Annotated in this window: 52 protein-coding genes and 1 tRNA gene (1 of these 53 running past the window's edge); 30 read left to right on the plus strand and 23 right to left on the minus strand. The window is 56.5% G+C overall.

Annotation, left to right across the window (positions count from 1 at the left end; translation table 11 throughout):
- Positions 1–14: 14 nt before the first annotated feature.
- The 12 genes from ACWB12_RS02120 (at position 15) to ACWB12_RS02175 (ending at position 12498) form a co-directional block, all read left to right on the plus strand.
- A complete protein-coding gene (locus tag ACWB12_RS02120; RefSeq protein ID WP_479528408.1) occupies positions 15–1208 on the plus strand; it encodes a hypothetical protein in 1194 nt (397 codons plus the stop codon).
- 174 nt (positions 1209–1382) lie between these two features.
- Positions 1383–2576, plus strand: coding sequence for an ADP-forming succinate--CoA ligase subunit beta (gene sucC, locus ACWB12_RS02125; protein ID WP_479528409.1), 1194 nt, complete (start codon positions 1383–1385; stop codon positions 2574–2576).
- A gap of 77 nt (positions 2577–2653) precedes the next feature.
- Entirely contained in the window at positions 2654–3535 is an 882-nt protein-coding gene (gene sucD, locus ACWB12_RS02130; RefSeq protein WP_479528410.1) for a succinate--CoA ligase subunit alpha, read from the plus strand.
- Positions 3536–3556: 21 nt separating this feature from the next.
- Complete coding sequence (locus ACWB12_RS02135) at positions 3557–3901, plus strand: hypothetical protein (RefSeq protein ID WP_479528411.1); 345 nt, start codon at positions 3557–3559, stop codon at positions 3899–3901.
- A gap of 44 nt (positions 3902–3945) precedes the next feature.
- Positions 3946–4149: a DUF805 domain-containing protein gene (locus tag ACWB12_RS02140; protein ID WP_479528412.1), complete on the plus strand. Its 204-nt coding sequence runs from the start codon at positions 3946–3948 to the stop codon at positions 4147–4149.
- Positions 4146–7106: a 2-oxoglutarate dehydrogenase E1 component gene (locus tag ACWB12_RS02145; protein WP_479528413.1), complete on the plus strand. Its 2961-nt coding sequence runs from the start codon at positions 4146–4148 to the stop codon at positions 7104–7106. The genes ACWB12_RS02140 and ACWB12_RS02145 overlap by 4 nt, the downstream gene beginning before the upstream one ends.
- 4 nt (positions 7107–7110) lie before the next feature.
- Entirely contained in the window at positions 7111–8604 is a 1494-nt protein-coding gene (odhB, locus tag ACWB12_RS02150; RefSeq protein ID WP_479528414.1) for a 2-oxoglutarate dehydrogenase complex dihydrolipoyllysine-residue succinyltransferase, read from the plus strand.
- Between the two features lie 53 nt (positions 8605–8657).
- A complete protein-coding gene (locus ACWB12_RS02155; protein ID WP_479528415.1) occupies positions 8658–8936 on the plus strand; it encodes a nucleotidyltransferase family protein in 279 nt (92 codons plus the stop codon).
- On the plus strand, positions 8937–9326 hold the full coding sequence (locus tag ACWB12_RS02160) for an MAPEG family protein (protein ID WP_479528416.1): 390 nt from the start codon (positions 8937–8939) through the stop codon (positions 9324–9326).
- Between the two features lie 137 nt (positions 9327–9463).
- Positions 9464–10852 (plus strand): dihydrolipoyl dehydrogenase, encoded by a 1389-nt coding sequence (lpdA, locus tag ACWB12_RS02165; protein ID WP_479528417.1) that lies wholly within the window; start codon positions 9464–9466, stop codon positions 10850–10852.
- Positions 10852–11208, plus strand: a complete 357-nt coding sequence (locus ACWB12_RS02170; protein ID WP_479528418.1) for an SH3 domain-containing protein — start codon at positions 10852–10854, stop codon at positions 11206–11208. The genes lpdA and ACWB12_RS02170 overlap by 1 nt, the downstream gene beginning before the upstream one ends.
- A gap of 84 nt (positions 11209–11292) precedes the next feature.
- Positions 11293–12498: an NnrS family protein gene (locus ACWB12_RS02175; RefSeq protein ID WP_479528419.1), complete on the plus strand. Its 1206-nt coding sequence runs from the start codon at positions 11293–11295 to the stop codon at positions 12496–12498.
- Here the strand turns inward: ACWB12_RS02175 and ACWB12_RS02180 are convergent.
- Both ACWB12_RS02180 and ACWB12_RS02185 read right to left on the minus strand, forming a co-directional pair.
- On the minus strand, positions 12495–13145 hold the full coding sequence (locus tag ACWB12_RS02180; protein WP_479528420.1) for a GntR family transcriptional regulator: 651 nt from the start codon (positions 13143–13145) through the stop codon (positions 12495–12497). The genes ACWB12_RS02175 and ACWB12_RS02180 overlap by 4 nt on opposite strands.
- Positions 13146–13175: 30 nt before the next feature.
- Positions 13176–13868: a M48 family metallopeptidase gene (locus tag ACWB12_RS02185; RefSeq protein ID WP_479528421.1), complete on the minus strand. Its 693-nt coding sequence runs from the start codon at positions 13866–13868 to the stop codon at positions 13176–13178.
- 153 nt (positions 13869–14021) lie between these two features.
- Here ACWB12_RS02185 and ACWB12_RS02190 point away from each other — a divergent pair, with 153 nt between their 5' ends.
- The 3 genes from ACWB12_RS02190 to ACWB12_RS02200 all read left to right on the plus strand — a co-directional run bounded on the left by ACWB12_RS02190 (position 14022) and on the right by ACWB12_RS02200 (position 16152).
- A complete protein-coding gene (locus ACWB12_RS02190; protein WP_479528422.1) occupies positions 14022–14348 on the plus strand; it encodes a TIGR02300 family protein in 327 nt (108 codons plus the stop codon).
- An 89-nt stretch (positions 14349–14437) separates the two neighbouring features.
- Positions 14438–14513, plus strand: a tRNA-Ala gene (locus ACWB12_RS02195).
- Positions 14514–14610: 97 nt separating this feature from the next.
- Entirely contained in the window at positions 14611–16152 is a 1542-nt protein-coding gene (locus ACWB12_RS02200; RefSeq protein WP_479528423.1) for an alkaline phosphatase family protein, read from the plus strand.
- Between the two features lie 25 nt (positions 16153–16177).
- Here ACWB12_RS02200 and ACWB12_RS02205 read toward each other — a convergent pair whose 3' ends face one another.
- The 7 genes from ACWB12_RS02205 to ACWB12_RS02235 all read right to left on the minus strand — a co-directional run bounded on the left by ACWB12_RS02205 (position 16178) and on the right by ACWB12_RS02235 (position 24695).
- Positions 16178–17548, minus strand: coding sequence for an FAD-dependent oxidoreductase (locus tag ACWB12_RS02205; protein WP_479528424.1), 1371 nt, complete (start codon positions 17546–17548; stop codon positions 16178–16180).
- A gap of 33 nt (positions 17549–17581) precedes the next feature.
- Positions 17582–18580 carry an ABC transporter ATP-binding protein gene (locus ACWB12_RS02210; protein ID WP_479528425.1) on the minus strand — a complete coding sequence of 333 codons (999 nt, stop codon included), beginning with the start codon at positions 18578–18580 and terminating at the stop codon, positions 17582–17584.
- The gene (locus ACWB12_RS02215; RefSeq protein ID WP_479528426.1) at positions 18577–19575 is read right to left on the minus strand and encodes an ABC transporter ATP-binding protein; all 999 of its coding nucleotides are present in this window, start codon (positions 19573–19575) and stop codon (positions 18577–18579) included. Before ACWB12_RS02215 ends, ACWB12_RS02210 begins: the two co-directional genes overlap by 4 nt.
- Complete coding sequence (locus ACWB12_RS02220; RefSeq protein WP_479528427.1) at positions 19575–20720, minus strand: ABC transporter permease; 1146 nt, start codon at positions 20718–20720, stop codon at positions 19575–19577. Before ACWB12_RS02220 ends, ACWB12_RS02215 begins: the two co-directional genes overlap by 1 nt.
- Before the next feature lie 5 nt (positions 20721–20725).
- Positions 20726–21730, minus strand: a complete 1005-nt coding sequence (locus tag ACWB12_RS02225; protein WP_479528428.1) for an ABC transporter permease — start codon at positions 21728–21730, stop codon at positions 20726–20728.
- A 115-nt stretch (positions 21731–21845) separates the two neighbouring features.
- Positions 21846–23894, minus strand: a complete 2049-nt coding sequence (locus ACWB12_RS02230; protein WP_479528429.1) for an ABC transporter substrate-binding protein — start codon at positions 23892–23894, stop codon at positions 21846–21848.
- 342 nt (positions 23895–24236) lie between these two features.
- Positions 24237–24695 carry an Lrp/AsnC family transcriptional regulator gene (locus ACWB12_RS02235; RefSeq protein WP_479528430.1) on the minus strand — a complete coding sequence of 153 codons (459 nt, stop codon included), beginning with the start codon at positions 24693–24695 and terminating at the stop codon, positions 24237–24239.
- A 114-nt stretch (positions 24696–24809) separates the two neighbouring features.
- Between ACWB12_RS02235 and ACWB12_RS02240 the strand changes: the two genes are divergently transcribed.
- Positions 24810–25997, plus strand: a complete 1188-nt coding sequence (locus tag ACWB12_RS02240) for a methionine gamma-lyase (protein WP_479528431.1) — start codon at positions 24810–24812, stop codon at positions 25995–25997.
- 39 nt (positions 25998–26036) lie between these two features.
- Here the strand turns inward: ACWB12_RS02240 and ACWB12_RS02245 are convergent, their stop codons facing one another.
- Positions 26037–26507: an Lrp/AsnC family transcriptional regulator gene (locus ACWB12_RS02245; protein ID WP_479528432.1), complete on the minus strand. Its 471-nt coding sequence runs from the start codon at positions 26505–26507 to the stop codon at positions 26037–26039.
- A 134-nt stretch (positions 26508–26641) separates the two neighbouring features.
- On the opposite strand from ACWB12_RS02245, the gene ACWB12_RS02250 reads away from it, so the two are divergent.
- Positions 26642–29011: a transketolase gene (locus ACWB12_RS02250; protein ID WP_479528433.1), complete on the plus strand. Its 2370-nt coding sequence runs from the start codon at positions 26642–26644 to the stop codon at positions 29009–29011.
- Here the strand turns inward: ACWB12_RS02250 and bhcR are convergent, their stop codons facing one another.
- Entirely contained in the window at positions 29012–29842 is an 831-nt protein-coding gene (gene bhcR, locus ACWB12_RS02255) for an HTH-type transcriptional regulator BhcR (RefSeq protein WP_479528434.1), read from the minus strand.
- Positions 29843–30030: 188 nt separating this feature from the next.
- Here bhcR and bhcA point away from each other — a divergent pair, with 188 nt between their 5' ends.
- The 7 genes from bhcA (at position 30031) to ACWB12_RS02290 (ending at position 37782) form a co-directional block, all read left to right on the plus strand.
- Complete coding sequence (gene bhcA / locus ACWB12_RS02260; protein WP_479528435.1) at positions 30031–31209, plus strand: L-aspartate--glyoxylate aminotransferase BhcA; 1179 nt, start codon at positions 30031–30033, stop codon at positions 31207–31209.
- Positions 31210–31219: 10 nt separating this feature from the next.
- Positions 31220–32182: a beta-hydroxyaspartate dehydratase BhcB gene (bhcB, locus tag ACWB12_RS02265; protein WP_479528436.1), complete on the plus strand. Its 963-nt coding sequence runs from the start codon at positions 31220–31222 to the stop codon at positions 32180–32182.
- Positions 32179–33342, plus strand: coding sequence for a 3-hydroxy-D-aspartate aldolase BhcC (bhcC, locus tag ACWB12_RS02270; protein WP_479528437.1), 1164 nt, complete (start codon positions 32179–32181; stop codon positions 33340–33342). The genes bhcB and bhcC overlap by 4 nt, the downstream gene beginning before the upstream one ends.
- Positions 33342–34307, plus strand: a complete 966-nt coding sequence (gene bhcD, locus ACWB12_RS02275; protein ID WP_479528438.1) for an iminosuccinate reductase BhcD — start codon at positions 33342–33344, stop codon at positions 34305–34307. Before bhcC ends, bhcD begins: the two co-directional genes overlap by 1 nt.
- 98 nt (positions 34308–34405) lie before the next feature.
- The gene (locus tag ACWB12_RS02280; RefSeq protein WP_479528439.1) at positions 34406–35443 is read left to right on the plus strand and encodes a TRAP transporter substrate-binding protein; all 1038 of its coding nucleotides are present in this window, start codon (positions 34406–34408) and stop codon (positions 35441–35443) included.
- Between the two features lie 76 nt (positions 35444–35519).
- Positions 35520–36329 (plus strand): TRAP transporter small permease subunit, encoded by an 810-nt coding sequence (locus ACWB12_RS02285; RefSeq protein WP_479528440.1) that lies wholly within the window; start codon positions 35520–35522, stop codon positions 36327–36329.
- A gap of 4 nt (positions 36330–36333) precedes the next feature.
- A complete protein-coding gene (locus ACWB12_RS02290; RefSeq protein ID WP_479528441.1) occupies positions 36334–37782 on the plus strand; it encodes a TRAP transporter large permease in 1449 nt (482 codons plus the stop codon).
- Between the two features lie 6 nt (positions 37783–37788).
- On the opposite strand, the gene ACWB12_RS02295 is transcribed toward ACWB12_RS02290, so the two are convergent.
- On the minus strand, positions 37789–38709 hold the full coding sequence (locus ACWB12_RS02295; protein ID WP_479528442.1) for an aminotransferase class IV: 921 nt from the start codon (positions 38707–38709) through the stop codon (positions 37789–37791).
- A 17-nt stretch (positions 38710–38726) separates the two neighbouring features.
- A complete protein-coding gene (locus tag ACWB12_RS02300; protein WP_479528443.1) occupies positions 38727–40982 on the minus strand; it encodes an adenosylcobalamin-dependent ribonucleoside-diphosphate reductase in 2256 nt (751 codons plus the stop codon).
- 129 nt (positions 40983–41111) lie between these two features.
- Here ACWB12_RS02300 and ACWB12_RS02305 point away from each other — a divergent pair, with 129 nt between their 5' ends.
- Positions 41112–41543 carry a DUF1489 family protein gene (locus tag ACWB12_RS02305; RefSeq protein WP_479528444.1) on the plus strand — a complete coding sequence of 144 codons (432 nt, stop codon included), beginning with the start codon at positions 41112–41114 and terminating at the stop codon, positions 41541–41543.
- Between the two features lie 187 nt (positions 41544–41730).
- Here ACWB12_RS02305 and ACWB12_RS02310 read toward each other — a convergent pair whose 3' ends face one another.
- From ACWB12_RS02310 to ACWB12_RS02335, 6 genes are all read right to left on the minus strand, one after another.
- Complete coding sequence (locus tag ACWB12_RS02310; RefSeq protein WP_479528445.1) at positions 41731–42912, minus strand: MalY/PatB family protein; 1182 nt, start codon at positions 42910–42912, stop codon at positions 41731–41733.
- A 12-nt stretch (positions 42913–42924) separates the two neighbouring features.
- Positions 42925–43614 (minus strand): ATP phosphoribosyltransferase, encoded by a 690-nt coding sequence (hisG, locus tag ACWB12_RS02315; protein ID WP_479528446.1) that lies wholly within the window; start codon positions 43612–43614, stop codon positions 42925–42927.
- Positions 43611–44696, minus strand: coding sequence for an ATP phosphoribosyltransferase regulatory subunit (locus ACWB12_RS02320; RefSeq protein WP_479528447.1), 1086 nt, complete (start codon positions 44694–44696; stop codon positions 43611–43613). Before ACWB12_RS02320 ends, hisG begins: the two co-directional genes overlap by 4 nt.
- Entirely contained in the window at positions 44696–46195 is a 1500-nt protein-coding gene (hisS, locus tag ACWB12_RS02325) for a histidine--tRNA ligase (RefSeq protein ID WP_479528448.1), read from the minus strand. Before hisS ends, ACWB12_RS02320 begins: the two co-directional genes overlap by 1 nt.
- Before the next feature lie 85 nt (positions 46196–46280).
- The gene (locus ACWB12_RS02330; protein ID WP_479528449.1) at positions 46281–46568 is read right to left on the minus strand and encodes a hypothetical protein; all 288 of its coding nucleotides are present in this window, start codon (positions 46566–46568) and stop codon (positions 46281–46283) included.
- A gap of 16 nt (positions 46569–46584) precedes the next feature.
- Positions 46585–46914 (minus strand): hypothetical protein, encoded by a 330-nt coding sequence (locus ACWB12_RS02335; RefSeq protein ID WP_479528450.1) that lies wholly within the window; start codon positions 46912–46914, stop codon positions 46585–46587.
- A gap of 123 nt (positions 46915–47037) precedes the next feature.
- Between ACWB12_RS02335 and ACWB12_RS02340 the strand changes: the two genes are divergently transcribed.
- The gene (locus tag ACWB12_RS02340) at positions 47038–47247 is read left to right on the plus strand and encodes a SlyX family protein (protein WP_479528451.1); all 210 of its coding nucleotides are present in this window, start codon (positions 47038–47040) and stop codon (positions 47245–47247) included.
- A gap of 5 nt (positions 47248–47252) precedes the next feature.
- Here ACWB12_RS02340 and ACWB12_RS02345 read toward each other — a convergent pair whose 3' ends face one another.
- From ACWB12_RS02345 to ACWB12_RS02360, 4 genes are read right to left on the minus strand one after another with little or no spacing between them, the layout of a single operon-like run.
- Positions 47253–48239 (minus strand): hypothetical protein, encoded by a 987-nt coding sequence (locus ACWB12_RS02345; protein ID WP_479528452.1) that lies wholly within the window; start codon positions 48237–48239, stop codon positions 47253–47255.
- 3 nt (positions 48240–48242) lie between these two features.
- Positions 48243–49277: a helix-hairpin-helix domain-containing protein gene (locus ACWB12_RS02350; RefSeq protein ID WP_479528453.1), complete on the minus strand. Its 1035-nt coding sequence runs from the start codon at positions 49275–49277 to the stop codon at positions 48243–48245.
- A 3-nt stretch (positions 49278–49280) separates the two neighbouring features.
- Complete coding sequence (dnaE, locus tag ACWB12_RS02355) at positions 49281–51689, minus strand: DNA polymerase III subunit alpha (RefSeq protein WP_479528454.1); 2409 nt, start codon at positions 51687–51689, stop codon at positions 49281–49283.
- Between the two features lie 38 nt (positions 51690–51727).
- A complete protein-coding gene (locus ACWB12_RS02360; protein WP_479528455.1) occupies positions 51728–52111 on the minus strand; it encodes a VOC family protein in 384 nt (127 codons plus the stop codon).
- 193 nt (positions 52112–52304) lie between these two features.
- Between ACWB12_RS02360 and xdhA the strand changes: the two genes are divergently transcribed.
- The 4 genes in view from xdhA to ACWB12_RS02380 are tightly spaced (each overlapping or abutting the next) and all read left to right on the plus strand, a layout consistent with a single transcriptional unit that may run on beyond the window.
- Positions 52305–53681 (plus strand): xanthine dehydrogenase small subunit, encoded by a 1377-nt coding sequence (xdhA, locus tag ACWB12_RS02365; RefSeq protein WP_479528456.1) that lies wholly within the window; start codon positions 52305–52307, stop codon positions 53679–53681.
- Complete coding sequence (xdhB, locus tag ACWB12_RS02370) at positions 53678–55990, plus strand: xanthine dehydrogenase molybdopterin binding subunit (RefSeq protein ID WP_479528457.1); 2313 nt, start codon at positions 53678–53680, stop codon at positions 55988–55990. Before xdhA ends, xdhB begins: the two co-directional genes overlap by 4 nt.
- Positions 55987–56949 (plus strand): xanthine dehydrogenase accessory protein XdhC, encoded by a 963-nt coding sequence (xdhC, locus tag ACWB12_RS02375; RefSeq protein WP_479528458.1) that lies wholly within the window; start codon positions 55987–55989, stop codon positions 56947–56949. Before xdhB ends, xdhC begins: the two co-directional genes overlap by 4 nt.
- Positions 56946–57671 carry the 5' portion of an ABC transporter ATP-binding protein gene (locus ACWB12_RS02380; protein WP_479528459.1) on the plus strand. Its footprint extends 792 nt past the window's final position, so the window shows 726 of its 1518 coding nt (coding positions 1–726); it begins with the start codon at positions 56946–56948; its stop codon lies beyond the right edge, outside the window. The genes xdhC and ACWB12_RS02380 overlap by 4 nt, the downstream gene beginning before the upstream one ends.

The raw sequence follows: 57671 nt of genomic DNA on the forward strand, positions 1-57671 counted from the left end.
TCAGGAGTATTCCCATGCGGCTCGTTCTTCCCCTAACGCTCACCTTGCTGGCAACATCCGCGCTGGCGGACACAAACACCCTTGTGGCCGAAAACGGTCTGGAGGGGGCCGTCGCGCAACTGTCCGCCCAAGACGGTAAAACCCCGTCCGACCAATTCGCCCTTGGTGCGCTGCACTTCCTGCGCGGGATCGAGAAAACCCTGCAGGTCCGTTGGGAATACAACGCCACGATCGACGATCTGGACCTGCCCGTGCTACGCCTGCCGGTGCCGCCCAACCCCGACGCCAAACCGTTCCGCGCCGATCTGATCACCGGCTTGTTCACCGGACTTCTGACCGATATGGACGCCAGCCGTGCGGCTTTGGCCGAAATCCCTGACGGGGCCGATGTGGCGCTGGATCTGAACCTTGCCAACCTGTGGTTCGACATCAACATGAACGGCAAACGCGACCTTGGCGAAGGCGTGATCGAGGTTGGCGCAAACACATTGATGGGCGAAATCAACTTTGGCGACATGGACGGCATCCCGCCGATGGACGTGCGTTTTGACACCGCCGATGTGGCCTGGCTGACCGCCTATACCCACATGGTTTCGGCGGCTGGCGAAATGGTGGTGGCGTTTGATCCGACCGAAGCGATTGAAACCGTGATGAACGCCAATGCCAAAATGATCGAATTGCGCGGCGATGCCCCACAGGATTTCGGCTTTGACATGCAATTCGGTGGCTGGGTTGACCAATTCGCCATGGCCTACGGGGCATTGAACAAACAACCCGATGCCACCCACACCCGCGCCGCCTATGCCCACCTGCAAAACATGATTGCCCAGAACAAGACCTTCTGGGCCACCGTTGCAAAGGAAACAGACAACGAGCGCGAATGGATCCCCAACGACAACCAGACCGCCGCGCTAGGCTTTGAACTGGCAAAGGGCACAGGTGCTGCCTGGCAGGCCGTTCTGGCCGATGTCGAAGCCCTGCTGAATGGTGATCTGCTGATCGAATACTGGCGCATATCGCCAGCGGGCGGGGTGAATGTGAAAAAGCTGTTCATGGACCCGCCAGTTGTGGATATCGTCACCTGGGTGCAAGGCTCGGGCCTGTTGCCCTATCTGGAGCGCGGGCCGGTCATTTCCAGCAGAAATCTGGAAGAGTTCGATGAGCTGACAGGCGGCAACATCTTCCTGATGTCCTTTATGCTGAATTGATCGAACGGACAAGAAAACGAATCGAATAAGAATTTGTGATCACACTTTGGATGGGTGTGATCACAAACCGCAAAAATACCCCTCACTTTCCCGTTAAACCACGAAAAACCGTTTATTTACCTGACCCGTTCATGTTTACTGACAGGAAACCTCAGCCACAGATGGGACAGTCCAGTGAACATTCATGAATATCAGGCCAAAGAACTCCTGCGCTCCTATGGTGCCCCCGTTTCCGACGGCCGCCCCGTTTTGAAAGCAGAAGATGCCAAAACCGCTGCAGGCGAACTTGACGGCCCGCTGTGGGTGGTCAAGGCACAGATCCACGCCGGTGGCCGTGGCAAGGGCAAATTCAAGGAAGCCGACGCAGGCGATGCGGGCGGGGTTCGCCTGACCAAATCGGTGGGCGAAGCGGCTGACGAGGCCAAAAAAATGCTGGGCCGCACGCTGGTCACCCATCAGACCGGCCCCGCCGGCAAACAGGTCAACCGCATCTATATCGAAGATGGTGCCGGCATTGATCGCGAATTGTATCTGGCTCTGCTGGTCGATCGCCAGACCAGCCGCATTTCCTTTGTCTGCTCCACCGAAGGCGGCATGGACATTGAAGAAGTCGCCGCCGCGACCCCCGAAAAGATCCTGTCCTTTTCGGTTGACCCCGCCACCGGCTATCAGGGTTTCCACGGCCGCCGCATCGCCTTTTCGCTGGGGCTGGAAGGCGCGCAGGTCAAGCAATGCGTGGGGCTGATGGGCCAGCTTTACAAAGCCTTCATCGAAAAAGACATGGAGATGCTGGAAATCAACCCGCTGATCGTCACCGACAAGGGGGACCTGAAGGTGCTGGATGCCAAGGTCAGCTTTGATTCAAACGCGCTCTACCGCCACCCCGACATCGCCGCCCTGCGCGACGAAACCGAGGAAGACCCCAAAGAACTGGAAGCCAGCAAATACGACCTGAACTATATCGCGCTGGACGGCGAGATCGGCTGCATGGTGAACGGCGCCGGTCTGGCGATGGCGACAATGGACATCATCAAACTCTATGGCGCGGAACCGGCCAACTTTCTGGACGTTGGCGGCGGCGCGACCAAGGAAAAGGTCACCGAAGCCTTCAAGATCATCACCTCGGACCCGAACGTCAAAGGCATTCTGGTCAACATCTTCGGCGGCATCATGCGCTGTGACGTGATCGCCGAGGGCGTGGTTTCGGCGGTGAAAGAAGTCGGCCTGAAAGTGCCGCTGGTGGTGCGCCTTGAGGGCACCAAGGTGGAAGAAGGCAAAGCGATCATCAACAATTCGGACGTGGATGTGATTGCGGCGGACAACCTGTCAGACGCTGCCGAGAAGATTGTCAAAGCCGTCAAAGGCTAACCATAGGGCGGGGTTCGACCCCGCCTTTTCCAAGGAACATATGCGGGCATCCCCCCGCCCCACGAAGGACCAAGAACATGGCCATTCTCATCGACGAAAACACCAAGGTAATCTGTCAGGGCCTTACCGGCTCCCAAGGCACCTTTCACAGTGAACAAGCCATCGCGTATGGCACCAAAATGGTCGGTGGCGTGACCCCCGGCAAGGGCGGGCAAACCCACCTTGATCTGCCGGTGTTTAACTCGGTCCACGAGGCGATTGACGTCACCGGCGCCAACGCCTCGGTGATCTACGTGCCACCGCCCTTTGCCGCGGATTCAATCCTCGAGGCGATTGACGCTGAAATGGAGCTGATCGTCTGCATCACCGAAGGCATTCCGGTGCTGGACATGATGAAAGTTTACCGCGCGCTGGATGGCTCCAAATCCCGTCTGATCGGACCAAACTGCCCTGGCGTGATCACCCCTGATGCCTGCAAAATCGGCATCATGCCCGGCCACATCCACAAACGCGGCTCTTGCGGCGTGGTTTCACGGTCCGGCACCCTGACCTATGAGGCGGTCAAGCAAACCACCGACATGGGGCTGGGCCAATCCACCGCTGTCGGCATTGGCGGCGACCCGATCAAAGGCACCGAACATATCGACGTGCTGGAAATGTTCCTCGCCGATCCCGAGACCCAATCGATCATCATGATCGGCGAAATCGGTGGGTCCGCCGAAGAAGAAGCTGCACAGTTCTTGGCGGACGAGAAAAAGGCAGGCCGCTGGAAACCCACCGCCGGTTTCATCGCCGGTCGCACAGCCCCTCCGGGCCGTCGCATGGGCCACGCTGGCGCGATTGTTGCCGGTGGCAAGGGCGATGCCGAGAGCAAGATCGAAGCGATGCGTTCCGCCGGTATCATCGTCGCCGACAGCCCTGCGGGACTGGGCGAAGCGGTGCTGGAAGCAATTGGATAATTTTTCAACTGGAGATATATTATGACACATATTAAACTGATTAAACTGAGCATTATCGGTGCAGCCCTTGCCTTGGCAGGCTGCGTTGAAAACACCCCGACAGACACAGCTGCTGATCGCTTTGCAGGTACGGTTTATGGCGCGTCCGGTCTTGATGCGAATGCCTTTGTTGGCACCGCATCAAATGGTAACAAAACTGATGTGTTCTATGAGCCTAAACACACCACGCCTGCCAAAGTGGCGGCGGCTCCGGCTAAAATATGTGCCTATAGCAATCAAACCGTGGCCTCTTCTGAAAATAACCCGCACCTCACAACACAATATTATCCCACTGCCCGAGTACTAACGGTAGTGTGTAAAGGTTAAACAGCAAACAGCAGGGTAGGGCTCCCCTGCCCTGCAGGATCAACATGAACGTAACGACCGCCATAACAACCGGATTAAGAAAATCCTTCACCATCTCCGGGCGGGCTTCCCGCTCCGAGTTTTGGTGGTTTACTATATTTTCACCGCTTCTCTTTGTCCTTTCCAGTTTTTCCATCGCAATGACCGCAAACGCCTCTCAACCCGTCCCCAACAAATACGGCCCCAACCCAAGCGAGGTCCCATCATGACCGAACACCCCACCACCGACGAATTCCACAACTCCTCCTTCCTGCAAGGCCACAATGCTGAATATATCGAGCAACTTTACGCCCAATACGCAGGCGACCCGAACGCGGTCGATGAAGCGTGGCAAGCGTTCTTCAAAGAACTGGGCGAAGGCGATATCGAGGTCAAGGCCGCCGCCGCTGGCCCCTCTTGGGCACGCGCCGATTGGCCGCCTGTGCCGAACGACGAGTTGACCCATGCGCTGGACGGGCAATGGCCCAAGGACGAGGTGGAGCCTGCCAAGGCCGCCGAAAAAATCATCGCCAAGGCCGAGGATCAAGGCGTCGAAGTCTCGGAAGGGGCAATCAAACGCGCTGTGCTGGATTCCATCCGTGCCCTGATGATCATCCGTGCCTACCGCATCCGCGGCCATCTGGCCGCCGATCTGGATCCGCTGGGGCTGGCCGAACAAAAACCCCACCCCGAACTGGACCCTGCGTCTTACGGGTTTGCCGAATCCGACATGGACCGCCCGATTTTCATCGACAATGTGCTGGGCCTGCAAATCGCCTCGTTGCGCCAGATCATCGAGATCGTCAAACGCACCTATTGCGGCACCTTTGCGCTGCAATACATGCACATTTCCAACCCCGAACAGGCCGCATGGCTAAAAGAGCGGATCGAGGGATACGGCAAGGAAATCGCCTTCACCCGCGAGGGGCGCAAGGCGATCCTGAACAAGCTGGTCGAAGCCGAAGGGTTCGAGAAATTCCTGCATGTGAAATACATGGGTACCAAACGGTTCGGTCTGGATGGCGGTGAATCGCTGATCCCCGCGATGGAGCAGATCATCAAACGTGGTGGCGATCTGGGTGCCAAGGAAATCATCATCGGCATGCCGCACCGTGGCCGTCTATCGGTGTTGGTCAATGTGATGGCCAAACCGTATCGCGCCGTGTTCAATGAATTTCAGGGTGGCAGTTTCAAACCCGAAGATGTTGATGGATCGGGTGATGTGAAATACCACCTCGGCGCGTCCTCGGATCGTTCATTCGGCGGGGATTCCGTGCACCTGTCACTCACCGCCAACCCCAGCCACCTTGAGGCGGTGAACCCCGTCGTGCTGGGCAAATCGCGCGCCAAACAGGACCAAAAGTTTGACAAGGAACGCTCCTCGGTGATCCCTCTGTTGCTGCACGGTGATGCAGCCTTTGCCGGCCAAGGTGTGATCTCGGAATGTTTTGCCATGTCGGGCCTTGTCGGGCACCGCACCGGCGGCACCATCCATATCATTGTGAACAACCAGATCGGATTCACCGCCGCGCCGCATTTCAGCCGCTCGTCGCCTTACCCGACCGACATCGCGCTGATGGTCGAAGCGCCGATTTTCCACGTTAACGGCGATGATCCCGAGGCCGTGGTGCATGCCGCCAAAGTCGCCACCGAGTTCCGCCAGAAATTCCACAAAGACGTGGTGATCGACATTTTCTGCTACCGTCGTTTTGGCCATAACGAGGGAGATGAACCGATGTTCACCAATCCCCTGATGTACAAAAAGATCAAAACCCAGAAAACCACGTTGCAGCTGTATACAGACCGCCTGATCCGCGACGGGCTGATCCCCGAAGGCGAGATCGAGGAAATGAAAACCGCGTTTCAAGCCCACCTGAACGAGGAATTCGAGATCGGTAAAGACTATAAACCGAACAAGGCCGACTGGCTGGATGGCCGCTGGAAACACCTGTCCAAAAAAGACGAGGATTACCAGCGCGGCGAGACGGCTGTAGCCGAAGAAACCTACGCCCAAGTCGGCGCAGCCCTGTCACATGTCCCCGATGGCTATCCGGTGCATAAAACCGTCAACCGGATGCTGGCAACCAAGAAAACTATGATTGATGATGGCAAAGGCATCGACTGGGCAACCGGCGAAGCCTTGGCATTCGGATCGCTGCTGACCGAGGGGTTCCCCGTTCGGCTGGTGGGTCAGGATTCCACCCGCGGCACATTCTCTCACCGCCATTCGGCCGTGATCAATCAGGATACCGAAGAACGCTACTACCCCCTGAACAACATCCGCGAGGGGCAAGGCCAATACGAGGTGATCGACTCGCTGCTGTCCGAATATGCGGTGCTCGGGTTTGAATACGGCTATTCGCTAGCCGAACCAAACGCGCTGACCCTATGGGAGGCCCAGTTCGGCGATTTCGCCAACGGCGCGCAAATCATGTTTGATCAGTTCATCTCGTCTGGCGAACGTAAATGGCTGCGGATGTCCGGCCTTGTGGTGCTGCTGCCGCACGGGTTTGAAGGCCAAGGGCCAGAACACTCTTCGGCCCGTCTGGAACGCTTCTTGCAAATGTCTGCCGAGGACAACTGGATCGTCGCCAACTGCACCACGCCGGCCAACTATTTCCACCTGTTACGCCGCCAGATGCACCGCAGCTACCGCAAACCGCTGATCCTGATGACGCCTAAATCCCTGCTACGCCACAAAAAGGCCGTGTCGAACAAAGCCGAATTCACCACCGGATCATCCTTTCACCGCGTCCTCTGGGATGATGCGCAAAAAGGATCATCCGACACTAAACTGGCGACGGACGCCAAAATCAAACGCGTGGTGATGTGTTCAGGCAAGGTATACTACGACCTGCTCGAAGAACGCGATGCGCGCGGCCTCAAAGACGTCTACCTGATGCGAGTCGAACAGTTCTACCCCTTCCCCGCCATGTCGATGGTCAAGGAACTGGAACGCTTCAAAAACGCCGATGTAGTCTGGTGTCAGGAAGAACCCAAAAATCAGGGCGGCTGGACCTTTATGGAACCCAATATCGAATGGGTTCTGGGCCGCATTAAAACCAAATCCAAACGCCCCGCCTATGCAGGACGTGCCGCTTCGGCGTCCCCCGCCACAGGCCTTGGCAAAACCCACAAAGCACAACAAGCCGCGCTGATTGACGCCGCATTAACGATCAAAGGATAACCCCATGACCATCGAAATCCGCGTTCCGACCCTAGGCGAAAGCGTCACCGAAGCCACCGTCGCCACATGGTTCAAAAAACCTGGCGATGCCGTCGCCGTTGACGAAATGCTGTGCGAGCTGGAAACCGACAAAGTCACCGTCGAAGTCCCCTCGCCGTCCGCAGGTGTGATGGCCGAAATCGTCGCAACTGAGGGCGCAACAGTCGGCGTCGACGCCCTGCTCGCCACCCTGACCGAGGGCGAAAGCGCGGCCCCTGCCCCTGCCTCCAAACCCGCAGCCCCCACACCCGAAACCACTGCGACACCCGTCGACGTGATGGTCCCCACGCTTGGCGAATCTGTCACCGAAGCCACCGTGTCCACATGGTTCAAAGCTGTCGGCGATACCGTCGCCCAAGACGAAATGCTCTGCGAACTGGAAACCGACAAGGTCTCGGTCGAAGTCCCCGCGCCCGCCGCTGGCACGCTGACCGAAATCCTCGCCCCCGACGGCGCAACCGTCAATGCAGGCGGTAAACTCGCGGTAATCATGGGCGGTGCAACCGCATCAGCCACAACACCCGCAGCGGCCCCTGCTGCCGCACCCGCCACCACCGGCAAAGACATTGAAAACGCCCCCTCAGCCAACAAACTGATGGCCGAAAAGGGTCTGACCGCTGATCAAGTCACCGGCACAGGCCGTGACGGGCGCATTATGAAAGAAGACGTGCAAAACGCGGCAATCGCGGCGGCCCCGGTTTCAGCCCCTGTGGCCGCCCCCGCCGCAACCCCGCGCGCACCGACCTCGGCCGATGATGCATCCCGCGAGGAACGGGTGAAAATGACCCGCCTGCGCCAAACCATCGCGCGGCGTCTAAAAGAATCGCAAAACACTGCCGCCATGCTGACCACCTATAACGAGGTCGACATGGGCGCAGTGATGGACATCCGCAAGGAATACAAAGACCTGTTCCTGAAAAAACACGGCGTCAAACTCGGCTTCATGTCGTTCTTCACCAAGGCCTGCTGCCACGCGCTGAACGAAGTCCCAGACGTGAACGCCGAAATTGACGGCACCGAGGTGGTCTATAAAAACTACGTCCACATGGGCGTCGCGGTGGGCACCCCCTCCGGCCTTGTCGTGCCTGTGGTGCGCAACGCCCACGAGATGTCCTTTGCCGCGATTGAACAAAAAATCGCCGAACTGGGCCAAAAAGGCGTGGCTGGCAAACTGACCATGGCCGAAATGCAAGGCGGCAGCTTCACCATCTCCAACGGCGGCGTCTACGGATCACTAATGTCCTCGCCCATCCTGAACCCGCCACAATCGGGCATCTTGGGCATGCATAAAATTCAGGACCGCCCGATGGCGATTAACGGCGAAGTCGTGATCCGCCCGATGATGTATCTGGCCCTAAGCTATGACCACCGCGTGGTGGACGGCAAAGGGGCCGTGACCTTCTTGGTGCGGGTGAAAGAAGCGCTTGAGGATCCACGGCGTTTGTTGATGGATTTGTGAACGGCGCCATAGAGAAGACGTGGCTCGATGCTCTGTCAAGGTGGGCAGTAAGTGTGCCAAGCATAAATAAAGCATGGGTTTTTGGCTCTCGGGCCAAAGGTACTTTTAATAAGGAAAGCGATTTGGATATTGCGGTAGAGCTAAAACCTGATGATAGAGAGGTATTAGTTGATTGGATTTTTTCAGCAGAAAAATGGCGCTGTGAAGCCCAAGTAGCAGTGGGGGTATTCCCGAATGTTGATCTCCAACTAGCCGATGGAGAAAATGATGAAATTGTGCGGCCTGCCGTAGAGGATCATGGAATTCTTTTCTACGAGAAAGGCACACCTTAAATGACCCCAGAACTCACCATCCTCACCTACGCTGCCCTGCTGCAATTCGCGCAACTCGCCCTCGCCATCCTGTTTGGCGACGCCCAGACCGGCATCAAATATGGCGCTTCCGCCCGTGACACCCCAAAACCGCTGACGGGTCTGGCGGGCCGCGTTGATCGCGCGCTAGATAACCACTACGCGGCGCTGGCCCTGTTCACCATCGCCGTAATAGTCATCACTTTGGGCGACAAATCCACCCCGCTCACGGTAAACTGCGCATGGGCCTACCTGTTCGCCCGCATCGCATACGTGCCCGCCTACATCTCCGGCATCCCCTATCTGCGTTCAACCATCTGGACCATCGCCACGGCAGCCACCCTCACCATGCTCATCACAACGGTGATCTGACCCATGCATTTTCGTTCCTCAAATATCCGCGCCGCAGGCCTAAAACCTCTTATCCAACCCCGTCAAAAACTCATATGCGATTCATATGGAATTCATATGCAATTCATATCCCCGTTTTCCACCAAAGGAGTCCCCCCATGTCATCCTACGACGTAATCATCATCGGTGCCGGTCCCGGCGGCTATGTCTGCGCCATCCGCTGCGCCCAGCTGGGTCTGAAAACGGCAGTCGTTGAAGGCCGTGAAACCCTCGGCGGCACCTGCCTGAATGTCGGCTGTATCCCCTCCAAAGCCCTGCTGCACGCCAGCCATATGCTACACGAAGCCGAGCATAATTTTGTTAAGATGGGCCTGAAGGGTAAATCCCCCTCGGTCGACTGGAAACAGATGCTCACCTACAAGGATGATGTGATCGGCCAGAACACCAAAGGCATCGAATTTCTATTCAAAAAGAACAAGATAGACTGGATCAAAGGCTGGGCCACCATCCCCGCGGCGGGCAAAGTTCAGGTTGGTGACGAGGTGCATGACGCCAAGAATATCGTCATCGCCACAGGTTCCGAGGCCTCCTCCCTACCGGGTGTCGAGGTCGACGAGAAGATCGTCGTCACCTCCACCGGCGCATTGGAATTGGGCAAGGTGCCACGGAAATTGGTGGTGATTGGTGCCGGCGTTATCGGCCTTGAAATGGGCTCGGTTTATGCCCGTCTGGGCTCCGAAGTCACCGTGGTTGAATTCCTCGATCACATCACCCCCGGCATGGACTCCGAGGTCTCCAAGGTTTTCGCCAGAACCCTTAAAAAGCAAGGACTTAAGTTCATTCTGGGGGCGGCTGTTCAATCGGTTTCCACCACAAAAACCAAGGCCAAAGTCACCTATAAACTGCGCAAAAATGACACCGAAGCGGTGCTTGACGCCGACGTCGTTCTGCTCGCCACAGGCCGCAAACCCTTCACCGACGGGTTGGGTTTAGATGCGCTTGGCGTCGAAATGTCCCCACGTGGTCAAGCCCAGACCAATGCCCATTGGGCCACCAACATCAACGGTATATACGCCATCGGCGACGCCATCGACGGCCCGATGCTGGCCCACAAGGCCGAGGACGAAGGCATGGCCGTGGCCGAGGTGATGGCGGGTAAATCCGGCCATGTAAACTACGGCGTGATCCCCGGTGTGGTCTACACCAACCCCGAAGTCGCTAGCGTTGGCCAGACCGAAGAACAGCTAAAAGAGGCCGGTCACGCCTATAAGGTTGGCAAGTTCACCTTCATGGGTAACGCCCGCGCCAAGGCGATGTTTGCTGGCGAGGGATTTGTAAAAATCATTGCAGATCAAAAGACTGACCGCATTCTGGGCGCTCACATCATTGGCCCGAGCGCTGGTGAAATGATCCACGAAATCTGCGTGGCAATGGAGTTTGGCGCCTCGGCCCAAGACATCGCCTTGACCTGCCACGCGCACCCGACCTGCTCGGAAGCGGTGCGCGAAGCCGCACTTGCCTGTGGTGACGGCGCGATCCACGCCTGATGCGCGCCCGCGTTATCAAGGACTGGAGCCAAAGCTATGACCCCGCGCTGAAAGTGGCGCGCGGGGATCAGTTGCTTGCAATTAAAGAATCCGGTGCCACATGGATTGGCTGGGTCTGGAGCACAAACATAAGCGGGCTGTCCGGCTGGTTGCCTGTGCAGGTATTTGAAGCCCTCGAAATTGGCAAGATAAACACTGCGATAATGGATTTCGATACAATAGAGTTATCCGTCTCAACAGCTGAAATACTGTTTGTTTCCAATAGATTGAATAACTGGTCATGGTGCCGGAATGACAAAGGTCAGGAAGGCTGGGTTCCCGATGATTGCCTATCACCGCCAAATGATGCGGCGTGATACCGCAGCCGTTGCCATTGGCAATGCGCCCCGCAAAACATACCCTAGGGAAATAATCAGAAATACGCAGCGGCGAGACTCCAGATGAACCCACCCATTTTGAAAAACCACGGCTCTAAGCGTGAACGCAGTTGGCAGGGGCATGCCTTTTTCAGCGGCGGGTTTCGGCCATTTTTCCTGTTTGGCGCGCTGTTTGCCATCCTGTCCATCGCGCTGTGGCTGGCGGACCTTCTGGGTTACAATAGCCTGGACACCACCCTTGCACCCGTTGACTGGCACAAACACGAAATGCTGTTTGGCTACAGCTCGGCGGTGATTGCAGGGTTCCTGTTTACAGCGGTGCCAAACTGGACGGGCCGCTTTCCCGTGGTGGGCTGGCCGCTAATTGCTATCTTCGTTTTGTGGCTGGCCGGACGTGTTGCCATGCTGATGGGCGACGGAGTGCCCTACGGTATCGCCGCGACAATAGATGCCGCGTTTTTGCCGATCCTTGGCACGGCGATTGCCCGCGAAATCATCTCGGGCAAAAACTGGCGCAACCTGCGGGTGCTGGCCCCTGTTTTAATGCTGGGGGCCGCCAACATCTGGTTCCATATCGACATGGCGGGCGGCGGGTTGGGAACGGCCCCTGTACGGCTTGGATTTTCCTCGATCCTGGTGCTGCTGATGTTGATCGGCGGGCGGGTGATCCCCAGCTTTACCCGCAACTGGCTGGCGCGGCGCGAGCCAAGAAAATTGCCCAAACCCTTTGATCGCTACGACACCATCACCGTTGCGGCATCGGCTATCACGCTGGCCGTCTGGACTGCAATCGACACTGCCCCGATCCTCGGGGCCGCATTTGCCGTTCTTGGCGTCGCCCATATCATCCGCCTGTCGCGGTGGGCCGGATTGCGGACACTTTCCAATCCGCTGTTACTGGTGCTGCATATCTTTTACGCGTTTGTGCCAATCGGGTTTCTAACCCTCGCAACGGGGATGTTGATGCACAGCCCTGCCATAAACACCGGCGCGTTGCATGTGTTTGGCATTGGCGCGACTGGCGGCATGACCCTTGCTGTGATGATCCGTGCCAGTCTGGGCCACACGGGGCGGATGCTGACCAGTGACAGTTTGCTGAACGTCGTGATGGTCGCTGTGATCCTAAGTGTCGCCTTGCGGGTGATTGGCGCGATCTGGCCCGAATACGACTGGGCGATCACCGGTTCAGCGCTGGCGTGGATCATCGCGTTTGGGCTGTTCACATTCCGGGTTGGCCCGTGGCTGGTGAAACCCCGCGCGCCCCGTTAGCCAACCAACAGTTTCAGCCCCTGCGTCACGTCTGTGCGCATCGCCAGACGCAGGCTTGGCTCATCTCCGGCCCGAAGTGCGGCAATGATCAGGCGGTGGTTTTGCGGCGGCTCGGTCCGGTGCAAACGGCCATAGAGCGCGCACATGGTCGGCCCCAATTGCAGCCATACGGTTTCGGTCATTGCCAGCATCGCAGGTGCCTGTGCCCGCAGGTATAAGGTGCGGTGGAATTCCAGATTGGTACGGATATAGGCCACGGCATCCTGTTTTGCGATCGCCTCGGCGATGGTCTGGTTGATCGTTTGCAAACGGTCAATCAGCGCGATGTGGGCACGGGGCAAGGCGCGACTGGCCAGCTCCGGCTCCAACAGCCCACGTAATGCTGCCAACTCCTCAATCCGCTCGTTGCTCAGTTCTGGTGTGCTGACACGGCCCGAACTGGACAGCGTCAGCGCGCCTTCGGCTGCTAACCGGCGGATTGCCTCGCGGGCGGGCGTCATCGACACGCCAAATTCCTGCCCCAACCCGCGCAATGTTAGCGCTGTGCCAGGGGCAAGTTCACCGTGCATGATCCGTGTGCGCATCTGGCGATATAGCCGATCATGCGACGGGGCGGTTTTTTCTGGAGGGCGGTTCTGATCTATCATGCCTCATGTGATCACAAATGTGTGCGGCTATCAATCCTTGAACTGATAGCGATGCAGTTGCTGCCCGTTCTTGCGCAGCCACGCGCGCGGGGCTTTGTAATGCGGATAAATACCGGTCACCACGCGCCAGTAGTCTGGTGAATGGTTCATCTCTACCAGATGCGAGACCTCATGCGCTGCGACATAATCCAGCACTTCGGGCGGGGCCATGATCAGACGCCATGAATACATCAAATTGCCCTCGCTGGAACAGGATCCCCAGCGCGAACGGGTATCGCGCAACGACAAGCGCCCATAAGGCACGCCCAACGCCGCCGCATACCGGTCCGAGGCCTCTTGCAACCTGCCACGCGCCGCCAGTTTCAAAAATGCGGCAACACGCAAGGGCACGCGGGCAGGATTATCCGGCACAGTGATTTGCCCGTCGACATATCGCGCCACGCGGCCTGCGCCCGCAACCACATCCACCTCGCGCCCCTCGAACATAACTTGTCCACCGATCATCGGGCGGGCCACCTCGGGACGGGCCGCCAATGTGCGCCTGATCCAGCCTTCTTTTTCGGTAGCAAAAACGTGGGCCTCGCGCAGCGGGGTGCGCATGGGCAGGCTCATCGTGACACGGCCATCCAGCTGTGACACCCGCAATGATAATCGCTTCGCCCGCCGCGAGCGGCGCACAGTAATCCTGACCATCGGGGGGCCGGTTAGTTCGATCTGCTCCATGTGTTCATGCCCGCGGGAAACCTGTGCCCGCAACATACAGCGCCAGCGGACCGGATTCACCCCAAAAATTGCAAAAGCCTTTGACACCCCCGCCCCATTGTGTCAATTGGCCCAGAACTCATGACAACAGCGACAAGTGTGAAGGGAAATTACATGCCCAAAGAAGAATGGGGCGTTAAGCGCGTCTGCCCAGAAACCGGCAAACGGTTTTACGATCTGAACAAATCACCCGTGGTCAGCCCATACACCGGCGAGGTTGTCGAAATTGAGACCGGCAACAAGTCCCGCACCATGGTTGCCGACAAAGAAGATGCCAGCAACAAGCCCAAAGAAGAGGACAAAGTTGAAGGCGACGAGGTTCTGGATGATGATGACACATCCGATGTCGATCTGGGCGATGATGTCCTGGATGACGACGACGAGGACACAATCCCGTTGGAGGAAGTCGCAGATGTTGCGGTCAACGACGACGACAATTAATCAAGGTGTGGGGGTTTTTCGCTTGAACTGATCCCCGCGCTTGCCTAAATATCGTCTCACGACGACACACTACACGACAACCCAATGATGGGGCCTTAGCTCAGCTGGGAGAGCGCCTCGCTGGCAGCGAGGAGGTCAGGAGTTCGATCCTCCTAGGCTCCACCAATTTTCTTTTTGATACACCCACATGGTTTTAGGTTGACCGACCGCTGATATTGCATTTTTGTGCGAGAAGTTTGGCTGTTAAAAAAGGGTATTGCCAATGTCTCGTCAGCGAAAAATCCTGTTCATCATCATGGACCAGTTCCGCGCCGATTGCATCAATGGGGCATTGGCCGATTATGTCGATCTGCCTAATATCGATGCCTTCCGAAAAGAGGCCGTGACCTTTGCCAACCATTTCTCGGTGACCAACCCGTGCGGCCCATCAAGGGCCAGCATGTTCACGGGCCGCTATGCAATGAACCATCGTTCAATCCGCAATGGCACCCCGTTGTCTAACGAAATGACCAACATCGCGCGTGAGGCACGTAAATCCGGCTATGACCCGCTGCTGTTCGGCTATACCGATACCAGCATTGACCCACGCACCTGTGATGCCAATGATCCCGATCTGAAAACCGAAGAGCACGTTTTGCCAGGCTTCACCGAGGCGCTGGAGATGCGGTATCAGGAGAGTTACCCTTGGCGGGCCTATCTGAAATCCAAGGGCTATGACATTCCGGACTATAAGCAGTTCTACAATTCTGTCTCGCCTGATCCAAACCGCCCCGCACGCCCCGATGATCCGCCATTCTATCGGGCCGAGGATAGCGATACTGCCTTTTTGACCAATGCGGTGATCCACGATCTGACCGTGCGCACCGATCAAAACTGGTTTGCTCTGGTGACCTATCTGCGTCCGCACCCGCCGCTGGTAGCGCCGGCACCCTATAACACCATGTATAATCCGGCTGACCTGCCGTTGCCCACCCGCATGCAGACCCGCAGCCATGAAGGCGCGGTGCATCCCTTCATGACGGCTGCCCTGATCGCGCCACCGATCAACAGCGTTGTGCGCGGCTGTGACGGGCTGCTGGACCATGACAGTGATCAGGACGTGCAACTGTTGCGCGCGCTTTATCTGGGATTGGCGACCGAGGTTGACGCCCACATCGGACACCTGATCGCCTTTCTGAAGGAAACCGGCCAGTATGATGATACGATCATCGTGCTCACGGCGGATCACGGTGAAATGCTGGGAGACCATCATATGTGGGGCAAGCAAAACCCGTATGATCCCGCATTCCGCATTCCCTTGTTCATCCATGATCCGGACAATCCGGACCAATATGGCACAACGGTGGACGCCTTTACCGAAACCATCGACGTTACCCCAACCATACTGGATCTGGTCGGGCGCGATGTGCCTGCGGGGATGGACGGCGCATCGCTGCGCCCGTTCCTAGAAGGGGTGCAGCCCGAAGGTTGGCGGGATTGCGTGCATATGGAGCTGGATTTTGGCGAGCCAACCGGCCCGACCACATGGCAAAAAGCCACCGACACCACGCTGTACCAATCCAATCTGGCAATCCTGCGTGAAAAACGGTTCAAACTGGTGCATTTCAACGGTGGCCTGCCACCACTGTTGTTTGATCTGGAAAATGATCCGGACGAGATGCACAACCTCGCCGATGATCCGACCCATGCCGCCACCCTGTTGCGCCTGACACAAAAATTGCTAAGCCACCGGATGGAACATGCTGATAGCACTCTGACTGGGGTGAAGATTACCGCAAAAGGGGCCGTCGGTTTCAGATCTTAGGGGCGTCTGCACCACAGTTGGCTGATCAGTGGTGGCGTGCGCCCTGTCGCTCCAGCTCTTTTTGGATTTCACGCACATCAACCTCGGCTAATGATTTGCCCGATTTAACCGAAAGTGCTGCGGCGATACCCGCGCCCTGCCCCGTGACGGCGCAACATGCCATATTGCGGGTTGCAGCGTGGCTATCGCGGTCTCCGCCGGTTGCGCGACCGGACACCAGCAGGTTTTCAACGCCATTGGGCAGCAAATTTCGGTAGGGGATTTGAAAATACCGCCCCGTCGTTGGCAGGATCAAAATCCCGTACCCATCGATGAATTCGGGGAAAATTCCGATGCTGTCCTCAAATCGCGCCTGCTCGCGGACATCATTAGAGGTCATGTTATACAGGCAATCGACCTTGCGAGTGTCACGGATACCAATCGACATGCCAAAATTCCTAAGGCGAATTCCTTCGCAGCCGGGCGTATAGCGGCGCAGCGCCTCGATTGCCAACATCGACTGGCGACGGCCTTCCATTTCATAGGTGGTCAATGAATCCGGATCGGTTCCGTCGCAATCGTCCATATGGATCAGGTTCATATAGGTTAGCTCACCGGTGTCATGCACAGCCCCCCAAGTGCCTGCGATGGTGTTCAAATTCGGCGGGATCAGCCCATCCTTGATCGCCATCTCGAACGGTTTTTTCAGGAAGGGCGAGAACATATCATCCTCTTTGCCAGAGGTTTCGATGCTCCATTCCCCGCCACCGCCCCAATCCTTGTAGGTCTGTGGATCAGCCTTTATTCCAGCCATGAACTTGGCTTTATCAACACCAGCCACATGGAACATGACCGAGGCCGCCATCATTTTTTCAACCGGTGTCCGGTATGTTTGCGCACCAGTGCGGTGCACAACATCCGCGTCCCCCGTCGCATCAATCACCCGCTTGGCAAGGATCGCATCGCGTCCGGCTTTGGATTCCGTGATGATCCCGACAATGGCATTGCCCTCCATTATCGGTGCTACAAACTGGCGGTGAAGCATTGGGCGGATGTTGGGTTCATCCTGAACCAGACGGTCAGCAACCAGTTTGAAACCTTCAGAATCGATTTCATAGGACAGCGATTGGGATTCAGGCACAGCCGCGCCCATATCTTTGGCGCGCTCCTCAAATTCGCGGCCAATGCCGCAGGATTCCACGGTTTCTTCGTGGCGATACCAGTGCATCCCCTCGACACCGACAACCGTCAGGTTGCCGCCAAAACACCCAAAGCGCTCGACAAGCGTAACTTCGGCCCCGGCGCGGGCCGCCGCAAGCGCGGCAGGTAGCCCGCCTGGACCAGAGCCAACCACCAGAACTTCGGTCTGATGGACGACATCAACGGTACGGGCAGGTTCCTGAATGGTTTTAGGCATACTGGCGTTTCCGTTCAGTTCCGGTGTGATTGGTTAATCCATCAACTCCTGCCAGCGATGGCACGCGACGACATGCTCGCTGCTGGAATGCTCCAGCTTTGGCTCGTCCACACGACAAATGTCTATCGCAAACGGGCAGCGGGTCTGGAACTTGCAACCTGGCGGCGGGTTGGTTGGCGACGGAATTTCCCCCTCCAGCTTTTGCGCTTTGCCGGCATCATCAGGGTCCAGCGACGGGATCGCCGACAGCAGGGCCTTGGTATAGGGGTGGCGCGGTGCGTTGAACAGTTCACGGGTGGGTGCGGTTTCAACCAGCCGCCCCAGATACATCACCGCCACATGATCGCACACATGCGCAACCACAGACAGATCGTGGCTGATGAACAGGAATGTCAGCCCCATTTCCTGCTGGATATCCTTTAGCAGGTTCAGAACATCAGCCTGAATGGATACATCCAGCGCTGCCACAGATTCATCGGCCACCACAAAATGCGGCTTTGATACCAATGCGCGGGCAATTGAAATCCGCTGGCGTTGGCCACCGGAAAACGCGTGCGGAAAGCGGCGTAGGTGCTCAAGGTTCAGACGGCATTTCTCGGCGATTTCGCGCACCCGCTCATCAGTTTCCTCGCGGGTTTTAGTCAGGCCCATCACTTCAAGCGGCTCGGCAATAATGTCGCGCACGGTCATGCGCGGGCTAAGGGCTGCGTATGGGTCTTGAAAAATCAGCTGCGAGCGGGTCCGGTAGTCTTTTAGCTGGACCTTATCAATCGTTGTCAGTTCGTAATCGACCTCTTCATCGGTGTATTTCACTGTGCCGCGGGTAATCGGTGCGGCTTTCAAACAGGCACGACCCAGCGTGGTTTTCCCAGAGCCGGATTCGCCCACCAGCCCGAAAAAGCTGCCTTTGGCGATATCAAGGTTCACACCTTCAACCGCTTTGACCACAGGTTTAGGGCCGAACAACCCACCACCGCTAAGAGGGTAGTGGACCGACAGGTCACGTGCGCGGATCAGAACGTCATCGCTCATTTTGCGCCCTCCTCGGTATAAAGATGGCAGGCAACATTATGGCTGTCCGATACGGGTGAAAATTTCGGGATTTCGCTACTACACCGTGGGCCAAGGTTGGCCGAACAACGGGTGTTGAAAACACAGCCCGGCGGGCGTTCCAGCGGTGATGGAATGTCGCCCGGAATCGGCGTTAACGGAACATCCAGATCATCAAGGCTGGGCAGGGCCGCCAGCAGGCCTTTGGTATAAGGATGCGCAGGGTTGCGGATCACATCGCGCACCGCCCCCTGTTCAACCAGTCGGCCCAGATACATCACCGCCACCTTATCGGCAGTCTGGGCAATCACGCCCAGATCATGGGTGATGAAAACGATGCCCATGCCAAATTCTGTGACCAGATCCTTCATCAGGTCGATCACCTGCGCCTGAATGGTCACATCCAGCGCGGTTGTGGGTTCATCCGCGATCAGCAGTTTGGGCTTGGTCGACAGCGCCATAGCGATCATCGCCCGCTGACGCATCCCGCCTGACAGCTCGAACGCGTATTGCTTGAAACGGGTCGAGGCATCGGAAATGCCGACCCGATCCAGCATCTCGATCGAAAGCTCCTGCGCCTGTTTGGTGTTCATGTCCGAATGGATCAACAACTGTTCAACCATCTGGTTGCCGATGGTGATTGCAGGGGCAAAACTGGCCATCGGTTCTTGAAAGATCATTGAAATGGCACCACCGCGCACAACCTGCAAATCTTTCGACGATTTCAGCGACATAATATCGACTGACCCGCTCTCAAGGTGCAGCATGATTTTGGTCTGCTCGCTATAATGCGCGTTTGTGGCGTTCAGTTTCATCAGCGACTTGGCGGTCACCGATTTTCCCGATCCGCTTTCGCCGACCAGCCCCATAACTTCGCCAGCTTCCAATGTGAACGACACATCATCAACTGCGGTGATCCGTCCCTCGTCCGTATCGAACTGCAGGGTCAGGTTTTCAACATCTAGAAGGCGCGTCATTATTTGTGATCCGAATAAGGGTCAGCAGCATCGCGTAATCCGTCACCGACGAACACAAAGGCCAACACGAGAACAATAAAGAAAATCACCGGTATGAAATACCATTGATAATTCAGCAGAACATCGGCGCTCGTTACGTTTTGCAACATCACCCCGAGTGAATTAACCGGATCCTTCAACCCCAGCCCGATGAAACTAAGTGCTGTTTCGGACAGCACCATGTAAGGAAACGAGATCACCAGATCGACGATGATATAGCTGGTAAAGCTGGGCAGCAGGTGGCGACGGATCACATGGCCTGGTGTTGCCCCGCACAACTGCGCCGCCAGCACATATTCCTGATTTCGTTCGGTCAACAGGTGCGTTCGTATTCGTCGCGCTAATGTAGGCCAACCGATCAGACCCAACACCATCGAGATAAAGAAAAATCGCATCTCGGCGCTCCAGACATCGGGGATGAACGCCGCCAGTGCCATGAACAACGGAATGCTGGGGATGGTGCGCACCGTGTCGGTTATCATCTGCAAGGCTGAATCAATCCAGCCGCCGTAATACCCGGCGACCCCGCCAATCGCCAACGCCAGAACAAAGGCAATGAACACGCCGATGGTCCCCACCGCCATAGATGTGTTGATCGCGGTTAGGGTTCGGGAATAGATATCCTTGCCGGTGGAATCCGTGCCAAAGATATGGATCATACCTTTGTCGACACCGAACAAATGCGTATTGAAGGTAATCCCAAAGTATTTATACGATGATCCTTCGGTGAAAAACTCGACATACCTGCGCCCTTCCAGGCTGGTATCGGTTTCGGTCACCCAGCGAAAGTTGGTTTTGATCGATCGGGTCCGCTCGGTGGTATAGATAAAGGGCCGCATCGAGCAGCCGTTATCATCGCAAAAGCTGGGGATTTGCGGGGCACCGTTCAGGTAATCCTTATCGCGTCCGGCAATCGTCGCATCATAGGGTGTAAGGAACGGGGCAAATATTCCTGACAAAATCAGGATGATCAACACCCAAGCCCCTGCCAGAGCCGATTTGTTCTTTTTGAACCGTTGCCAGATCAGCTGATTCTGCGAGGCGGTAAAATACGCCTCTTTCATTTTCTGGTCGGCAGCTGAAGGTGTGTTTGTTTGATCGGTCATATCTATCACCCTACAATGCTGCGACGAACGCGTGGATCGGTGATCGCCAGAATAATATCAGTGACAAAGTTGATCGTCACGATACTGGCAGTCAGCAAGAAAATAATTGCACCGGCAAGTTGCTGATCGTTTGACCGCGCCAAAGCTTCGATCAGAAGGGAGCCGGCCTCGGTCAGGGTCAAGATCAGTGCCACGACTGGTAGTTCGTTAAAGATGCGGTTCAAATCAAACCCCAGCGAGTTGATGATCGGACTAAGCGCATGTCGCGCCGGATAGCGCATAAGTAATCGTCGCCCTGACACCCCGCGCGCCGCCGCCGCTGTCACATACAGCTTGCCCACTTCGTCCGACATCAAGGCCCGCACAGTTTGAATGGCAAACGCCGTTGCGGACCAGCCAAGGATAAAGACCGGTAGCCATGCGTGGCCCAGAAAATCCATCACCCTGTCATAAGACCATGCCGCGTCTCGAAACTCTTTTGAAAACAGTCCGGTTAAACTATTGCCAAATACCATGGTGGAAAACAGCATGATCATCAGCGCCAGCAAAAAGTTCGGCAGCGCCAGACCCAAATAGCTGACCAGACGCAAGCTGTTGTTCAAAATCGCATTGCGCGATGTGGCGGCCAGAATGCCGACGGGAATTGCGATGGCATAGGCCAGCAGCAGGGCCGACAGACACAGCCCTAGGCTGAGCCAGAATTTCTGCCCCAACAACTGGCTGATGTTCAGGCGCTGGATACAGCTATCACCAAATTCCCCCTGAAAGGCGTTGACGATCCATTCACCCCAACGAAGCAGATAAGGGCGGTTCAGGCCGAGACGGACGCGTTCAGCATCAACATCCGCGGCGGTGATCACCGAGCCCTGGGAATTCTTGAAAGACAGATAGCGTTCGGCACAATCGCCGGGCACCAGCTCCATCAAGGAGAATACAATGAAAGACACCAAGATGAGCGTTAGCACCGCTAAAGACGCGCGCACGGCTACGAATCTGGAAAATTGCAACATTGGTTTTTATCGCTCCCCGCGAAAGCTGGTCGACCTTTGCGGCCGCGTTATTAGCTTTTAGTATAACTCTGCGGGCAACAAATGCTGCCCACAGAAATTTCAAATCAACAGGTTTTTATTCTTCCAGCGCCCACTGTGCCCCACGGTATGGGTAGGACCAGTAATAGGAATAGGATGCTGTCTGGAACTCAGGGAAGTTAATCAGCTTGTTGGAATGGTAAACCGGCGCAGCCGCTTTGACCGTCCCGATGAACAGCAGATTATCGACCATGGATTGCACCAGTTTAGCACCCAACGCGTTGGATTCATCCGAACCGGCAATGGCAGATTGGAAGGCCAGAATATCTGTGCCCATTTCGTCAACCCATGCTGGTGGCTTGATGCCTTCAGCACCTTTGCTGTCGATATACTCGGACCATCTCATTGCTGTGCGCATACCAAAGTAGTTTTCAAACGGTGGTGTGAACAGTTCCGAGTTGCCAAGGATAACGGCCAGCGGCATGCCTTTGGCATACATGGTCACATCCAGTTGGTTGGCAGATTGTGCGGAACGGTACTCATCGGTTGTAACTTCTTTTACAGCCGCATTCACGCCGACCTGTTTCCAGGCTTGCGCAACCAGCTCAACCAGTTTGCTGGAAATGCCTTGGGTTGCGAATTGCAGGTTCAGAACCAGCGGCTCGCCGTTTGGCATTTCGCGCATCCCGTCACCGTCTGTGTCAACCATGCCGATTTCATCAAGCAATGATTTTGCCATGTCAGGGTCATACTGCGCAAAGTGTTGCAGCATTTCGTCTGTAATGAACGATGGCTGCGGTGAAAACGGAACGTATTGGTTCGGTGTTCCCAGTCCAAAGAACGCAACTTCGTTGATTTCATCGCGGTTGATCGCAACAGACATCGCCTGACGGAACTTCAGATTGCCGAACAGATCGCGCTTGCCTTCATCATCCGAAGTCACGTTGAACGCGAACGTCCCCGTGCGGATTTGTGGCTTGATATCGACGCTAAAGTTGGCACGTTCCTGATTTTCCAGCAACAGTGGCACATCATCTAGGTTCAGCGCTTGGGTCTTATAGTCGACCTCGGCATTGACCAGTTTTAACAGACGCACTTCAGTTTCCGAAACGAACAGTTCGTCCTGCTCGTTGATATAAGGAAGCTGGTTACCGGCTGTATCCACCATAAAGAAATACGGGTTGGCGACAAAATGGCGACCTTCCGTAGTTTCAGAGATTACGATGTGGCTTTCCAATGTCGGTGCCGCAGCAAATGGCATTTTAGCAACCAGATCAGGGTTGGCCAGCATTGGTGTTGGCGTATCCATCCAGTCGGATGACCCGTAATAGGCTTTGATCACGTCATACCCGGTTTCAAACCCGATCGCCTTGGCGTTTGCATCGGCAGTTTCTGCACCAACAACATCAGGGTGATATTGGCCCAGCAGATGTTTAGGCTGGAACCCTTGCGCGTAGTGGTTGGCAAAGTGGGACAACAGGCCTGGTTTTGGGCTCGGTAGATTGAACTGGATCGTTGTCGGGTTCACCACAACAAGGTCCATTTTTTCGCCGCCAACCAGAACATAGTCTTTCGGTTTTTCACGAATAACAGTGTCGGTTGCCAGATTGTCATACCAGAACTTTACGTCCTCGGCAGTAAACGGTTCGCCATCAGACCATTTGTGACCTTCACGCAGGAAAAATGTCAGTTGGGTGAAATCCTCGTTCCACTCCCAGCCTTTGGCGACATTTGGCACGATGGTTTGCAGATCGTCCGAGTAACGCACAAGGTTAACGTGGCGGATCGACATCATGTCGGATGTGCCAGCCTCGGTTGCGTTTGACATAATATCAAGCGTGCCACCGTATGAACCGATTTTGTCATAAGGTGCGACCACCAAAGGCTCGGACGGCAGGCGGTCCGCAAGAGGTGGTAATTCCGGATTGCCCTGAATGCGGCCGTTCATTTCGGCGATAGCAGGGTTGGCCGTAAACTCTACTGTGCAATCGCCCATAGACTGGAGCTCTGCCAGTTCATATTGCTGCGGGAAAGCGCCAGCGCCGACCCCCATCATATCGGCGACCGTTACAGCCGGACACGAAGCAGCAGTCGCCCCGCCCGCCAGCGCGATCAGCGCGACACCTGAGTATAATAGTGATTTCATTGTTTTTCCTCTCCGTTGTGATTCTATTAGAAACCGTCTCGCTTTCATGTGCCACAGCTACGTATCAGTATTGTGACGTAACAGGTTTGCGCCCTTGTAGGCGCTATGAAACGGGTAAAATTGTGCAATAGTTTTGATAACCGCCAGCATCTCTCCCCTAGTTATTTACGCCAGCCCAGAGAGATGTTTGCCCAGAAATATGTAAAAGACAAGCTTTTTGACAGAATAGTCTGTGGAAACAAAGGCCTCGAAACACTGCACTTGGCACATTTTTGATCCTGCAAGGTGTTGGGCCGTAATCTGCGGCAAGGCATGCATTCAAAAATTTCATCAACCGATGATTTAGCCGCAAGCCGGAAACACACTGGTCTTCTTGACGGTGCCATAAACGAAACTGGTGTCGATAGAAGAAATGCCGTTGATCGGGTGGATATTCCCCCTGATGAATGCCTCATAAGCATCCAGATCTGCCACCATAACCCGCAACAGGTAATCAGCGGGGCCCGTCATCAAATGGCACTCCAGCACCTCGTCCAACAGCCGGATATTACGCTCGAAGTTGCTGACTACATCTTTGGTGTGCGGGTTCAATTGGATGCGGATGAACACCATGACCGGCAGGCCATAGGCCTTGGCATCCACCTCGGCGCTATACCCTTGAATGGTGCCGCTTTCCTCAAGGATACGAAGGCGGCGCAAGCAGGGGGATGGCGACAGGTTGACCTTGGCGGCCAACTCCTGATTGGTGACGCGGCCATTTTGTTGAAGGGCGCGCAGGATTTGTCGGTCTTTACTGTCCATTTTTGGGCCTATATTAGAATAATATGCCAACTTGCATATACATATTGGCATAAATAGCAACAAACCACCCAGCATAAAAGAGTACCTTGTTCTCATAAGAAAAAGGACTCACTCATGAAAAACGCCCCCAAAGGCTTTGCCACCCGCGCTATTCACCATGCCTATGATCCACGCAAAAACGAAGGCGCTCTGACACCGCCTCTGCATCTGACCTCGACCTTCACGTTTGAAACCGCCGAACAAGGCGGCGAGATTTTTGCCGGTGATCGTGAGGGGTATATTTATTCACGGACGGGCAATCCAACGAACAATCTTCTGGAACAACGCATCGCCACCCTTGAGGGGGCTGAAGCGGCCCTTGCGCTGGCTTCAGGCATGGGGGCGATCAGTTCGGTCATGTGGACATTGCTTGAGCCTGGTGACGAGATCATCGCCGACCAAACATTATATGGCTGCACCTTTTCCTATTTTAATCACGGGCTGAGCAAGTTCGGCATAACCGTCACCCACATTGATATGACCGACCCCGAAAACCTGAGAAAAGCCATCAGCGACAAAACCCGTGTGGTGTATTTTGAAACCCCCGCCAATCCGAACATGCGGTTGGTGGACATCGCGGCTGTGTCGAAAATCGCCCATGCGCACGGCGCGTCCGTGGTGGTCGATAACACCTATTCCACCCCCTACATCACCCGCCCGCTTGAACTGGGCGCTGATCTGGTGGTGCATTCCGCCACCAAATATCTGGGCGGCCACGGTGATGTGATTGCCGGCCTTGTGGCCAGTTCACAAGAGCAAATAGATGAAATCCGCAGCTATGGCCTAAAGGACATGACCGGTGCGACACTGGCAGCTTTCAACGCAATGCTAATCCTGCGCGGCCTAAAAACGCTGACCCTGCGGATGGACCGTCACTGTGAAAACGCCATGGCCGTGGCCAAATTGCTGGAAGCCAGCGATGCAGTCCAGACTGTGAATTACCCTGGTCTGACCAGTTTCCCGCAGCACAAGCTGGCCAAACAACAGATGGCTGGCTTTGGTGGCATGATCGCGTTCGAGTTGGCGGGCGGTTACGAGGCTGGCACCAAAATGATGAACCGTTTACGCATGATTTCCCGCGCCGTTTCACTGGGCGATGCCGAAACCCTGATCCAGCACCCTGCCAGTATGACCCACGCCACATACACCGTTGAGGAACGCGCTGAGCACGGGATCAGCGAAGGGTTGGTGCGCCTATCGGTCGGGCTCGAGGATATCGGCGATATTCTGGACGACATCAAACAGGCGCTACCAAAAGCATAACCACATTCACCGGAGCTGCGTTATATGTGGCTCCGGACCCTACGGTATCCGCGCCAGCCCCACCTTCACCCGCCGTAACGGAATCGAGGATTCAATCGATGCGACACCCAGTATCTTGGTCAGCCGTCCAGTCATGAACTTCTCGAACTCCGCCAATCCGGTTGTCGCAACCCGCAGTAAATAGTCGCGGTTTCCGGTCATCAACCAGCAGTCCACCACCTCGGGCAGGCTTTTGACAGTGGTCTCGAATATTTCCAGCGCCTCATCCACTTGTTTATCCAACTGAACCGATACAAAAACCGAAACGTCATACCCCAAAAGCGCCTCGTCAACCAACGCGCTATAGCCCGTGATCACGCCTGCTTCTTCTAGCTTTTTGACCCGCCGCGATACGGGCGTAGCGCTTAAACCAACAATCTGGCCCAACTCTTGAACCGACATTCGACCATCGCGTTGAAGCGCGCGGATAATCTTAACGTCAAATGCATCAACATTAGGGGAATTCACCATTAAAACCTCTTAATTCGAAAATTACCGCCAATCACAGCGAATATTCTAGAGATATAGCAAAGACACACTACGCAATACCATCGTAAAAATCTTAAGTGCGCGATATGCGTCACCTAGCCAAGAAAGCAATCGCCATGAACAGCCCGCACCTGAAAACCATTGAGCAACGCCTGTTGTGGCTGTCGCACTGGATGATCCATAACGCCAACCACATCCGGCCCAAGGCAGACGGGATCAAGGTGGGTGGGCATCAGGCCTCTTCGGCCTCGATGGTGTCAATCATGACGGCACTGTATTTCAATACCTTGCGCCCCGAGGACCGCGTGGCGGTGAAACCCCACGCCTCGCCTATTTTCCACGCGATGCAATATCTGATGGGCAACCAGACGGTCGAGAAAATGCAGAATTTTCGAGGGCTGGGCGGGGTGCAATCCTATCCCAGCCGCACCAAAGATATTGACGATGTGGATTTCTCGACCGGATCGGTGGGTTTGGGCGTGGCGATCACATCCTTCGCATCCATCGTGCAGGATTATATTCAGGCCAAAGAATGGGGCAGCGACCTGCCGCTGGGCCGGATGGTGGCGCTGGTTGGCGACGCCGAACTGGACGAAGGCAACATTTACGAAGCGCTACAAGAGGGGTGGAAAAACGATCTGCGCAATTGCTGGTGGATCATTGATTACAACCGCCAATCGCTGGACGGTATCGTGCGCGAAGGGCTGTTTGAACGGGTCGAGAAGATTTTCGATGCCTTTGGCTGGGACGTGGTGCGCATTAAACACGGCGTGCTGCAGCGGGCCGCCTTTGAGGAAAAGGGCGGCGCGGCGCTGCGTGACTGGATCGACGCTTGCCCCAACCAGATGTATTCGGCGCTGACCTATATGGGCGGGGCCGTGTGGCGCAAACGGTTGCTGGATGATCTGGGGGATCAGGGTGATGTTTCGGCGTTGATCGAAGCACGATCAGATGATGAACTGGCCGCATTGATGGAAAACCTAGGCGGAAACTGCGTTTACACCATGGCCGATGTTTTTGCTGCTATCGACCATGACCGCCCCACCTGTTTTCTGGCCTATACGGTCAAGGGTTGGGGCACACCGATCGCCGGCCACAAGGACAATCATGGCGGATTGATGAACAAAACCCAGATGGCCGCATGGCAGGCTGATATGGGGGTTGAGGCAGGCGAAGAATGGGAAAAATTTGCCACCGTTAAAGACGAGCCCGCCTTGCAAGAGTTCCTAGACCATGTGCCGTTTTTCGCCAAAGGGCGGCGGCGGTTTCAGGATGATGCGATTGATGTTCCGGAAATTACACTGAGTTCCGAGCGCGAAATTTCAACCCAAATGGCCTTTGGTAAAATCCTTGATGATCTGTCCAAAGGCGACAGCAAACTGGCCCAGCGCATCGTCACCACATCGCCCGATGTGACCGGCACCACCAACCTTGGCCCATGGGTGAATCGGCGCAAACTGTTTGCCCGTAAACCGCTGGTGGATACGTTCCGTGCCGAAAACATCCCCTCAACCGCAAAATGGGATTTCACGCCCGATGGCCAACATATTGAACTGGGCATCGCCGAGATGAACCTGTTCTTGCTGCTGGGGGCCGCTGGCCTGTCCCATTCGTTGTTTGGCAAACGCCTGATCCCGATCGGCACCCTATATGACCCCTTCGTTTCGCGTGGTTTGGATGCGCTGAACTACGCCTGCTATCAGGACGCGCGGTTCATGGTGGTCGGCACCCCGTCCGGCATTACGCTGGCCCCCGAAGGTGGCGCGCACCAATCCATCGGCACGCCGCTGATCGGCATGTCCCAAGACGGGCTCGCCGCGTTCGAGCCAGCCTTTGTTGACGAGTTGGCGGTGATCATGGGGTGGGCCTTTGAATACATGCAAAAGGATGGCGAGAGTGATCCGGACGAGCGCACTTGGCTGCGTGATGAAACCGGCGGGTCCGTCTATCTGCGCCTATCAACCAACCCGTTGGAGCAGACCGGAAAACGGGTCGATGACGCATTTCGTCAGGGCGCAATTGACGGGGCCTACTGGCTGCGCAAACCCGGCCCGAACTGCGAAGTTGTGATTGCCTATCAGGGCGTCGTTGCGCCCGAGGCGATTAAGGCAGCGGGCATCATCGGTGGCGGGCGGCGTGATGTGGGCGTGCTGGCCGTCACATCGGCGGATCGTCTGAACGCGGGCTGGACCGCCGCACAGCGGGCACGGGCACGGGGTAATTCCGCCGCCGCTGGCCACATCGAGACCCTGATGGCCGACCTGCAGCCGCATTGTAACATCATCACCGTGATTGATGGTCATCCGGCAACTTTGGCGTGGCTGGGTGCGGTTCACGGGCACCGGACAATCCCGCTGGGGGTCGAACATTTCGGCCAAACCGGCACCATTGCCGATCTTTACCAACACTACGGTATTGACGCGGCCTCGATTGTTGAAAAGGTGAATGGACTAACGGCAGGCAAAGTTGTGGCAAGGCATGTCTAGTTACCGCGGCAGAATTTTCCCGCCTGTCATCACCGTCACCTTATCGGCCGCGGCCTGAACCTTTGGGCCGGTCTGTGCAATCACCGCATCCGTGAACCTTGCGGCTGGCCCTGAAACTGAAAGCCCTGCAACAGTGTTGCCCTGCGCATCATAAATCGCCGCCGCAATGCAACGCATCCCCAGATAACGTTCCTCGTTATCAATCGCCCAGCCCCGCCGCGCCGCCCCCTTTAGATCGGCGATCAACGCATCAGCCGACGTCAGGGTGTGCGGGGTAAATTCCGTCTGGCCGGATTTGGATATGATACTGGCCACCTGTTTGTCCGGCATATTGGCCAGCATAGCCTTGCCAATCCCCGAGGCATGCATCTGGCTGCGGGTCCCCGCCCGAAAAAAGGCGCGGATCGGGTTGTGCGTTTCGACTTGCGACACGAACACGATATGCCCATCCTCGGCGATCCCCAGATTGGCGGTTTCGCCTGTTTGCTCCATCAACTCCCGCATGGATTGCTGTGCCGCCTCGATCAGATTGGTGCGCACCAGATAGGTGTTGCCAACCCGAAACGCACCGATGCCAATCGCCCATTCCTGTAGCCCCGTGTCAAAATCCGTAAACCCGTGGTTTTGTAAAGTTGCCAAAATCCGATGAACTGTCGATGGAGGCATGTCCACATGCAGCGCCAGATCACCGAGGGTGGCGCTGTGCATCTGCGCCAAAGCCTCGAGGATTACCAGCCCGCGGTCCAGCGCCTGCACCGTTCCGCCAGCCGCATTCGGCGTAGTGTTACGGGGCCGCCCGCGCTTGCGTTTTTCGGTCGGTTGCTCGGACATAACAATGCCTTTCGGGGCAAAAAAGATTCCCTGTCGATTCAAATCGCGGGAAATGGAAAAATAATTCACCATTGTTTTCAATGCAATGGAAATTAAATGCGCTTTATGAAAATTCTTTTCAGAAAAATTGCAAAAATACACTGGTCAAGTATTATTACCAAACCCGCACTCTAGCCAAGAGAATCACCATGCCCAATCATAGTTTCGCACAAAACCCAGTTTTTATCCCCGGCCCGACCAACATCCCCGAGGTCCTGCGCCGCTCGGTTGATATGCCGACTATGGATCACCGTTCAGCCGCGTTCAAAGACATTCTGCACCCTGCCCTTGAGGGTGTGAAACAGGTGCTTAAAACCCGTGATGGCGAGGTGTTCATCTTCCCCTCCACCGGTTCCGGGGGGTGGGAAACGGCACTCAGCAACACGTTATGCGCAGGCGACAAGGTGCTGGCAGCCAACAACGGTATGTTCAGCCAGAAATGGATCGACATGTGCATGCGCCACGGGCTGGATGTCGAGGTGGTCAAGGTGCCTTGGGGTGAAGGCATCCCCGCAGATCGTTTCGCCGAAATTCTGGCGGCAGATACCGGCCACGAATTCAAGGTGGTGCTGGCCACCCACAACGAAACCGCAACCGGCGTGGTGTCCGACATTGCCGCCGTTCGGGGGGCGATGGACGCCTCAAACCATCCAGCGCTATTGTTTGTCGACGGGGTTTCATCCATCGGCTCAATGGATTTTCGCATGGACGAATGGGGGGTTGATGTGGCTGTGACCGGCTCGCAAAAAGGGTTCATGTTGCCCGTCGGTCTGGCCATCACCGCCTTTAGTGCTAAAGCATTGGCCGCAACCGAAACAGCCACCCTGCCCCGTTGGTTCTTTGACATTCGCGACATGCGCGCCGGATATGCGATCAACGGTTACCCCTACACCCCGCCTGTCGGGTTGCTAAACGGGTTGAAACTCTCGACCGAAATGCTGCTGGCCGAGGGTCTGGACAATGTGTTCAAACGCCATACCCGCATCGCCACAGGGGTTCGCCAAGCAATCAACGCGTGGGGCCTGCCGCTCTATGCCGCCAGTCCCGACCTTTATTCCAACTCGGTCAGTGCCATCAAAACGCCGGACGGCTTTGATGCCGACGCGCTGGTCGCCCATGCCTCAACGAAATACGATGTGTCCTTTGGCGCTGGTCTGGGGGCAGTCGCGGGTAAATTGTTTCGCATTGGTCATCTGGGCAGCCTGACGGATGTGATGGCGTTGTCAGGCATTGCCACGGCTGAAATGTGCATGGTTGATCTGGGGCTTGATATCACGCTAGGCTCCGGTGTTGCCGCGGCTCAAGCACATTACAGAACGACAGCATAAAGGACGATTGATGTATATCCCGACACTTGATGACATGTTGCAAGCCCGTGTGCGCATCACCCCCTACATCCACCAAACACCTGTGCTGACCTCGACATATCTGAACGATCTGACGGGGGCCAAGCTGTTCTTCAAATGCGAAAATTTCCAAAAGGCAGGCGCATTCAAAGTGCGCGGTGCCTGTAACGCCGTGTTTGGCCTACCCGATGATATGCTGGAACAAGGCGTCGCCACTCACAGTTCCGGCAACCACGCGCTGAGCCTGTCCTATGCCGCTGGTCGGCGCGACATTCCATGTCACGTGGTGATGCCTCGCACCGCCCCGCAGGCCAAAAAGGATGCCGTAATTGGCTATGGCGGCCTCATTACCGAATGCGAGCCATCAACCTCTTCACGCGAAGAGGTCTTTGCGCAGGTCGAGGCCGAAACCGGCGCCGAATTTGTCCACCCCTATAATGATCCGCGCGTCATTGCTGGCCAAGCCACCTGTTCTGCCGAACTGATCGAACAGGTCACTGATCTGGATGCCGTAATCGCCCCTATTGGTGGTGGCGGGATGATTTCGGGCACCTGCCTGACCCTGTCCAACCTTGCCCCGAATGTGAAGATTTATGCCGCCGAGCCGGAACAGGCCGACGACGCCGCGCGCAGCTTTCGCGCTGGCCACATCATTGCCGATGACGCGCCGGTGACGGTGGCAGACGGGCTAAAGGTGCCGCTAAAAGAGCTGACATGGCATTTCGTGCAAAACCACGTCACCGACATTCTGACCGCCTCCGAACAAGACATCATTGATGCGATGAAACTAATCTGGAAGCGGATGAAAATCGTGATGGAGCCCAGCAGCGCCGTGCCGTTGGCCACCATTCTAAAAAACAAAGACACCTTCGCGGGCAAACGCGTCGGGGTTGTTATAACAGGCGGTAATGTCGATCTTGACGCGCTGCCTTGGACATTAGGAGAAAGCACATGAAAGATATGAATTTTGACGACTATGATGTCGGCTATGACATCCCCGCCAAACCCGGTATGGACGAATCCGATATCCAGACCCCTTGTCTGGTGCTGGATCTGGACGCGCTGGATCGCAACGTCAAAAAGATGGGCGATCTGTGTAAGGAAATGGGCGTGCGTCACCGTGCGCATGGCAAGATGCACAAATCTGTCGATGTTCTGAAATTGCAGGAAACCTTGGGCGGAGCGATTGGTGTTTGCTGCCAAAAGGTGTCCGAGGCCGAAGTGTTCGTGCGCGGCGGAATCAAGGACGTGATGGTGTCCAATCAGGTGCGCGACCCCGCCAAACTGGAACGTCTGGCCAATCTGCCAAAGCTCGGCGCACGTATTCTGGTTTGCGTCGATGATCCCGAGAATGTCGCCGACCTGCAAGCCGCAGCCGAGGCCGCGGGCACCCAGCTGGAATGTCTGGTTGAAATCGACGTAGGCGCTGGCCGTTGTGGCGTTTCCACATCGCAAGATGTGGTGAATATTGCCAAGCTGATTGAGGCCGGTGACAACCTGAAATTTGCAGGTATCCAAGCCTATCAAGGCGCGATGCAGCACATGGATTTATATGCTGACCGTAAAGCCAAAGTCGACATCGCCATTGATATGGTTGCAGACGCTTTGACCGCGCTGAAATCCCAAGGGCTAGAGTGCGACATCGTTGGTGGGGCTGGCACGGGGTCGTATTATTTTGAGGGAAATTCCGGCGTTTTCAACGAAATGCAATGTGGATCATACGCGTTCATGGATGCTGACTATGGCCGCATTCTGGATAAGGACGGCAAGCGGATTGATGATGGTGAATGGGAAAATTCGCTGTTCATCCTGACATCTGTCATGAGCCATACCAAAGCCGACAAAGCCATCGTGGATGCGGGTCTAAAAGCACAATCCGTTGATAGCGGCCTGCCCACAGTTTACGGGCGTAATGATGCCGTCGAATACCTGAAATGCTCGGACGAGCACGGCGTGGTGGGTGATCCTGACGGGGTGCTGAACATCAACGACAAGCTGCGTCTGGTGCCAGGCCACTGTGACCCGACCTGCAACGTGCACGACTGGTATGTCGGGGTGCGGAACGGCAAGGTTGAAACGGTTTGGCCGGTATCGGCCCGCGGAAAGGCTTACTGATGTATATCGTTCCTGAAAAAGAAATTGGTGACCTGATGGATCGGGCTGCCTCCTTTGACGCGGTCGAGGCCGTGTTTGCGGCAATGGCCAGCAAGGATGCTTACAACTTTCCAGTGATCCGCGAGGCGATTGGCCATGCGGATGCGCTCTATGGCTTCAAATCGGGCTTTGACCGTAAATCACTGGCGCTGGGGCTGAAGTCGGGTGGCTATTGGCCCGGTAACGAGGCCAAAGGGCTGACCAATCACCAGTCCACCGTGATCCTGTTCGATGCAGACACCGGCAAGGTCAAGGCGCTGGTCGGGGGCAATCTGCTCACTGCCCTGCGCACTGCGGCGGCCTCGGCTGTGTCGATCAAACACCTAGCCCCGAAAAATGCCAAGGTGCTGGGGATGATCGGGGCGGGCCACCAATCGACCTTCCAGATGCGCGCTGCGGTCGAGCAACGCGACTTTGAGAAAGTCATCGGCTGGAACTACCACCCCGAAATGCTGTCACGACTTGCGGATTTGGCGGACGAATTGGGCCTGCCGTTTGAAGCGGTCGAGCTGGACCAACTGGGTGCGCAAGCCGACGTGATCATCTCGATCACCTCGGCCTTTGCCCCCAGCCTGATGGACAAACACGTCACCGGCCCCACCCACATCGCATGCATGGGCACCGACACCAAAGGCAAGCAAGAGGTCGAGGCCGCACTGGTGGCCCGCGCCACCGTGTTCACCGACGAGATCGCACAAGCCATTTCAATCGGCGAATGCCAGCACGCCATCGCGAATGGATTAATAACCGAAAGCGACATCACCGAACTGGGCGCTGTGATCAACGGCGACCACGCAGGGCGCACCTCTGATGACGAGGTGACCTTGTTCGATGGAACGGGCGTGGGCCTGCAGGATTTGGCGGTTGCATCGGCTGTTGTCGATCTGGCTGTTAAAAAGGGTGTGGCGATAGACGTTGATTTTTGATTTTTTGACCGTAAGGTCAGAAAGACAACTAACCAACCGGCAATAAAAATTGCCATATCATCCGGCCTCATGCTGGGCATGTTCACGGGAGGAACACAATGAAACATAAACTAATTACGGCGGTTGCCAGTCTGGCCCTGATGGGGGGCGTCGCAACAGCGCAAACAACTCTGGAAATGACGTCCGCATTTGGCAAAAACCTGCCAATTCTGGGCACGGCCGCAACCGATTTTGTTGCCAAAATCAACGGAATTTCCACCGAGGTTGAATTCCAGCACTTTGACCCGGGCAAACTTGTGCCTGCACTGGAAGCGCTGGACGCTGTTTCTGACGGCTCCGTTGATGCGGGGTTCCAGACTGCCGGTTACTGGCAGGGCAAAATGAACGCAGCATCGCTGTTTGCGGCTGTGCCATTCGGTCCCGAAGCGGGTGAATTTCTGGGCTGGATCCTGTATGATGACGGTGCCAAATACTGGCAGCAAATGTATGACGACAACGGCTATAACGTTCACGTCACACCTTGCGGCGTGATCGCACCGGAAACATCCGGCTGGTTCAAAAACGAAATCAACACTGTTGATGACCTTAAAGGTCTGAACATGCGTTTCTTCGGTCTGGGTGCCAAAGCCATGGAAAAACTGGGCGTCTCCACGTCCCTGCTGGGCGCGTCCGACATTTTCCCGGCCCTTGAACGTGGCGCGATTGATGCGACGGAATTCTCGATGCCGCGGATTGATGCGCGTCTGGGCTTTCACAAGATCGCCAAATACAACTACTTCCCCGGCTGGCACCAGCCCTCGACCCTGTTTGAACTGCTGGTCAACAAAGACGTCTGGGACGGCTTGCCTGAAACAGCACAAAAACAGATCGAGGTTGCTTGTCTGGCAAACGTCACCACAACATTGGCCGAAGGCGAAGCCACAAACTATGCCGCAATGGTCAAAGCCACCGAAGAAAACGGCGTGATCATCAAACAGTGGAGCCCAGAGATGCTGGATGCTTTCTCTGGCGCATGGGACGAAGTTGTGGGCGAATTGGCCGCTGACGATCCTTTCTTCCAAGAGGTCTGGGCTGACCTGCAGGAATACCGCAAAGGCTACAAAGTCTGGTCCTCCAACATCTACATGAAGCGCTAATATAACGCGCCAAAAAACGTGCGGCGGCCATACCAATATGGCCGCCGTTTACATATGCTTTGGGGAGGGCTTCTGAATGACGCAAGATTATTCAGACACAATTCATCACGTTTCCGCAGATAGCATCGACCACGTCGCCGAAATTTCCGATCCGGGCGAGCGCGGCCGCGAGACACATCTGTGGGGCGACCGGTTGATGATTGGCATCGGCAATATCGCCGCTTGGCTGTTTCCCGTCCTGATGATCGCGATTGTCGCTCAGGTTTTCCTACGCAAGGCTGGCCACAATCAGGCTTGGCTGGATGATGCGCAATGGTGGATATACGGTGTCGCCCTGATGGTTGGGTTCGGTTACGCCATCACCACCGATAGCCACGTTCGCGTCGATATTTTCCACGCTAATTTCCCCCCTGAAAAGAAGGCAAGGATTGAATTGGTCGCCCTTGGCTGGTGTCTCCTGCCATTTCTGGTGATGATGACCGATATCCTGATCCATTACGGCGCTGCCTCTTGGCGCTCGGGCGAAGGATCAGACAGCCCGAACGGGTTGCACGGGTTATACTGGCTGAAAGCCCTGCTGCCGTTCTTGTTCCTCGCATCAATCATCGCAGCCTTTGCAGCGCTTTACCGCAACCTGTCCATCCTGAAAAAACCCGCACTCTGGAGCCTGCTTTTGGCGGCGTTCCCGACTGCTTGGTTCATCGCCGAACGGGCCGTTTATTACGCCTTGTGGTGGATCACACACCTGACAAACCCCGATTTGAACCCGCGCCGTATTGGCAAAGAGCCCCTGTTGGAACCCACCATCTGGTATGGCCTTGCTGTTGTTCTGATCCTCGCGGCTGGCAGCTATATCCTGACCCGCCGCACCTCATCGAAAGCCTGATACCATGGAATTACTCTCAATACTCGGCGTGGTCATGGACCTGAACCAATGGATGGTTCTGGCGATGTTCGCCGTGTTCATCGTAATGTTGTTTCGCGGCATCCCTGTGGTTTATGCGCTGGTTGGCGTCAGCCTGCTGTTTGCCATGATCGGCATGGCTATCCTTGACCCGAACCGCGCGGCCATCAACGAATACATCGAATTCAGCCGCACCGGCATCAACTACAACAAACTGTCGTTGGCGGGCGGGCGGTTCTTTGGCAATATCATCAAAAACCCCGTTCTGGTGGCCCTGCCGATGTTTATCTACATGGGGCTGATGCTGGACCAGTCCGGCGTGGCGCAAAAGATGATGAAATCCATGCAGGTGCTTTTCGGCGCGCTTAAGGGCGGGCTGGCCCTGTCTGTGATGCTGATCGGCATCATTCTGGCCGCTTCAACCGGCGTGATCGGCGCCTCGGTTGTGTTGCTCGGCGTCATGGGAATCCCCGCGATGATGGAGCAAGGATACGCCAAACCGATTGCCACCGGCACCATTGCCGCATCCGGCACATTGGGCATTCTGATCCCCCCGTCGATCATGCTGGTGATCATGTCGGACCAGCTGGCCATCAGTCTGGGCGATCTGTTCATGGGCGCGTTGTTCCCCGGCTTGCTGCTGGGCGGGCTCTATATCATCTACATCATCGCCTATGGCCTGATATCGCCTAAATCCATGCCTATTCCCGATGATCACGAACCGGTCACGGTGAAAGCCCTGCTGGATGTCGGTAAATCCGTCGTGCCGCCAATGGGCCTGATCCTGCTGGTGCTTGGCTCGATCTTCTTCGGTCTGGCCACCCCGACCGAGGCCTCTGGTCTGGGCGCACTGGGCGCAACCTTTTTGGCCGCCGCAGCGCGGAACCTGAATTTCAAGGTCTTCAAGGATGTGATGCGCCAAACCCTGAATACAGCGGGTTATATCGCCGGTATCTTTATCGCGGCCAACTTTTTCGCCCTGATCCTGCGCCGTTTTGGTGGTGACGAAATCATCGAGCATCTGGTGCTAGGATCGTTCGACAACCCCTATATGGTCATCGCCTTTATCCTGTTCATCATCTTTCTGTTGGGCTTTTTGCTGGACTGGATCGAAATCACCCTGATCATCATGCCATTGATGCTGCCGGTGATTGTCGGACTGAACATTCCGGTCGAAGGCTACGGCACCGTTGATAACCCATCCGTGGTCTGGTTTGCCATATTGGTGGCGGTGACGCTGCAAACCTCGTTCTTAACCCCGCCAGTCGGATTTGCGCTGTTTTATCTAAAAGGCGTCTGCCCACCGGACATCAACCTGCTGCACATCTACAAGGGCATCATCCCGTTTGTATTGTTGCAAATCCTGGGGCTGTTGGTGGTGTTCTACTTCCCCGAAATGACCACTTGGCTGCCAGCTGTGGCTTACGCAAAATAACGGCGGCTACGCCCCGCTGATGTCTCGCTCAATCAGGTCTTTGTATAGGGCCTGAATGCGGGCCGTTACAGGGCGTTCGCCATCCCCGATCTCTTTCCCATCAATACTGGCAACAGGGGTCTGGGCACCGAAAGTGCCCGTTAAAAACGCCTCGTCGGCACCATACGCATCCACCAAGGAAAAGTTACGCTCGAACACCGGAATGTCGTTGGCACGGCACAGGTCAATCACCTTTTGCCGCGTCACTCCGTTCATGCAATAATCCCCCGTCGAGGTCCAAACCGCTCCGCGCCGCACAATGAAAAAGTTGCAGGCGTTGGTGGTATTCACAAATCCGTGCGGGTCCAACATCAACCCCTCATCGGCCCCCGCCTGCTCGGCCTGAAGACAGGCAATCACGCAGTTCAACTTGGAATGGCTGTTATATTTTGCGTCCTGACTCATCGGCAATCCGCGCACTTGTGGCACGGTGGCCAGCGTAATGCCGCGCGATTGCAAACGGTCCACAGGTTTGGAATGCTCGACGATGATTACCAGCGTCGGGCCACTGCGCGACAGCGACGGATGCTGAAACGGCTTCACCTTAACCCCGCGCGTCAGCATCAATCGGCAATGCGCATCATCGGTGATACCATTGGCGGCAGCGGTGCGGTTCAAGGCATCCAATATGCCTGCCCGATCCATCCCAACATCCAGCGACACGGCCTTACAACTGCTGAAAAACCTGTCCATGTGCTCGTCAAAGAACGCCCATTTACCATTGTAAATCCGCATCCCCTCCCACATGCCATCGCCCAGCATGAAACCGCTATCATAAACCGAAACCACGGCCTGATCCCGATGCACAATATCACCGTTCACATAGATTTTGATATCACGGTTGCGCACGTCTTCTTCGGCGTCATGGGTGGTGTTGTCTGAAATCATTTTGTGCCCCGATCAGGTTAGCCACATTTGCTGTGGCCGCAACTGCCACAGGTCATACAACCCTCGATCATCCGCAAGCCATAATCACCGCATTTCGGACAGGCCGCACCCCGCGGGGTATCCAGATTAACCACCTGCGCTTGCGGATCGTTTTTTAGCCCCATACCTTCGCCCTCGATAAACCCAATATGGATCATGTGGCGCTCAATCACACCACCTATGGCGGCCAGAATGGACGGGATGTATTTGCCCTCCATCCACGCACCACCACGCGGATCGAACACCGCCTTTAGTTCCTCAACCACAAAACTCACATCCCCACCACGCCGGAACACCGCAGAGATCATCCGCGTCAGCGCCACGGTCCATGCAAAATGCTCCATGTTTTTAGAGTTGATGAACACCTCGAATGGCCGGCGATGACCGTTGATCACCAGATCATTCACTGTGATGTAAATCGCGTGCTCGCTGTCGGGCCACTTCAGCTTATAGGTGCTGCCCTCCAGCGCCTTTGGCCGATCCAGCGGCTCGGACAGGTAAACCACATCTGCACCGGTTTCCGCTTCGGGTACCGAATCCGACGCCTCACTGACCGTCAGAACCGATCCAGTCACATCATTGGGCCGATAGGTCGTGCAGCCCTTACATCCGCTATCCCACGCGGCCATATAGACGTTTTTAAAGTCCTCAAAACTAATATCGACAGGGCAGTTGATGGTTTTGGAAATCGAGCTATCAATCCATTTCTGCGCCGCCGCTTGCATCTTTACGTGATCCAGCGGAGCCAGCGTCTGGGCGTTTACAAAATGTTCTGGCAATTCCACATCGCCAAATTTCTCGCGCCACAATTGCACCGCGTAATCGACGACTTCTTCCTCGCTCCGTGTGCCGTCATTTTGCAGAACCTTGCGGGTGTAGGCATAGGCAAACACCGGCTCGATGCCCGAACTGACATTGCCCGCATATAGGCTGATGGTGCCGGTCGGTGCGACCGACGTCAGCAAGGCGTTGCGAATGCCGTGCTCACGAATGGCTTCGCGCACATCCGCGTCCATATTCTGCATCGCCCCGCTTGCCAGATACTTCTCGGCATCAAACAACGGGAACGCGCCCTTTTCCTTGGCCAACTCGACCGACGCCAGATAAGCGGCGCGCGCGATCTGCTTCATCCACGCCTCGGTCTGGGCTGCGGCCTCGTCTGATCCATAGCGCAAACCAACCATCAACAGCGCATCCGCCAACCCAGTCACCCCCAGCCCGATCCGCCGCTTGGCGTGGGCCTCTTGTGCTTGGGCCTCCAGCGGGAAGCGGCTGGAATCAACCACATTGTCCATCATCCGAACCGCCGTGGCCACCAGCGCATCCAGTCCCGCCGCGTCCAGTTCAGCCGCATCGCCAAACGGATCATTCACCATCCGCGCAAGGTTCACCGACCCCAGCAAACACGCCCCGTAAGGTGGCAAAGGCTGCTCACCGCACGGGTTGGTCGCCGCAATAGTTTCGCAATAAGACAGGTTGTTCATCGCGTTGATCCGGTCGATGAAAATAACCCCGGGTTCTGCGAAATCATAGGTCGACTGGATGATCTTGTTCCACAGATCACGCGCATTCAGGGTGCGATATACCGTATCGCCAAACTTTAACTCCCATGGGCCATCCGCCTTCACCGCCTCCATGAAATCATCGGTAATCAGCACCGACAGATTGAACATCCGCAACCGCGCCGGATCCTGTTTGGCGGTGATGAAATCCTCGACATCCGGATGATCACAGCGCATCGTCGCCATCATCGCGCCGCGGCGGCTGCCCGCCGACATGATCGTGCGGCACATCGCATCCCACACATCCATGAATGAAATCGGCCCCGACGCATCCGCCGCTACGCCAATCACTCCAGCGCCCTTGGGCCGGATGGTGGAAAAATCATAACCGATGCCACCGCCCTGCTGCATGGTCAGGGCCGCCTCTTTCAACATCTCGAAAATGCCGCCCATGCTGTCGGGAATTGTGCCCATCACAAAGCAGTTAAACAGCGTCACCGCGCGGCCCGTGCCCGCACCCGCCGTGATCCGGCCTGCTGGTAGGAATTTGAAATCCTCCAATGCCGCATAAAACTCTTCTTCGTGCTTGCCGCCATCCGGCTCGGCCAACGCCCGCGCAATCCGGCGCCAAGTATCCTCGACGGTTGTATCCGCAACCGCGCCATCCTGATCCTTCAGGCGATACTTCATATCCCAGATTTGTTCGGCGATTGGCGCGGTAAAACGACTCATGGCAGGAATCCTAAAAGTGGCAGCAAGGCGTATCAGAATAGGCGCAAGTTTGCGTCCGGTCAATTGCCATCCGCGCCTTATGCCCTATGATGGTGTGAGTCGCAGTATAGCACATCTTGGGGGTGATAGGTGACCAAGACCATAAATATGGTAAAACTATGTGTCGGGATCGACTCGGTCGAGCATCTTGAAGCACACCGTGCGGCCCAACGGGCGCGGGGCATCACCGGCCCGACTCGCCATGTCACCCGCATGTGGCCACGGCGCGAAGCCGAACTGCTGAATGGTGGGTCGCTCTATTGGGTGATCAAAGGCGTTATTCAGGCTCGCCAAACCGTGTTGCAACTGGACGAGGTGATCGGCGAGGATGGCATCCGGCGTTGCGCTATCGTCATGGACCCCGAAATCATCCGCACCCAAGCCGCCGTGCGCCGCCCGTTTCAGGGCTGGCGTTACATGCAATGCGCCGACAGCCCCGCCGATCTGGCGCGTGGGCACGAAGCCCTTGATGAATTGCCGCATGAATTGATGACAGCACTGGCAGAAATCGGCGTGCGTTAGACCAGCGTTGATTGCTTAACATTTCGCACCGTGCGCGCTGTTAACCAAGCTAATGGGTGATTTTCCTCATATGGGATTCATATGGAAATCATATGCAATTCATATCCGCCATTTTGGTCAAAATCCCTGTGTTAACAGGTTGATTCGCGCGTTCCGGTAAATATCGTGCCCTCCCGCGTCCGTTCCATTAACCAATCGCCACGGTCAACTGCTCCAGCGCCACCTTTAGCCGCGCTCTGGTGCAGGCGATATTCAGCCGTGCGAACCCCTCGCCCTCAACCCCAAACGCCTGCCCACGCGTCACCGCCCACCCCGCTTTTTCGCGCAAAAACGCGGTTAGTTCTATCGGTTCCAGACCCAGTGCGCGAAAATCCAGCCACGCCAGAAACGTGCCTTCAGGCTCGATTAATTCAACGCCCTTAATTCCCGCCAGCCTTTCCCGCACCAGCGCCAGATTGCCCGCCAGATACTGCCGAACATCGTCCAACCACGGCCCGCCATCGCGGTAAGCGGCCAGCATCGCCACCGACGCAAAGCTGTTGTTTTTATTGACGGTCAGGCGGCTATTTTCCACCTGAAACGCCTTACGCTTCACCTTATCCGCGATCACGGTAAAGGCCGAACAGCAGGCCGCTATATTAAAACTTTTAGCCGGTGAAAGCGCGATAATCGCGTTGTTTGCATATGTTTCACCCAGTGCTGCAAACGGTGTGTAATCATGGCCTTCAAACGTCATATCCCCGTGAATTTCATCCGAAACCACTAGCACCCCGTTCTGCGCACAGATATCACCCAACCGTAGTAATTCTTCGCGCTTCCAGACCCGCCCAACCGGATTATGCGGATTACACAGATAGATCATCTTGACCTTTGGGTCAGCTGCCAACCGATCCAACCCGTTGAAATCAATCGTATATCGACCATCCTTCAGGATTAGCGGGTTGGAAATCAAACGCAGCCCATTCTCTTCCAGAATGTCATAAAAATCGAAAAACACCGGTGGCTGCACGATCACCCCGTCACCCGCTTGCGTAAACAAAGACGCCGCAATCGCCAAGATATTCAGCACATTTGGCGCGCGCAAAATATGTGCGGCATCCAACGTCCAGCCGTGCCGCTTCTTCTGCCAATCGCACAGCGCAGGCATCAACCCGTCAGGCATCGCCTCATAGCCGAAAACACCGTGTTCCAGCCGCTTTTGCATCGCCGCCAGCACCACGTCCGGCGCCTTGAAATCCATGTCGGCAACCCCAGCGGCAAACAGCCCCTCGCCGCCTTCGCCCAGCACCATTTTATGCATTTTTAGCGCCGGAACCTCGCGCCGGTTAATCTCCTCGTCAAAAATCACCTGCTCGCGTTGCTCTTCCATCTAAAAACCCCTTCAGGCCAATTTTTCCAGCATTGCCGCCAGCGCTACACGGTCCTGATCTGACAGCACCGCCTTTCGGGACCGGAACAAAGTCGCCTGCGATTTATGCACCAACCCGTCCGATAGCAGCTTCAAATGGTTCGCCCGCAACGTCTCGCCGCTGGATGTAATATCCGCCACAGCCTCGGCAGTTTCATTCTTCACCGTGCCCTCGGTCGCCCCTTGGCTATCCACCAACTGATAATCCGCAACCCCGTTGTCGCGCAAAAATTCCCGCACCAATCGGTGGTATTTCGTGGCCACCCGCATCCGGAACCCATGCACCTTACGAAACGCCGCCGCCGCTGCATCCAGATCATCCAAAGTATCCACATCGACCCAGCATTTGGGCACCGCAATGATCAAGTCGGCATGGCCAAACCCCATCAACTGCACCTCATCAACCTGGGCATCCCACGCCGCCAGTTTTTCGCGCACCAGATCGGAACCAGTCACGCCCAAATGGATGCGCCCCGCCGCCAGTTCACGCGGGATTTCGCCAGCCGAAAGCAGCACCAGTTCAACGCCCTCGACCCCGTCCACCGCCGCCGCATACTCGCGGTCTGATCCCGTGCGCCGCAGCCCAATGCCGCGTTTGCCAAACCAGCCAAACGTCTTTTCCATCAACCGCCCCTTGGAGGGCACGCCCAATTTCACAGTCATGTCCGATCCCCCAGCGCCAACACCAGTTCAGGCCGGATCACCCCGCCCACAGCCGGAATACTGCGCCCCTGCCCCAGCACGCGGGTCAGTGCATCGTATCGTCCACCTGACGCGACAGCAGGTAAATCAGGCCGCGCTTCAGCGTAAAAACCAAACACAAACCCGTCGTAATATTCCAGCGAAGTGCGCCCGTATGAGCCTTCAAAATCCAGTGCATCCACATCCACACCGCGCGACGTCATCGCAGTCAGGCGGGCGTCCATCATTTCAACCGCTGGTGTGATTGCAGGCAGGTCAACTGCAATATCGCGCAGCCGTTCCAACACCATCGGCGCCTTTTCCCTTAAACTCAGGATGTCGTCCAGAATTGCGGCCTCACCATCGGAAATTGGCGGCTGTGCGGCGTCAGCTTTCAGGGCTGTGATCCGCGCTTCTATCTCGCCTCTGCTGCGCAACCCGTTGAATGGTGCTGCATCTGCCAACGCATCCTCGGACGCCAACAAAGCCGCCCGCGCCGCTGGCACTTTCACCTTGCCGCCGAACCGTTCCAACAACGCCCGAAACCGCTTTGGTCGCCAAATGTGGCGCAATAACGCTGCCTTGCGCCGGTCCGTCGTTGACAGCCCCCGCACCGCCGCCATCAGAATGCCCATGTCGCCGGTTGCAACCCGCAATCCCAAAGGTGCCAACACCTCTTTGAACAGGGCAAACACCTCGGCATCCGCTGCCGCAGGGTTCTCGCGGTCAAACACCTCGTAGCCGACCTGCATGAATTCGCTGGGCCGTGTAATGTCCTCTTCCTGACGGCGAAACACCTCGCCCGCATACGCATATCGCGCAGGTTCGGCCCCGTGCTCCATATGCATTTGCACCACGGGCACAGTAAAATCGGGCCGCAACATTTGTTCACCCCGCAACGCGTCCGACGTCACATAAGCCCGCGCACGGATGTCCTCGCCATAGAGGTCCAGCAACACCTCGGCGGGTTGCAGGATATCGGTTTCAACGGCCAGCGCACCATTGGCTTCAAAGAAGCCCAACAGACGCGACGCCTCATAGCGTGTATCGGCTTTGGGTGTCATCACTCTGCCTCGTGTAGCGCTATGATTTCGCGCACCTTGGCCACCAGCTCTGTGCGCGGAACTTCGTATTGCGAGGGCAAGGATTTCCATTCCTCAAGCGTGGCGTTCTCGGCAATCTTCGCGCCTAGGATCAAGTCCTTGATCTGCACAACGCCGCGCTCATGCTCGTCACCACCCTCTATCACCGCCACGGGGGATGCCCGCTTGTCGGCATACTTCAACTGGTTGCCAAAATTCTTTGGGTTACCCAGATAAACCTCGGCACGGATCCCCGCGCCCCGCAGTTCAGCCACCATTGTCTGATAATCCGCCATCCGGTCGCGGTCCATCACCGTCACCACCACAGGGCCAACGGATTTAGCCACACCGCGCCCCTTGGCCCGCAGTGCTGCAAGCAAACGATCCACGCCAATGGAAATACCCGTTGCAGGCACCGCTTGTCCGGTGAACCGCTTAACCAGATCATCGTACCGCCCGCCACCCGCGACCGAGCCGAACTGCTGTTTGCGCCCCTTCTCGTCGGTGATCTCGAACGTCAGTTCGGCCTCGTAAACGGGTCCGGTGTAATAGCCAAGACCACGCACCACGGAAGGGTCAATGACGATGCGGTCAGGGCCATATCCTTGGGCCGTGAGCAACTCGACGATGGTTTCCAGCTCGTCCACACCCTCGTTGCCAACAACCGACGCGCCAACCAGTTCACGCAGGCGCGCAACCGTGGTTGCACCATCCTGGTCCTTGGCCGCCATGAAACCCATGACAACCTCGGCCTGATCCGCAGCCATACCCGCACCATCCGTATAATCGCCGCTTTCGTCCTTGCGCCCCTCACCCAACAGCGCACGCACACCATCCGGCCCCAGCCGGTCCAACTTATCAATCGCACGCAAAACAATACCGCGCTCATGGGCGAATTTATCGGGATCAGACGGATCCAGCACGCCAGCCACCTCCATCACCCCATCCAAAACCTTGCGGTTGTTCACACGAATTATGTAGTCACCACGCGGAATGCCAACCACCTCGAGCGTATCCGCCAGCATCGCGCAAATCTCGGCGTCCGCCGCCATGCTTGCCGAACCCACAGTATCCGCATCGCATTGATAAAACTGCCGAAACCGCCCCGGCCCCGGCTTTTCATTGCGCCAAACCGGGCCCATCGCAAAGCGCCGATAGGGCGACGGCAAATCATTGCGGTGCTGCGCATAAACCCGTGCCAATGGCGCCGTCAGGTCATACCGCAACGCCAGCCAGTCCTTTTCATCCTCTTGCCATGCAAACACGCCTTCATTCGGGCGATCCACATCGGGCAGGAATTTGCCCAGCGCCTCGACGGTTTCCACCGCCGCTGATTCCAGCGCCTCGAACCCGTATTGATGATACACAGCCGCAATCGCATCCAGCATCGCTTTGCGCTCGGCAATCTCTTCACCGAAATAATCACGAAAGCCTTTGGGCGGGAGCGCCTTTGGGCGGGGCTGTTTTTTCACTTTGGCCATGACGGGTCCCTTTGGGCTATCTTGCGGGTTATCTTGCGTGATGCGTTTACCCAAAGGGGCGATTGGGGGCAAGGCGGGCGTGGGTTTAGTCCGCCACTTCGCAGATATATTTGTCATAGACCCAGCCATCTGGGCCAATCGGCAACATCAGCGCGCCACTGCGCACCGTCACCTCACGCCATCGGCTGCCGGAATAGGGCTCAATCGCCAACAGGCCGACGTTCGGCCCCAGTTTCATCAGCATCTCGCATTTTGTTGCGCCGCAGGCCCGCAACGCTAGAAAATGATCACCGTTCGGGTCCAGATTACACACCACATAGGACTCGCCCGAATGGGCGGTGGCGATTGCAGGCATCATAGCTGCAATCGCCACAGCGATCATCCAGAAATTAATAGCTGACCTCGCAGATATATTTGTCGTACACCCAACCCGATGCGCCGGAATAGCTGTCATCCTGAAGCCCGTCCAACACGATCACTTCGCGCCAATTGTTTTCGGCTGTCGGCTCCATCGTTAGCAAAAATGTATTCGGTCCCAGTTTATGGGTCATGTTGCATTTGGTTGACCCACAAGTGCGCAATGCCAGAAAATTATCGCCATTCGGGTTCAGGTTACACACCACATAGTTTTCACCGGAATAGGCCCAGATTGCGGGTGCGGTGATTGCCACCGCAACGGCTGCAGCAGCGCAGATTTTAAGGATTGTTACAGTGTTCATTTTCCCGCCCTTCATAACGTTGAAATTCCTGACGCCAGCCTGTCAAATGGGCACCACCGGGTCAATGACTTCAATCAATCACACCCTTGTTTTTACCCCCGATTGGCATGTAACACAGGACCCATGAGCAATAATCAAATCAACCCGTTGGAAGAACAAATCGCCCACCTGACCCGCGTAGTCGATGACCTGTCGGATATCATCGCCCGCCAAGAGGGTGAACTCGCCCTTCTGACCAATCGCGTGCGTATGCTGATGGAGCGCGAAGCCAGCCGCGAGGCGGATGCAGGCGGCAGCGTGACCCTAGGCGATCAACGCCCGCCACATTGGTAGCGCTTTTACGGGGTTTGCACCGAATTGGCTGCAATCTCCCCGTTGTGCAGCAATATTTCGGTCCAGTTGGCATTGCCACCGAACCGCTCATAGGTCGTCACAAAAGCCATTGTTTTTTCCATCTCGCCAATGCGCTTTTCTGGGCAGGCCTTGCCTGGGCCCGTCCGGCAAGCCTTGGCTCTGAATTTTTGAAAGGCAATGTCGGCGGCGGTCGAGTGTTGGGCGCCGCTGCTCTCGACTGAAAGAAGCTGTTCATGTAGAATGGGTGAATCCAGCAACGCAAGCGAGGCCGTAAACTGGCGCGGGCAGCCGTCTTTGAAACCGGTAATAAAATGCGTGCGCGGGCCGGTTGTTGATGGGTTGCTGTCGTATAATTTATAACCTTTGCCACGTTCGGGAAAGCGGTCCACCTCCTTGCCCAGCGCATTGCCACGGATACCGCAAGCAAGACCAATCTGGCCATATGGCAGAACCACACCCGGTGCAACTTGTGGGAACTGGCTGGGTTTGGCGCGGCGTGGACCGAACAGCCCGTTGCGTTTGCGACGCGGTTGCATAACTTCTTGTGGCTCGGCTAAGGCAACCACCACGTTTTCATCGGCTTCTGTCGGGGCCACAGCAACGGTTTCGTCGCTAGCAACACCAACGGCTTGTGGCGCGGTAGCTGCAACACCCTCGGCAATGGCGGGTTCCTCAACCACGTTCGGCGCAGTCTCCTGGGCAGGCTTTGCCCGCCGCCCGAACAACGCCGCAAATCCACGGCGCGGTTTTACAGGCTCGGTCACCACAGCCTGTTCAGCCGAAATCTCAGGCACACTCTCGACGCTTTGCAATTCTTCCAGCACAGTGTTCGGGGCCGCGGCATCCGGTGCTACAAGCCCGCTTTCTGGTGCCCCCTCGGCCAGTTCCACATCTGACAGTAACGGCAGGTCAACCGGCCCCAGACAACCAGCAAGGCCAATCAGGGCCAATATGAAAATACCAATCCGCATTTGCTAGAATTCCTCTACCGTCACCACACCACCAAGGCTTTTGATTGCCCCTTTGATCTGTGGGTTTACCGGATAATCCTTTGCCAGCGAAATCTCAACCTCTCCTGGCAGGGCGGCGTCAGTTAGGCAGAAAACCACCGGCCCGCCGCTGCGTGATGTGCCATCCTTGACCGCCCGATCCAGAACAGACGCCACAGACGCCACCGCCTCGGCGCTCTCGACGAACACCCGCAATCCCATTGATCCGGCTTCGGCGGCCACCCCATCTACCGCTTGAACCCCGCGCGCCAACAGTTTCAACTGCTCGCTCTCCATTGTCGCCTCGACGGTCAGAACCACGCTGTTGCCCGCATCCAGCAAATCGCGCGCGGCTTCCAGCGTGTCGGAAAACACCGTCACCTCATACAATCCAGTCGGGTCAGACAATTGCACAAAGGCAAACCGGTTGCCCCGTGCCGATTTACGTTCCTGTTTACTGGCCACGGCCCCCGCCATTTTAACCATACATGCGCCCATCTCGGCTTTGCGTTCAACCTCGGACAGCGTCATCACGCCCTTGCGTTTGAGCGGCACCATGTAATCGTCCAGCGGGTGACCCGACAGGTAAAACCCAACTGCCTTATGCTCTTCGGACAGCCGTTCATTGGGCAACCAATCCTCGACCTTAATCAGCCGTGGCTCGGGTAAATCATCGCCTGCTTCGCCAAACAGCGAAACCTGATTAGAGTTGCGTTGCTCGTGGATCGCCGCGGAATAGGACACTAAAGGCTCCAGACTGCCAAACACCCGCGCACGATTGCGATCCAGCACGTCAAAGGCACCCGCGCGGGCCAGCATTTCCAGTGGGCGTTTGCCGACGCGTTTCATATCCACCCGTCGCGCGAAATCGAACAATGTGGCGAATGCAGTTTCGCCCCGCGCCTCAACGATCAGGCGCATCGCTTCGACCCCGACGTTTTTAAGACCGCCAAGCCCGTAAACCACCTTGCCATCCGCCACACTGAACATCGCCTCCGAGGCATTCACGCAAGGCAGCACAATCTACAGCTCCAGCCCCTTGGTAATCTCTTCTTTATAAACGCCCAACTTGTCGGTCAGATGGATATCGCAGTTCATCACTCCGGCCATAAATTCGACCGGATAATTCGCCTTTAGATAACCAGTTTGATAGCTGACCACCGCATAGGCCGCCGCGTGGGATTTGTTGAACCCGTAGTTGGCGAATTTTTCCAACAGATCGAAAACCTCGCTGGCTTTCTTCTTGTCGACGCCGTTTTCCATGGCGCCTTTTTCAAACTTGGGCCGCTCCTTGGCCATTTCCTCGGCGATCTTTTTACCCATCGCACGGCGCAACAGATCAGCGCCGCCCAGCGAATACCCGGCCATCACCTGAGCGATCTGCATCACCTGCTCCTGATAGACGATAATGCCTTGGGTTTCTTCCAGCAGGTGATCAATCAGCGGATGCACGGACTCGCGTTCGCGCAGCCCGTTCTTGACCTCGCAATAGGTCGGAATATTTTCCATCGGACCGGGGCGATACAACGCCACCAGCGCCACGATGTCCTCGATGCAGGTCGGTTTCATCCGCTTTAGCGCGTCCATCATACCGCTGGATTCCACCTGAAACACAGCCACGGTTTTGGCCGAGGCGTAGAGCTTGTAGGTCGCCTCGTCGTCCAGCGGGATTTGCCCGATATCGATGTTAACGCCGCGCAGTTTCAACAGGTCCAGCGCGTTCTGAATCACCGTTAGGGTTTTAAGGCCCAAAAAGTCGAACTTGACCAGCCCGGCCTGCTCGACCCATTTCATGTTGAACTGGGTTGCGGGCATGTCGGAACGCGGGTCTTGATACAACGGCACCAATTCATCAATCGGGCGATCCCCGATCACCACACCGGCAGCGTGGGTGGAAGCATTACGCAACAACCCCTCGACCTGTTGGCCATAATTCAGCAGCCGCGCGACCACCTCTTCGGCCTTGGCTTCCTCGCGCAGACGCGGCTCATCTGCCAATGCCTTTTCGATCGAAACCGGCTTGACCCCTTCAACAGGGATCAGCTTACTCAGACGGTCAACCTGTCCATAGGGCATCTGCAAAACGCGGCCAATATCGCGCACCGCGGCCTTGGACAAAAGCGCGCCAAAGGTGATGATCTGCCCCACCTTGTCGCGTCCATATTTCTCCTGCACATAACGGATCACCTCTTCGCGCCGATCCATACAAAAGTCGATATCGAAATCGGGCATCGACACCCGTTCGGGGTTCAGGAACCGCTCAAACAGCAGGTTATAGCGCAGCGGATCAAGGTCGGTGATTTTCAACGAATAGGCCACTAGCGAGCCCGCACCAGACCCACGGCCCGGCCCAACAGGAATGTTTTCATCAATAGCGTATTTAATGAAATCGGCCACGATCAGGAAATACCCGGGGAACCCCATGCCCTCAATGATGCCCAGCTCAAAATCCAGCCGCGCCTCGTATTCCGAAACTTCGGCGGAATGGGGGATCACCGCAAGGCGCTCCTTCAGTCCCGCTTCGGCCTGACGGCGCAGTTCAACCACTTCGTCATCGGCAAATTTCGGCAGGATCGGGTCGCGACGGTAGGTGGCAAAAGCGCAGCGTTTGGCGATTTCAACGGTGTTGGCCACGGCCTCGGGCAGGTCGGCGAACAGCGTCACCATTTCCTCTTGGGATTTGAAATAATGCTGCGGTGTCAGGCGGCGGCGGGGTTCCTGCTGGTCCACATAGGCACCGTCCGCAATGCACAACAACGCATCATGCGCTTCATACATTTCGGTTCTTGGGAAATAAACATCATTGGTCGCCACCAGCGGCAAATCCATCGCGTATGCCATCTCGATCAAGGCCCGTTCACTGGTGCGTTCCGCCTCGGTGCATTGCCCGCCCTCGCCGGGGTGGCGCTGTAGTTCTACGTACAAACGGTCAGGGAATATCGTCGCCAGCCGCTTCATCAGGGCTTGCGCTTTGGGGCGTTGGGCCGTCAACAGCAATCGCCCAAACGGACCTTCCGCCCCCCCTGTCAGGCAAATCAACCCTTCTGAATACTGCACCAGATCATCGGTAGAAACCTGCGGCAATTGCCCGTCCGCTTCCAGATACAGACAGGAATTCAACTTCATCAGGTTCAGATAGCCCTGCTCGTTTTGAGCCAATAATACCAGCCCCGCAGGTGCGCGCGGCTTTTCACCGACCTCTGCCGGATCATAGGTGAAATCCACTTGGCATCCAACAATCGGCTGCACCCCTGCGTCTAGCGCCGTGACCGAAAATTCGAGTGCCGCAAACATATTGTTAGTGTCGGTCAGCGCCACGGCGGGCATGTTGTGTTTTTCGACAAGCCCCATCAGTTTTTTGACAGGCACAGCCCCTTCCAGCAGGGAATACTGGCTGTGGACACGCAAATGGATGAATCGGGGATCAGACATTTGATGAACCTAGCCAGTGTGGCGAGGTTTGAAAACCGTTAACCGCCTGTAATCTGCTCCAGCAATTCAATCCGGTTGCCAAACGGGTCTTCCACATAGCCCCGCACATACCCCGGCAGGTTTGCGTCCCGCACCACCTCGACACCTTCAGCCTCCAGATACGCCAAAAGATCTACAACCCCGTCCACCTCAAACGCCGGATGTGCTTTGCGGGCGGGCCGGAAATCATCCTCGACACCCAGATGCAGCCGCACCTCACCGCGCTCAAACCACACGCCACCCCTTGTGGCCAGAATCGGCGGCTTTGCCACCTCGGTCAATCCCAACAGCCCTTCGTAAAACGCGATAGCAGCCTCTTCCTGACCTTTGGGCATTGCCAACTGCACATGATGTAATTCGCAAATCTTCATGATCTTATCCACTATATCAAAGCCTTACCATTCTCAGTATGCAATTGAATACCGTAGATGGGCCGTAATATAAAGAAATATATTGCTTTGGTGTTGCGTATCGGCTTTGCTTGAACGTGGTCAAACAGTCGCACCCCCGCTTTACGTCGCATCGAGCGGGCCTGCGAATGGCTAGGGTGGAAAAGAACGCGGCACGGAAATTCAAATGTCTGACATCGTATTTCTTCTAAACGGAGAAGCTATGCGCGTCACAGGCCAGCCGTTGACCCGCACTTTACTGGATTGGCTGCGGGAAACCAGGCACCTGACCGGCACCAAAGAAGGCTGTAACGAGGGCGATTGTGGCGCTTGCACTGTGATGGTCACGGATGCCGACGGCACCCGCGCCCTGAACGCCTGCATCCTGTTGTTGCCGCAACTGCATGGCAAAGCCGTGCGCACGATTGAGGGCATCAGCGCCCCCGACGGCACCCCACATCCAGTGCAGGACGCAATGGTCAAACATCACGGATCGCAATGTGGGTTTTGCACACCGGGCATCGTGGTGTCGCTGGCGGTTGGTCACGTGAACGGCGCCAAAAACCATGACGAACAACTGGCAGGAAACCTGTGCCGTTGCACCGGTTACGCCCCGATCATCCGCGCGGCAGAGGCTGTTGTAGATACCCCCGTGCCCGACTGGATGGTTGAGGATAGGGCGGCACTGGCAGCCCTCACCGGCCCCACACCGCCCTACACCCCGACAACGACAGGCGCATTGGCTGACTGGTATATGGCCAACCCCGACGCCACGCTGATTGGCGGGGCTACTGACGTTGGCCTATGGCTGACCAAACGGCTGGATGATCTGCCCAATGTCGCGTTTCTGAACGGTATTACCGAGATCGCCCAGATCACCGTCACCGATGATGCAATCCGCATTGGCGCAGGTGTCACGATTGCCGATCTTGAAACCCAGATGGCCACGCATCACCCCTCGTTCGCCGCCATGCTGCGCCGCTATGCTTCAACCCAGATCCGCAACGCCGCCACCATCGGCGGCAATATCGCCAACGGATCGCCCATCGGCGACGGCCCGCCCGCCCTGATCGCGCTAAACGCCACGCTGCATTTGCGCCGTGGTAAGGAGCGCCGCGAAATCCCGCTCGAGGATTTCTTTGTCGCTTATGGCAAACAAGACCGCACCGAGGGCGAGTTCGTGGAGGCCATCACCATCCCGCGCCAGCCCGATGATCTGCATTGTTACAAACTGTCCAAACGCTTTGATCAGGATATTTCCGCCGTTTGTGGCTGTTTCAACATCACCGTTAAGGCAGGTAAAATCACCGCAGCCCGCATCGCATTTGGCGGCATGGCCGGCACGCCCGCCCGCGCAACCCACGTTGAAAGCGCCCTGGTTGGCCAGCCGTGGACCATAGAAACCATCAACGCCGCCCGCGCCGGATTTGCGCAGGATTACACCCCGATGTCTGATATGCGGGCCTCGGCAGACTACCGTCTGGAAGCCGCGCGAAACATGCTGACCCGCCTGTTTCATGAGCGCGAAGGCACCGCTACAAACGTGTTGGAGGTGACACCATGAGTGTTGGCAAGCCCCTGCCCCATGACGCAGCACCCCTGCATGTAAACGGCCAAGCGCGCTATATCGACGACATCCCGACACCCGCGAACTGCCTGCATCTGGCCTTTGGTCTGTCCACCGTGGCGCATGGCGACATCACCGCGATGGATCTAAGTGCAGTGCACGCCGCTGACGGCGTGCTTTCGGTGCTGACAGCGGGTGATTTGCACCATGATTGCGACGTGTCACCCGCGGCACATGACGAGCCGTTATTGGCGACAGACACAGTGCATTACGTCGGCCAAGCAGTATTCCTAGTGGTCGCCACCAGCCACCTTGCGGCGCGCAAAGCCGCGCGACTGGCACAAATCGAATATGCCGAAAAACCTGCACTGCTGACGATTGACGCAGCCATGACCGCCGACAGCCGGTTCGAGGGCGGGCCGGTGATCTGGACCAAAGGGGATGCAGACGGGGCAATGAAAAACGCGCCAAACATCCTGACGGGCAGTATCGAAATGGGCGGTCAGGAACACTTCTATCTGGAAGGCCAAGCCGCACTGGTTTTCCCGCAAGAGGGCGGTGATATGCTGGTTCATTCCAGCACCCAGCACCCGACCGAAATCCAGCACAAAGTATCCCATGCTTTGGGTCTACCGATGAATGCCGTGCGGGTCGAAACACGGCGCATGGGCGGCGGGTTTGGCGGTAAGGAAAGTCAGGGCAACGCGCTGGCTGTGGCCTGCGCCGTGATCGCGGCCCAAACAGGCCAGCCGTGCAAAATGCGTTATGACCGCGATGATGACATGGTGATCACCGGCAAGCGCCATGATTTTCGCATTACCTATAGTGCGGGCTACGATGACAACGGTAAAATCATCGGCATCCAGTTTACCCAGCTTGCCCGCTGCGGTTGGTCTCAAGACCTGAGCCTGCCTGTCGCCGACCGTGCCATGCTGCACGCCGACAATGCCTATCATCTGCCCGATATTCGGATTGAAAGCCACCGTTTGCGCACCAACACCCAGTCAGCCACCGCCTATCGCGGCTTTGGTGGCCCGCAAGGGATGCTGGGAATTGAGCGAGTGATGGACCATATCGCGGGCGAGCTGGGACTTGATCCGCTGATCGTGCGCCAAAAGAACTTTTATGCGCTCCGCGCAGGGGATATTTCTGCGAAAAAGAAACATGAGCCGCAGGAAACACCGTACGGGCAGCAAGTCGAGGATTTTATACTGCATGAGTTAGTTGCCGATCTGGTTGATCGGTCTGACTATCAGGCACGGCGCGCAGCGGTTGATAAATGGAATGCCGCCAACCCCGTGCTGAAAAAGGGCATCGCGCTAACGCCAGTGAAATTCGGCATTAGTTTCACCCTGACGCATCTTAATCAAGCGGGGGCCTTGGTGCATATCTATCAGGATGGATCGGTGCATCTGAACCACGGCGGCACCGAGATGGGGCAAGGGCTGTTCCAGAAGGTAGCGCAGGTGGCCGCAACGGTGTTCGGTGTGACGCTTGATACGATCAAGATTACCGCGACCGATACCGCCAAGGTGCCGAACACCTCGGCTACCGCCGCATCCTCGGGTTCGGATTTGAATGGCATGGCGGTCAAGATCGCTTGCGAAACCCTGCGCGCACGCATTGCCGAATTTCTGGCAGGCCAGCACGGTAAAAAGGTATCCGATGTGAGTTTTGCCGATGGCATGGTCATGGTCGGCCGCCGCCAGTTCACCTTCGCCAAGGCCGCGCAACTGGCCTATGAGGGGCGGATCAGCCTGTCGGCCACAGGGTTCTACAAGACGCCTAAAATCCAGTGGGACCGGGTCAAAGGGCGCGGACGGCCCTTCCTGTATTTCGCCTATGGGGCCTCGGTGTCCGAAGTGGTGATCGACACCCTGACCGGTGAAAACCGCATCCTGCGTTGCGATATTCTGCATGACGCGGGGGCCTCGCTAAACCCTGATCTGGACATCGGACAGGTCGAAGGGGCTTACGTTCAGGGCGCTGGATGGCTGACGATGGAAGAGCTGGTTTGGGACGATGCGGGCCGCCTGCGCACCCACGCCCCGTCAACCTATAAAATCCCCGCCTGCTCGGACAGGCCCGATATATTCAACGTCGACCTGTGGGATGGTAAAAATACCGAAGACACGATTTACCGCTCCAAAGCCGTGGGCGAGCCGCCCTTCATGCACGGTATTTCCGCGCTGATGGCGCTGTCGAATGCTGTGGCGGCTTGTGGAGATGCCTACCCGTCGCTAGATGCCCCCGCCACACCCGAACGCGTCCTTATGGCCGTGATGCGCCAACAGGCCAGCGCATGAGTTTCCGGCTGGTAGAGATCGCAAACAGCGTGTCTGAGCATGGCAACGTGGTGCGGGTGCTGGTCACAGGCACCAAAGGGTCAGCCCCGCGCGATGCGGGGGCTACCATGCTGGTATGGCATGACGGACAATCAGGCACCATCGGCGGTGGTGCGCTAGAATATCAGGCCACCAAACGCGCCCGTGAAATGCTGGATGCAGGCCCGCAAGCCGCGCACATCACCCATCCGCTTGGCCCTACGCTGGGCCAATGTTGCGGCGGCAGCGTCATGCTGGTTTATGAGCGTTTCAACGTTGATAATCTGCCCTTACCGAACACCCACATTTTTGTGCGACCGGTCGATGCAAAGGCCAAAAGCACCGTCCCCGCCTTGCTGCAACGCCGTATCTACGCCGCACAAAACACACCCATTGCACCCACGTTAACCGCAGGATGGCTGGCCGAAACCGTCAGCCGCACCGTCACGCCCGTCTGGATATTCGGCGCTGGTCACGTTGGTCGTGCCTTGGCCCAAACCGTTGCCCCCCTGCTTGATTTCGACATCACCCTGATTGATACCGAAGCGACGCGACTGCCAATGCAACCGCCCAGTAATATTACCACATTGACCGCCGCAAATATGGCAGACCTAGTCAAACACGCCCCTGACAATGCGCATCATTTCATCATGACGATGGACCACGCGATTGATCTTGAAATTTGCCACCAACTGCTGAACCGCAAGTTTGCATACGCAGGCCTGATCGGGTCCAAAACCAAATGGGCAAGGTTTGGCACGCGGCTTGAGACCCTTGGCTATACGCAACCCGAAATCGCCCGCATCACCTGCCCGATCGGCGACCCTACCCTTGGCAAAGAACCACAAGCGATTGCCGTCGGCATCGCACACGGGCTATTGCTGGAGCGTGCACAGATAGAATCCACAATGGGCATCGCACAAAGGACGGGGAAAATATGACCGACAGATTGCTGACCATCGACGGGCTGACCAAGGCCTATCCGGGCGTGATCGCCAACGACAAGGTATCGTTTGGCATTGATGCGGGCGAGGTCCACGCGCTGCTGGGCGAAAATGGCGCTGGCAAATCCACTTTGGTGAAAATGATCTACGGGTTGGTGCGGCCCGATGCCGGCAGCATGACATTGATGGGGGAAAAGTTTTCCCCACCCAAACCCCGCGCCGCACGCGCTGCTGGCGTGGCGATGGTGTTCCAGCATTTTTCCCTGTTCGAGGCGCTGACCGTTGCTGAAAACATATCGCTGGGCATGGAAAACCCGCCCAAACACCGCGAACTATCAGACCGCATCACCAAGGTTAGCCATGATTACGGCCTGCCGCTGGATCCTGAACGTCTGGTTGGTGATTTGTCGGCGGGCGAGCGTCAGCGCGTCGAGATTATCCGCTGTCTGCTGCAAGAGCCCAAGCTGCTGATCATGGACGAACCCACCTCGGTGCTAACCCCGCAAGAGGTCGAGGTACTGTTCCACACCCTGCGCCAATTGTCGTCGGAAGGCACCGCAATCCTGTATATCAGCCACAAGCTGGAAGAAATCCGCGACATCTGTGACAGCGCCACCATCCTGCGCCACGGCGTGGTGGTTGACACTTGCAACCCGCGCGAAAAATCAGCGCGTGAACTGGCCGAGATGATGGTCGGCTCTGCCCTGCATGAACCGCTG

This window comes from Profundibacter sp., from assembly GCF_056498605.1.

What these genes read in the sequence shown, in the direction of transcription:
- ACWB12_RS02250 (WP_479528433.1), top strand. Translation starts at nt 26,642, where the DNA reads ATGAACAGCCCGCACCTGAAAACCATTGAGCAACGCCTGTTGTGGCTG.
- ACWB12_RS02220 (WP_479528427.1), bottom strand. Translation starts at nt 20,720, where the DNA reads ATGACCGATCAAACAAACACACCTTCAGCTGCCGACCAGAAAATGAAA.
- ACWB12_RS02345 (WP_479528452.1), bottom strand. Translation starts at nt 48,239, where the DNA reads ATGCGGATTGGTATTTTCATATTGGCCCTGATTGGCCTTGCTGGTTGT.
- ACWB12_RS02145 (WP_479528413.1), top strand. Translation starts at nt 4,146, where the DNA reads ATGACCGAACACCCCACCACCGACGAATTCCACAACTCCTCCTTCCTG.
- bhcD (WP_479528438.1), top strand. Translation starts at nt 33,342, where the DNA reads ATGTATATCGTTCCTGAAAAAGAAATTGGTGACCTGATGGATCGGGCT.
- ACWB12_RS02175 (WP_479528419.1), top strand. Translation starts at nt 11,293, where the DNA reads ATGAACCCACCCATTTTGAAAAACCACGGCTCTAAGCGTGAACGCAGT.
- ACWB12_RS02210 (WP_479528425.1), bottom strand. Translation starts at nt 18,580, where the DNA reads ATGAGCGATGACGTTCTGATCCGCGCACGTGACCTGTCGGTCCACTAC.
- ACWB12_RS02170 (WP_479528418.1), top strand. Translation starts at nt 10,852, where the DNA reads ATGCGCGCCCGCGTTATCAAGGACTGGAGCCAAAGCTATGACCCCGCG.
- ACWB12_RS02215 (WP_479528426.1), bottom strand. Translation starts at nt 19,575, where the DNA reads ATGACGCGCCTTCTAGATGTTGAAAACCTGACCCTGCAGTTCGATACG.
- xdhC (WP_479528458.1), top strand. Translation starts at nt 55,987, where the DNA reads ATGAGTTTCCGGCTGGTAGAGATCGCAAACAGCGTGTCTGAGCATGGC.
- bhcB (WP_479528436.1), top strand. Translation starts at nt 31,220, where the DNA reads ATGTATATCCCGACACTTGATGACATGTTGCAAGCCCGTGTGCGCATC.
- ACWB12_RS02300 (WP_479528443.1), bottom strand. Translation starts at nt 40,982, where the DNA reads ATGAGTCGTTTTACCGCGCCAATCGCCGAACAAATCTGGGATATGAAG.
- ACWB12_RS02295 (WP_479528442.1), bottom strand. Translation starts at nt 38,709, where the DNA reads ATGATTTCAGACAACACCACCCATGACGCCGAAGAAGACGTGCGCAAC.
- ACWB12_RS02240 (WP_479528431.1), top strand. Translation starts at nt 24,810, where the DNA reads ATGAAAAACGCCCCCAAAGGCTTTGCCACCCGCGCTATTCACCATGCC.
- bhcC (WP_479528437.1), top strand. Translation starts at nt 32,179, where the DNA reads ATGAAAGATATGAATTTTGACGACTATGATGTCGGCTATGACATCCCC.
- ACWB12_RS02335 (WP_479528450.1), bottom strand. Translation starts at nt 46,914, where the DNA reads ATGAACACTGTAACAATCCTTAAAATCTGCGCTGCTGCAGCCGTTGCG.
- ACWB12_RS02190 (WP_479528422.1), top strand. Translation starts at nt 14,022, where the DNA reads ATGCCCAAAGAAGAATGGGGCGTTAAGCGCGTCTGCCCAGAAACCGGC.
- ACWB12_RS02285 (WP_479528440.1), top strand. Translation starts at nt 35,520, where the DNA reads ATGACGCAAGATTATTCAGACACAATTCATCACGTTTCCGCAGATAGC.
- ACWB12_RS02320 (WP_479528447.1), bottom strand. Translation starts at nt 44,696, where the DNA reads ATGACACCCAAAGCCGATACACGCTATGAGGCGTCGCGTCTGTTGGGC.
- ACWB12_RS02180 (WP_479528420.1), bottom strand. Translation starts at nt 13,145, where the DNA reads ATGATAGATCAGAACCGCCCTCCAGAAAAAACCGCCCCGTCGCATGAT.
- ACWB12_RS02310 (WP_479528445.1), bottom strand. Translation starts at nt 42,912, where the DNA reads ATGGAAGAGCAACGCGAGCAGGTGATTTTTGACGAGGAGATTAACCGG.
- ACWB12_RS02205 (WP_479528424.1), bottom strand. Translation starts at nt 17,548, where the DNA reads ATGCCTAAAACCATTCAGGAACCTGCCCGTACCGTTGATGTCGTCCAT.
- bhcA (WP_479528435.1), top strand. Translation starts at nt 30,031, where the DNA reads ATGCCCAATCATAGTTTCGCACAAAACCCAGTTTTTATCCCCGGCCCG.
- odhB (WP_479528414.1), top strand. Translation starts at nt 7,111, where the DNA reads ATGACCATCGAAATCCGCGTTCCGACCCTAGGCGAAAGCGTCACCGAA.
- ACWB12_RS02235 (WP_479528430.1), bottom strand. Translation starts at nt 24,695, where the DNA reads ATGGACAGTAAAGACCGACAAATCCTGCGCGCCCTTCAACAAAATGGC.
- ACWB12_RS02120 (WP_479528408.1), top strand. Translation starts at nt 15, where the DNA reads ATGCGGCTCGTTCTTCCCCTAACGCTCACCTTGCTGGCAACATCCGCG.
- ACWB12_RS02200 (WP_479528423.1), top strand. Translation starts at nt 14,611, where the DNA reads ATGTCTCGTCAGCGAAAAATCCTGTTCATCATCATGGACCAGTTCCGC.
- ACWB12_RS02225 (WP_479528428.1), bottom strand. Translation starts at nt 21,730, where the DNA reads ATGTTGCAATTTTCCAGATTCGTAGCCGTGCGCGCGTCTTTAGCGGTG.
- ACWB12_RS02280 (WP_479528439.1), top strand. Translation starts at nt 34,406, where the DNA reads ATGAAACATAAACTAATTACGGCGGTTGCCAGTCTGGCCCTGATGGGG.
- xdhB (WP_479528457.1), top strand. Translation starts at nt 53,678, where the DNA reads ATGAGTGTTGGCAAGCCCCTGCCCCATGACGCAGCACCCCTGCATGTA.
- hisS (WP_479528448.1), bottom strand. Translation starts at nt 46,195, where the DNA reads ATGGCCAAAGTGAAAAAACAGCCCCGCCCAAAGGCGCTCCCGCCCAAA.
- sucD (WP_479528410.1), top strand. Translation starts at nt 2,654, where the DNA reads ATGGCCATTCTCATCGACGAAAACACCAAGGTAATCTGTCAGGGCCTT.
- hisG (WP_479528446.1), bottom strand. Translation starts at nt 43,614, where the DNA reads ATGACTGTGAAATTGGGCGTGCCCTCCAAGGGGCGGTTGATGGAAAAG.
- ACWB12_RS02140 (WP_479528412.1), top strand. Translation starts at nt 3,946, where the DNA reads ATGAACGTAACGACCGCCATAACAACCGGATTAAGAAAATCCTTCACC.
- ACWB12_RS02160 (WP_479528416.1), top strand. Translation starts at nt 8,937, where the DNA reads ATGACCCCAGAACTCACCATCCTCACCTACGCTGCCCTGCTGCAATTC.
- bhcR (WP_479528434.1), bottom strand. Translation starts at nt 29,842, where the DNA reads ATGTCCGAGCAACCGACCGAAAAACGCAAGCGCGGGCGGCCCCGTAAC.
- dnaE (WP_479528454.1), bottom strand. Translation starts at nt 51,689, where the DNA reads ATGTCTGATCCCCGATTCATCCATTTGCGTGTCCACAGCCAGTATTCC.
- lpdA (WP_479528417.1), top strand. Translation starts at nt 9,464, where the DNA reads ATGTCATCCTACGACGTAATCATCATCGGTGCCGGTCCCGGCGGCTAT.
- ACWB12_RS02340 (WP_479528451.1), top strand. Translation starts at nt 47,038, where the DNA reads ATGAGCAATAATCAAATCAACCCGTTGGAAGAACAAATCGCCCACCTG.
- ACWB12_RS02135 (WP_479528411.1), top strand. Translation starts at nt 3,557, where the DNA reads ATGACACATATTAAACTGATTAAACTGAGCATTATCGGTGCAGCCCTT.
- ACWB12_RS02290 (WP_479528441.1), top strand. Translation starts at nt 36,334, where the DNA reads ATGGAATTACTCTCAATACTCGGCGTGGTCATGGACCTGAACCAATGG.
- ACWB12_RS02245 (WP_479528432.1), bottom strand. Translation starts at nt 26,507, where the DNA reads ATGGTGAATTCCCCTAATGTTGATGCATTTGACGTTAAGATTATCCGC.
- ACWB12_RS02230 (WP_479528429.1), bottom strand. Translation starts at nt 23,894, where the DNA reads ATGAAATCACTATTATACTCAGGTGTCGCGCTGATCGCGCTGGCGGGC.
- xdhA (WP_479528456.1), top strand. Translation starts at nt 52,305, where the DNA reads ATGTCTGACATCGTATTTCTTCTAAACGGAGAAGCTATGCGCGTCACA.
- ACWB12_RS02185 (WP_479528421.1), bottom strand. Translation starts at nt 13,868, where the DNA reads ATGGAGCAGATCGAACTAACCGGCCCCCCGATGGTCAGGATTACTGTG.